Here is a 57,671-nt window from a genome sequence, read left to right on the forward strand (position 1 = left end):
AGCCGGATGGATATTACAAACTGTCGCTCCCAGGATATGCAGATAAAAATTCACTGGAATAAAAAGCGCATAGATAATGGGCAGTTTGTTCATCAATGTATCAATTTTTTTCATTTCACTATCTCCTGACCTTTCTCTAAGGTTACTGCAAGTCCATTATACTTGGGCTCCACATGATCAAACTGTGGCTCATATATCCATTTCAGGTCAGCATCCATAACTCCGTATTTTTCTCCTGCATCCTTAACTATGTAGTAAAGATCATGTTTATAGATAACTGCATATTCAACTTCTATATCATCATACTGATAGTCCAGCACAAGTTCACCTTTTGCATTTATCAGTCCGTATTTGCCATTGTCATCGCAGACAGCGTAAGCAACGTGAGTGTTTTCATCGTCTATTTTGATATTGTCCTTTGCACATTCAAAGGTTACCTTGCCATCATAGACGATCTTGTAGCCTCCACCTTGTTTCTCTGGCTTGGTGACCAATATGCATAATTTATCATCAATGTAGGTCACATCAACATTATCGGCCTGTTCTGCATATATCTTATTTCCATCAAGATCCAGCAGCGTGTAGGTTCTGATCCCGCTATAGTAGTCCTCCACAACAAAGACGCCTTTTGCTCCCACATAAATATCATTGCACTCCACATATAAAGGCTCGTGGTCTGATCTTAGCACTACACATTTCAGATGATCACAGTAAAAGAAAAGGACTTCATTATCATAGTCGTAGTGATAATAACTATCACCGTTAATAGCTGTTTCATCCTGAGGCTCTATAGTAAAGCCTTCTTTCACATTATAAATTCCAACTTTTCCATCTTCTGTTTTTACCAGAAAAGCTCTTTTGTCAGAAGGCACATCAACATTTCCCGCTGGCTCAATGTCCAGGATATCTGCGTATCCTATTTCCAGGACAGTGTTTCCTTTGGTATCGATAATGCCTTTCTTACCCTCTTTCTCAGCTATTAGAAGTCCGGCATCATCACAATCTATCCCATCAAGCGAATCATATTCGTGTGGTGTAAGCTGCTGACCTTTCTCATCGCAGATAAAGTATCTGCCTTCTTGATCACGTACTATCAAGCAGTCATTATACGCATTGACCGATCTATTTTCACCGCCAACAACATCATTTCCATTACGGTCAAGCAGTCTGACTTTTCCATCAGGATCTAATACCTGGTAGTATTCCGTATTTCCAACCTTTAGTACATTTACTTCTTCCCCAGTAACTTCAAATACTACATTTCCATCGATATCACACAGACCATAGTGTTCGCCGTCAGAAGTGAAATCCTTAAACACGATCAAAGATTCTTTCTGGTATATATGGAGCCTGTTGTAATATTTCTCTTTCTCCATGATCCAGTTACCATTTCTGTCAACAAAGGCACTGGGTCCACCTGAATAATGCAAATACAGCTGAAGATAGCCATACTCCTCATAGTAAGTTGATGAAATAGTTCCATATTCAGGCTCTACTATCCAATTTCCCCTGCCATCAGTAAGTCCGCATTTGTCTTCTTCGCCTTTGCGCAGGATGTAGCAGCCTTCATCTACTTTTTCGCACTCATAATCATATGCTCCGTTTTCCAGCTTATCATCACGTAAGTAGTGGATAGTTTCGGTAAAAGCTGTTTCTTTGGCTGATAAGAACCTGTAGAAATCTGCAGGGAGTTTAACATCTGCCTTTTTCAAAGACTCTACAACAACAGGATCATCCTTTTCACTCTTATCAGTGATCTTATATTCTATGTTTCCTTCAAGGTCAATCTTGTATGTGCCAGCCTCTGTTACGCCATCCGCGGCACTATTATCAGCTTTTTTCGTAATCTGATTTTGAATTATCATAAACGCTGCCATAAGTATTCCAGCGCACAGAAAAACTATAGCTATTATCCTATTTTTCTTGATTCGCTCTTCTTTCGTCTTCATGAGCAAGACTCCTTTAAATTAGTTCTGTCACTAAAGTACACACACGCGCAACCTGCATTGTTGCACAAAGTGAGCCCTAGGGACGGAGGTTGTGGCTCATTTGTTCACAAAAATGAGCCACTAACCCCGTCCCCAGGGCTCACACCTTTGGTTCGTTATTTATTCGTTTGCATTTCCTCTAAAGATGACAATGCCTTTTTTCTTGAAAGTCTTAGGTGCTGCTGGCTTAGCCTCTGATGCCAAACCCTTGCTTGTAGTAGGCTTTGACTCTGCAGGAGCAGCCGCCTTAGTTGCTGGCTTCTTGGCTGGAGCTGCTTTCTTGGTAACTCCTGCTGCCTTTGCCACCTGATCAACTACAGATGTCTTCTTTGGAGCCGCTTTCTTTTCTTCTTTTACCACCTTTGGAGCAGGTCTTTGTGCTGCTCTGGCTGCTGCTTCTGCTGCAACCTTGGCAGGATCACCAATCTTCATGGTAAGAGCAATTCTCTTTTTATCAAGTTCAACGTCAAGGACCTGAACATCTACGATATCCCCAACACTTACTGCCTCAAGAGGGTGCTTGATGAACTTGTCTGTGATGTGTGAAATGTGAACAAGTCCGTCCTGATGAACGCCTATATCTACGAAACAGCCAAAGTCGATTACGTTTCTGACTGTTCCCTTAAGTACCATACCAGGCTTAAGGTCCTTCATATCAAGGACATCACTTCTAAGGATTGGTGCAGGCATATTCTCACGAGGGTCTCTTGAAGGTTTCTCAAGCTCAGAGAGAATATCTGTAAGAGTGATCTCACCGATTCCAAGCTCCTCTGAAAGCTTCTTTTTGTCTGCTTCCGAAACCTTCTTAGAAAGTGTTCCAACTGATACTGTGCTTGTTGCTGCCTCACTTGAAGCCTTAGGAGCTTCTTTTTTGCCTGAACCGTTATCTACTACTGCAAGATCACTTCCCGCAAGAGCTGCTGCAAGGGCTGCTCCCATGGCTGTGCTTGTATTTTTGATGACTACCTGCTTTGGCTTCTTTGGTGGACGTGGCTTATCTTCTGATTTTGGAGCAGGCTTTTCAAGAACTGCCTTGGCTGCATTCTTCTGAGCTGCTCTTACGTCGTCAAAGGTGATTCCAAGCTTATCCATGAGCTTAAGTGTTGCATCATATGACTCAGGATGAACGCTTGTGGCATCGAGAGGATTCTCGCCATCAGAGATTCTAAGGAATCCTGCGCACTGCTCATATGCCTTGGGTCCAAGCTTAGGTACTTGAAGAAGCTCTTTTCTGCTCTTAAACTTACCGTTCTCTTCTCTATAATCTACGATATTCTTGGCAATTACCTTACTAATACCTGAAATATACTGAAGAAGTGGTGCAGAAGCAGTATTAAGATCTACACCTACTTTATTTACGCAGTCTTCTACGACACCTTCAAGTGTCTCGCCAAGCTTTTTCTGGTTCATATCATGCTGGTACTGACCAACACCGATTGACTTAGGATCGATCTTAACAAGCTCAGCAAGAGGATCCTGAAGTCTTCTGGCAATAGATGCCGCACTTCTCTGTCCTACATCAAACTGTGGGAACTCCTCTGTAGCAAGCTTACTTGCTGAATAAACAGAAGCACCTGCCTCGTTAACGATAACGTACTGAACTGGTCTATCAAGCTCTTTGATGAGCTCAACGATAACCTGCTCAGACTCTCTTGAAGCAGTACCATTTCCAACTGAAATAAGATCAACATTATATTTATCAATGAGCTTTTTGAGCTCTGCTTTTGCTTCTTCTACCTTGTTCTGTGGAGCTGTAGGATAGATAACCTTGGTATCAAGGACCTTTCCTGTTGCATCTACGACAGCAAGCTTACAACCTGTTCTGAAAGCAGGGTCCCAACCAAGTACTGTCTTGCCAGCAATAGGTGGTGCCATGAGGAGCTGTGTGAGGTTCTTGCCAAATACTGTGATAGCGCCGTCTTCAGCGGTCTCTGTGAGCTCATTTCTGATATCACGCTCGATAGCTGGAGCGATAAGTCTCTCATAAGCATCCTGTGTGATTTCTTCGATAACAGGAGTTGTAATAGGGTTGTCATTCTTTAAAAGCTTCTTGTTGAGGTACTGAAGGATCTGCTCCTCTGGAGCTTCGATCTTGACCACAAGGAACTTCTCAGCTTCTCCTCTGTTAAGAGCAAGAACTCTGTGGCCTAGAACTTTTTTAACAGGCTCTTCGTAGTTGTAGTACATCTCATATACGCTCTGAGCCTTCTCATCCTTGGCCTTACTGGTGAGAATACCCTGTTCCATTGTGACTTCTCTGATGTATGCACGATAGTCGGCGTTGTCAGATACATCCTCAGCGATGATATCCATAGCGCCCTGAAGAGCTTCTGCTGGATCATTAACACCTTTTTCTGGATCAACAAATGCTGCAGCTTCTTCCTGAAGAGGCTTGGTCGTTTCCTGAGCTAAAAGAATCTCTGAAAGACCTTCAAGTCCCTTCTCTCTGGCTACACTTGCTCTTGTCTTTCTCTTTGGTCTATATGGAAGGTAAAGGTCCTCGATAGCAACCATGGTCTCAGCTGCTACGATCTTGGCTCTGAGTTCATCAGTCATCTTGCCCTGTTCTTCGATAGAAGCAAGAACCTGCTCTCTTCGCTCTTCAAGACTTCTAAGGTACTTGAGTCTCTCATCAAGATTACGGAGCTGCTCATCGTTAAGAGATCCTGTAACTTCCTTTCTGTAACGTGAAATGAATGGGATGGTATTACCTTCGTCAATAAGCTTGACTGCAGCTTCTACCTGCCATTTTTCCACCTTAAGTTCTTCTTTGATCTTTAATACTATGTCCATACTTTCCTCACATTATGGGTTTAACTTGAAGTTAATTTTTCGTGAATTTTTTATAAATCCACACACTCCACTATTATAGCAGTGAATTCCCACTGTTTTCAAGCCTCTAGAAGTGCTGGAAACATTGTAAAAACAGCTATTTTATTGTATATTTATGATATAGGTGTCGTATTATGCGCACAATTAATTGAACTAAGAGGAGTACCATGAACGGAAGCGAAAACGGGGACGACAAGTACTACTACAACAATTACAACTACAACATGACTCACAACGAGCTTGATAGACATGTAAATCTGGCCACAGTTGCTATGGTGACAGGCCTTATTTCTGTTCCATTTTGTTTCTTTATGAACATTGGCATTATCCTAGGCGGTATCGCTGTTGTGCTGGCTCTTTTATCAAGAGGCTCACAGCCAAAGCTCCTGCCACAGGCCAAAAAAGGCATCATTTATGGAACGATCGGTATCGTTGTTGGTTACTTTGTTTTAATATCAAGTTTTTATCATGTTTTAACTGATCCTACCTACAGAGAGCAGTTAAATCAGATGTCAGAGCAGATGAATGGCGAGAGCTTTGACGACATGCTAAAGGAACTGGGAGTTACCACAGATCAATAACCTATCAGCATGGGAAAAGAGGTGCCTATGAGTATTATCGGTGCTGTTAATAGCGGATTTGGTGCATATTCAGCAGGGGCATACAGCCCAGCGGCTGCTACAGACAGTAAACCAATCCTCAATCCAAATGAATCAACCCAGAGAGCTCCAGGCAAGCTCTCATCTCCAGCAGAATGTGAAACCTGCAAGAACCGTAAGTACCAGGACGGTTCTGATGAGATGGTTTCTTTTAAGAGTGCCCAGCACATCAGCCCTCAGGCCGCAGCAGCAAGAGTCAGAGGTCATGAGGCTGAGCATGTTAGTAACGCCTACAAAGATGCCGCCCAGCATAACGGCAAGGTATTGCAGGCATCAGTATCTCTCAAGACCGCTGTATGTCCAGAATGCGGACGTACTTATGTGAGCGGAGGAGTAACCGCAACCAAGATAAAATATTCAAACGAAGAAAACCCTTACCAGCAAGCAAGAAAGTCCATGGACAAACAAGGACTTCTGGGAAACAATGTAGACCTGGCTGTGTGAGGATGTTGGGGAGTGTAACTTTTTAATGACTAATCTTAAATCAACATCAGAACTTAAGGCCTTCGTCAGGGAACAGGCCCTTGATAAGTATGGCACCCTGATAGGAGCAGATATTCTCTATGCCGTAATTGTCTTTTTTGTCAGTGCTATCGCTACCTTTACAGCAAACGACGTAGTCCAGCTCATCATCAATGAACTCATAGTTCTCATTATCTATATTCTCATAGGTATCCTTGTTTCCGGCAAGACATACCTCTATATGAATCTCGTTTATTCACAGACAGTTTCAATAAGCGATCTTTTCTTTGGTTTAAAAAAGAACCCTGAAAAAGCTGTTATCATTCAGGCATTTTTTGTGATCATTGATTTTGTTGTTGGTCTTCCAGCTTCATACCTGATATATCTCTTGAGGCAGACCAACAGGCCATCATCAGACCTCATCATGCTCAGCTTATTAGCTGTTTTGGTGGAGCTTGTGGTTAACATTTACATACGTATCACCTATTCCCAGGCTTTTTATCTTCTCCATGATTTCCCTGACAGATCAGCAAAAGAGCTCCTTGCAACCAGTCACAGAATCATGAACGGCTACAGATTAAGACTTCTGGTACTTAACCTTACATTTGTTCCTTTATATCTCTTAGGAATACTTACGCTTGGAATTCCACTTCTTTGGGTAAACGTTTATAGAAACGGCACTCTTGCCGCTTTTTATCAAGCTCTTATAATGCTAAAGGCCAAGAAATCAGAATAAAAAGGATGGTAAAATATGGACTTAATTGATGCAATCAAAGCAATCGATAAGCCGCACGAAGACGATGTCCTTAATCGCCTTTACACCCCTTGGGGCGAAAATATTGATCCGGATAACCTTTTAAAGGAGTATCCAAGACCTCAGTTTGTAAGAGACAGCTATATCAATCTCAACGGCTACTGGGATTATTCTTTTACCCCTGACTCAGTGGATGAAATTCCATCAGAGTTTGAGGGCATAATACTTGTGCCTTTTTCTCCTGAGGCAATGCTCTCAGGCGTAGAAAGACGTCTTGAGCCGGACCAGTTTCTCTGGTACAAAAGAGCTCTCCCAACAATAAAAAAGAAATCTCCAAGCTCAAGGATACTCCTGCACTTTGGTGCAGTGGATCAGTTTGCAGACATATATATAAACGAAGATCACGTAGGATACCACGGCGGAGGCTATCTTCCATTTACTCTGGATATCACTGATTATCTCAATCACACACCAGATAACATGACCTTTGAAAACAACACTCTTGTTGTAAAGGTCCGCGACACCAGTGATTCTTCCTACCACAGCAGAGGCAAGCAGACTCTGAGAAGAGGAGGAATGTACTACACCGCTCAAAGCGGCATTTGGCAGACAGTTTGGATGGAGGAAGTTCCTGCTACTTATATCAGGGAACTTAGGATCAGACCGGAAAAAGACCTAAAGACTGTATCTATCGAGGTTTCAACAAACCTTCCTAGTCAGGTAACTGTCAAGATTCCAGGTCATGAGCTTGTTAAGTCTCCTGCATCACATGATGCAATAGAAAATTTCTTTATTGGAGACTTCTCCTACTCATCAGATACATACCCAAGTGCAAGTGTAGATCACTCACAGGGGCCTGCATCTTACTACAACTTTAAGTTTGAGATTGATGATCCTCATCTGTGGAGCCCGGAAGATCCTTATCTTTATCCGATCCAGATTTCTACAGCAGATGATCATGTAAGCTCATATTTTGCAATGCGCTCTTTTACTGTAGAAGACGACGAAAAGGGCATCCGACGTTTTTGCTTAAATCACAAACCATACTTCCTCATGGGAGTTTTGGACCAGGGCTATTGGCCAGACGGTCTTTATACAGCACCTTCAGATGAAGCTCTTATTTTTGATATCAAGGAAATGAAGAGACTTCACTTTAATATGCTGCGCAAGCACATCAAGATTGAATCTGCTCGCTGGTACTACCACTGCGACAGACTTGGAATGATAGTATGGCAGGACATGGTAAGCGGAGGTTCATCCTACGCTAAACCAGTAGTTTCATACCTTCCAACTCTTTTCCCAAAGGTGTTTGGGCGTATGTCAGATGGTCCTGCTTATTACAAGGCATTTTCAAGGCATTCAGCAGATGGCCGCAGAGAATGGCTTCAGGAGATGCAGAACACCATCAGCTATCTCTACAATGTGCCTAGCATAGGTACCTGGGTTCTGTTCAACGAAGGCTGGGGACAGTTCAACGCAGCCGGTGCCACGATCATGGCAAAAGACCTTGATGACACCAGACCTATCGATCAGGCCAGCGGATGGTTTGATGAAGGAAGCGGCGACTTTAGAAGTGTACACAACTACTTCCGTCCACTTACCGTGGAAGATGATCCTAACCACAGAGCTTTCGTCATCTCTGAATTTGGTGGCCTGACCTGCCACATCCAGGGTCACTCCAGTGTAGACCGCGTTTTTGGATACAAAAAATACGACACTCTAGATGACCTAGGTGTCGCCTACTATAACATCATGAACTCAAGCGTCATGCCTCTTGTTTCAAAGGGCCTAGCCGGTGTAGTCTACACCCAGCTCAGCGACGTAGAAGAAGAAGTAAACGGTCTCATCACCTACGACCGCAAGATCACCAAGATCAACCCAGACCTTGATCCACATCTTCTAACAAGGTTCAAGAATCAATAGCAAAAAACCTCCAAGTGACCCCATGACTGGCATGGGCGAGAAACACTTGGAGGTTTTAAATTAATATACTTCTACCTGGCCTTGGAAGATTCGTCTAAGTCTGTTACGAACCATGATGAAGGCTGGTATCAGGAAGGCGTCTGCAAGGATCCAGGCTGCTGGACTTGCAAGACAGATTGCTATAAAGCCGAATTTTGGAACGAAGAGGAGGGCTACTGCGCCCCTTCCGATCATTTCCATTACTCCGGCAAGTACTGCAAACATTGAAAATCCCATTCCCTGGATAAGGAATCTAACAATGTTTACAAGAGCAAGTGGTACATAGAATAAGCTGTTATAAAAGAGGAACAGGTGGGCGTTGTCGAGGCATGCCACATCTCCTGCCTCCAGGAATATCATTGAGAACTGTCTTCCAAAAAGTGCAAGGACTACAAATGCTAAGATTGCATAGCCACATCCAATCTTGCAGGCTGCGATAAGACCGTCCTGGAGGTGCTCAAGCTTCTTGGCACCAACGTTCTGTCCGCCATAAGTTGCCATTGTTGATCCAAGGGCATCAAATGGAATACAGAAGAACATCGCAACCTTGCTGGCTGTGGTAACAGCAGCAATCGCATCTTCGCCAAGGGAGTTAATGGCGATCTGAAGGATTACACTTCCAATAGCTGTGATGGAATACTGAAGTCCCATTGGAACACCCATGTTGAGAAGGATCACGAAGTGATGTCTATCAAGCTCCCAGTCTTCCTTCTGTAAGTGAAGGATATCTATCTTTCGAATAATAAAGATAAGGCAAAGGGCTCCTGAAATACCCTGAGAAATAACTGTAGCAAAGGCCGCCCCAAAGATTCCCCAGTGGAATGGAACGATGAACACGATATCCAGAACGATATTAACAACTGATCCGATGATCAGGTACTGAACAGGGTGCTTGCTGTCTCCAAGAGCTCTGATGATTCCAGATAAAAGGTTATACATATATGTAACCGGAATTCCAAGAAATATTACTAATATATAAATGTATGCGTATTCAAAAACTGACTCAGGTGTCTTCATAGCAGTAAGGATCTGCCTACAGAAAACACTGACAAGAACTGTCATCACTAGAGCGAATATAGCACTGAGGATGATAGAGTGTGTTACAAACTTACGCATGCTCTTATAGTCTTTGGCTCCAAATCTCTGAGCTACAGGAATCGCAAATCCATTACATACTCCCATGCAAAATCCCATGATAAGGAAATTGATTGAGCCTGTTGAACCCATTCCTGAATAAGCCTCTTTGCCAAGGAACCAGGAAACAATAGCTGTATCTATAATGTTGTACAACTGCTGGAAGAGCATTCCCCACAAAAGAGAAAGCGCAAATCCAAAGATAAGAGACATTGGATTTCCTACAGTTAAGTCTTTTACATTACTACTTTTTTGCATGTTTTAAACCATTCTTTCAAAATATCGAACATGTTTTTTGGTACTGAGATAGTCTACTACATTTTGATAAAATATCAAGTATATTTTTAGGAGGAAACTTCCAAAAATAGTGCAATTATTGTACAATAGTCGTATCTTACTAGCACAGATATAGTGCGGGAACGAGGACAAAATGGATAATATCAAAGCAGTTGTTTCTCTAGGTCATGAAGCCCTTGGTGTCAACACCATGGAACAGAGAGCTGCCACACAGCTCACTGGTAAAGCTCTTGCAGATCTTGTAGAGGCCGGCTATCAGCTGGTCATCACTCACAGTAATGGTCCACAGGTCAGCATGATCCATAAGGCTATGACCGAACTTCACAGAATGTATATAGATTACACTTCAGCTCCTATGTGTGTCTGCAGTGCCATGAGCCAGGGTTACGTTGGCTATGATATTCAGAACTCACTCAAGACAGAGCTCACAAAACGCGGAATCTATAAACCAGTCAGCACAATCCTTACACAGGTTACAGTTGATCCTTATGACGAAGCTTTCTACGCTCCTACCAAGGAGATTGGTCGTAATATGTCCAAGGAAGACGCAGATAATGAGGTAAAAAAAGGTAACTTCGTAAAAGAGATTCCTGGAAACGGATACAAGAGGATCATTGCAGCTCCTAAGCCAATCGACATCGTTGAGATCGATGCTATCAGAACTCTTGTGGATGCCGGTCAGGAAGTTATCGCTTGCGGCGGTGGCGGAATCCCTGTTATTCAGCAGGGACATACCCTTAAAGGTGCATCTGCCGTAATTGAAAAGGATGCTATTGCAGGCAAGCTTGCAGCAGACCTCAAAGTAGACAGACTCATCATCTTAACTTCAGTTCCTTATGTGTACAAGAACTTCCAGAAGGAAGACCAGGAACCGATCATCAAGATGAACGTAGCAGACGCCAAGAAGTATATTGAGACTGGCGAGTTTGGAGAAGTCGACATGCTTCCTAAGATTGAAGCTGCTATCGAATTCCTCGAAGCCAATCACAACGGATCAGTTCTCATTACATCACTTGATTCTGTTGATGCTGCTCTTAAGGGCAAGGCTGGTACATTCATTACTTTTGAATAATTTCTTTTATTATATAAAGCCCCACGCAAATGCGTGAGGCTTTAATTTTGTCTTTAAACCTGTTTTGCTGCTTCAGTATTAAACTGAGGTATTCTAGGCTGGAAGCTCTCTCCTCTGATCTCGATCAAAGGACTTGCTTTCTTTTCAATATAGTCACGAGTAATAGTTACTCTTCCGATGTTCTCATCCTTAGGGATTTCATACATGATATCAAGCATGAAATCTTCTATAATGGCACGAAGAGCTCTGGCTCCTGTATCTTTTTCAAGAGCCTTCTCTGCTATAGCTTCAAGGGCTGAATCATCAAAGCGAAGATCAACCTCATCTAGTGCAAGAAGCTTCTGATACTGCTTAAGGATCGCATTCTTTGGCTCTTTTAATATCTGTATCAGCATCTCTTTATCAAGAGCCTGAAGTGTACATATGATAGGAAGTCTTCCGAGGAACTCAGGGATCATACCAAATTTCTTGAGATCTTCCACTGTGACATTTGAAAGAAGATTTGGATCATCTTCATACTTATCCTTAAGATCCGCATCAAATCCGATTGATGTCTTCTTATTAAGTCTCTGGGTAATGATCTCCTCAAGGTCAGGGAAAGCACCTCCGCAGATGAAAAGAATATTTCTGGTATTAACAGTTGTAAGAGGAACCATGGCGTTCTTGCTGCCTGCTCCTACAGGAACTTCGACATTTGATCCTTCGAGAAGCTTAAGCATTCCCTGCTGAACTGATTCACCGCTGACATCTCTTGCTGTAGTATTCTTTTTCTTGGCGATCTTGTCTATCTCATCAATAAAGATGATTCCGTGCTCTGTCTTCTCAACATCATTGCCAGCAGCTGCAAGGAGCTTACTAACTACGCTCTCTATATCATCACCGATATAACCAGCTTCTGTAAGTGATGTGGCATCTGCAATAGCAAGAGGCACATCAAGAAGCTTAGCAAGCGTCTTAACAAGATAAGTCTTACCACTACCTGTTGGTCCAAGAAGAAGGATATTAGACTTCTCGATCTCAATATCATCCATTGTATCTGTAGCCACTCTCTTGTAGTGATTATAAACTGCAACAGACATTACCTTCTTAGCCTGGTCCTGTCCGATGACATACTCATCAAGCTTAGCCTTGATCTTATGAGGAGCCGGGATATTCTTTATATCAAAAGCTGGCTTAACCTTGCTCTCACTCTTTTTCTTGATCTTCTGTGAATTAGGAATGCCACCAAACGGTTGATCACCCATACCAAAGAAACCAAATCCCGGGAACCCATTTGTATTCTTGTTGAGTTCATTCATAAGATTTGGGTTGTTCAGCATGTTCTGATAATCAAACTGGCTGACTGTGTCCATGGTCTTTTGCATGCAGTCATTACAGATGCAGATATTGTTTGGAAGATGGAACATCTTACCAGCCTTGCTCTCTGGACGTCTGCACACAAAACAAACATCTTCATATTCAGTTTTGTCGCCGTTTTCTTTGGTTGCATCAGAAGACTCAGATGTTGTATCAACAACATCTGAGCCATCATCACCCTCTTTTATCTCTCTGAAATCAAATTCGTCGTCTCTGTTTCCTGCCATATATACCTCATTAAAATATTAGTGACCGCTACCCTGACCGCTCTTAGCATTTGGATCGCCGGCTGGCTGCTGGTCTATACTGCCGCCATTATTGCCGTTTCCAGAACCATTGCCATTTCCAGAATTGCCGCTTCCATTTGTTGCATTAGAATCAGTCATAGCCTTGCCAAGTGTAAGGTCCATAGTGATCTCATTATATTCTGCGCCGTTAGCTCTTTTAACAGTAACCTTTACTGTTGTACCGGCTGAATAGTACGCAAGCTTGTTCTGAAGCTCATCCATTGATGTGATCTCGTCACCCTCAAAGCCAACGATGACATCGCCCTTCTGCATGCCAGCTGCCTGAGCTCCACCGCCATCAGCAACTTCTGCAACATAGATACCAAGTGGAAGTCCATACATCTGAGATACTGATGATGTAACTGTCACACCTGAAATTCCAAGATATCCTCTCTCTTCATCAGAAACCTTTACCTTGGTCTCTTCATTCATGAGCTTGTCGATGATAGGACGTGCAACTGAAATAGGAATTGCATAGCCCATACCTTCAATTGTCTCTCCGCCGATCTTGTTAGAATTGATACCGATTACTTCACCAGATATATTAAGAAGTGCACCACCTGAGTTACCTGGGTTTATTGCTGCATCTGTCTGGATAAATGTCTGATATGCGCCCTCAGAAATCTCAACTTCTCTGTTAACAGCTGAAATTACGCCTGTTGTAACTGACTGGCCATATCCAAGAGCGTTACCGATTGCAATGGCTGGCTCGCCAAGCTTGAGTGAATCGCTGTCTCCAAGAGTTGCTACCTTGATGGAATCAAGGGTATCTGATGAAATGTCATCAAGCATAACTGCTATAACTGCAAGATCCATATCCTGATCAGTTCCTTTGACAACCGCCTGAACTGAAGCATCATCTGTAAAGATAACTTCCAATGAATCTGCGCCTTCGATAACATGGTAGTTAGTTGCAATTAAAAGCTCAGTATCATTCTGACCTACGATGATACCACTACCTGAAGCCTGTGCTTCCTGTTCCTGAACATATCCAAAGTAGTTCTGAGAAGCTGTATAGTTGTTATGAATGATTACCATTGCTGGCATTACTTCTGAAACAACACCTGTAACATCAGTAACTACTGCCTTAATTTCTCCAGCTACTGTTGTAGTCTGAATCTTGCTCTCTTCCTCAGCTACATCTTCAGCAGCCTTGGTAGCCTCTTCTGCTGCAGCTTCCTCTTTTGCTGTCTCGTCCTGAGCTTCTTCCTGAGTTTCCTCGACCTGCTTGGAACCATCTTTGACACTAGCAAAGAGTTCTGGTCTATTTGTTACTGCGTAGTAGCCTGCTCCAATGCCACCAGTCAAAAGAGCTATTGCTACTATAATTGCTACTGCGATGCCTGCTGTATTTCTTTTCTTTGGCGCAGGCTTCTGATTTGTTGCCCCAGAATTCATGTTGCCATTGGAGCTATATTGATAAGTTCCATAGCTCTGTTGCCCGTTACCATAGCTGTAAGAATTCTGTGAGCTATTCCCCATATATCCATTTCCATAACTATAATTGTTGTAAGGGTTGCTGTTTGTACCTGGCTTGTTTTCTTCTTCAAACATAGGTCATACCTTCTTCCTTTCAAATTATGGCTTTAGTATAGTTTCATTCTGTGACGGAATTGTGTTGAATTTATAATAAAAAAATAATATTAGAATTAATAATCTTCTTCTAAAACCTGTATTTCCAGATAGTCGAAATCTATTTCCTCGATAAAAGAGTCCTGATAGAACCTGCATTTATTATGAAGCTGAAAATCTTTGACTATTGGGTCCAGCCAAATAGGCTTTGGAAGGTCAAATTCATAGCACGCCTTTTCAAGGGCGTTCATTATTTTGTGAGTTCTTTTGTCATAAGTCTCATCGCATATTACTGTATCCTTGATCAAGTGGTTATCATCAATAACTCTGCACCACATTCTAAACATAGATAAATACCGCCTTGTTAAAGTTCTTTTCATAATAAATGCTGGATCATGAGCTTATCTCATAATCCAGCATATAATCATTTTATAATATTATCTGTAAAAACTCCACTTGCTCTTAAGGCTTCAAGGAAACTCTCCCTTGTGCGGGTAATGATGAGTTCCTCTGGGAAGTGGATGTCTTCTAGCATTGCAAGAGCCTTAGATGCATTGCCAATCTCATAAGCCATATGAGCATCAGTATTGACTGCAATCTTAACTCCAAGCTCTGCGCATCTTACTGCAACCTGTCTACAAAGACTCTGATGATGGCCTTCGTATGAGAAGCTGGCCTCGTTGATCTCAAGGGCCTTGTTCATATCCTTGGCTGCCTTAAGCACCGGGTCCATCTCAAACTCAACACCAGATCTTCCAATGTGTCCTATGAAAAGAACCTTTGGATGGCTAAGAGCATTTATAAACATCTGAGTGTTCTCAGCTGCCGAATGACCTACTGTATGTCTCTTGGAATGAACACTTGCGATCACATAGTCCATTCTTCGGAATACCATATCACTAAGTGACATTGGGCTTTCCATCTCATCGCCAACAATAGACTTGGTGATGATGTTATCAAATCCAAACATGTGGCCTTCCATATCTACGATGTCAGCCTCACAGCCCCTTAAAAGAGTGACTCCGTGAAACTGCCTTGGCCACATATTAGTTCCAAAGAAAAACTGATAATTCTTGACGTTTTCGTAATCCGAAAAGAGCATAGAACTGAAATGATCAGTACTGCCGAGAAGCTTGATTCCCTTCTCGCTGGCAGCCCTAACATTCTCTTCTATGGTTGAATATGCATGTCGTGAATAAATTGTATGTGTATGGGTATCACATTCTATATGGTACATCTAAAAACCTCTATTTCTCTTACTTCCCCCATATCACAGCTTCATGATCAGTCTTCGTATCCGTTAGGATTCTGGCTCTGCCACTTCCATGAATCTGCGCACATTTCTTTGATACCATTCTCAGCCTTCCAGCCAAGTTCCTTCTCTGCCTTGTCAGCATTTGAGTAGCAAGTTGCGATATCGCCAGGACGTCTGTCTCTGATCACATATGGGATCTTAACTCCTGTAGCTTCTTCGAAGTTCTTGACGATGTCAAGTACGCTGTATCCTACGCCTGTACCAAGGTTGTAGATGTTAAGTCCGCTTCCAGGAGCAAGCTTCTTGAGAGCCTTAACATGTCCTACTGCAAGGTCAACTACGTGGATGTAATCACGTACGCCGGTTCCGTCTGGTGTATCGTAGTCGTTACCAAATACATTGAGTTCAGGAAGCTTACCTACTGCAACCTGTGTGATGTATGGCATAAGGTTGTTAGGAATTCCATTAGGATTCTCACCGATTGTTCCGCTCTTGTGTGCTCCGATTGGATTGAAGTATCTAAGAAGAACTACATTCCACTCTGGATCAGCCTTCTGAATATCTGTAAGAACCTGCTCAAGCATTGACTTTGTCCATCCATAAGGGTTTGTACATGTTCCCTTAGGGCATTCCTCTGTGATAGGAATAAATGCTGGGTTACCGTAAACTGTTGCTGAAGATGAGAAGATAATGTTCTTGCAGTTATGCTTTCTCATGACATCAACAAGTGTAAGTGTTCCTGTGATGTTGTTGTCATAATACTCCCAAGGCTTCTGAACTGACTCGCCTACTGCCTTGAGTCCAGCGAAGTGAATTACGCTGTCAATCTTCTCTGTTGAAAAGATCTTCTCGAGATCATCTCTGTTTCTAATATCTGCCTCATAAAATGGCACTTTTTTACCAGTAAGCGCCTCAACTCTGCCAATTACTTTCTTGCTTGCATTTGCCAGATTGTCCATAACTACCACGTCGTATCCAGCGTTCTGTAGCTCAACGACTGTGTGTGATCCGATATATCCTGCTCCACCTGTTACTAGAATTGCCATTTTGTTACCTCTCTTTTTGTTCTTTGCAAAATGTTGTCTGTTTTCACAAATTGCTATCTTGGCTTTTATTTTAGTAAGTGAATTACTATATTACAACGTTCTTTTGTTATGCGTACCTGTCATAATGTTAACTGATTGTAATCAAAGCTCAATTCCACACTTCTTGCAAAGTTCTCTTGCAGACTCTACTGAATCCACACCTTCCTTGTTCTTGATTGGTGCGAACTCATACTCTCTTACTACTTCATAAGGAAGGCAGCTATCAAGCATGTGGATCATATCAAGAACCAGCTGCTCGAACTTGCATCCGTTTGGTTTCTCAGGCTTAACAAGCTCAGCGTTCTCATCAATATATGGAATCTTCTTCTCAACAACGTGAAGAGGAAGAGTCTTTTTAGCGATCTCATTGAGAGCCTTCTCATTGAAGAGGTAGTTAAGGATTACACCATAGTTGTATGCTGGATCGCCGTTGGCATCCTTGGCATCCATCATCTCCTGTGAAAGCTCATAGTACTCAACAATAGATGGCTTGCCATCCTCAAGGCACATAACACCAACTTTCTCGTCTGGCGCGTTCTTGCGAACAACCTTGGCTCCGCAGTCAACGCCTGCATTAAGTGTTGCACCTACAAAGCAAGGATCTGCGATTCTCTGAAGAACGTTATCTACTGCAAAGATATCGATCCACTCGATGCCCTCTGCAAGGATAACATCGCGAAGGCCAGCCTTGAGCATTGATGAATACCAGCCTGCATTACCATTAGGTGATGTGGAAATTCTGCCCTTGCCTTCCATGTAAACCTTTCCTTCATAATCTGAAGCTGGCGCCATATCCTGCTTGAAGAATGTTACCTTATCCTCAGGATATCCAAAGTAGTTGTGCTCCTTAAGGAAGTTTACAGTAGCATCATTATTCTTTTCACTTGTCATGATAAAGAGGTGGATATATGCGCCATCAGCTGCCTTAACTGTATCCTGTAGGTTCTCGATGATCCTCTGGAAAATGTATACGTGCTTGGTAAGACCGATGTCATACATTCCCTTAGGGTTATCTGATCCAAGTCTTGTACCCATTCCACCTGCCAAAAGAACTGCTGCCACCTTGCCAGCCTTAATAGCCTCTACACCTATCTTAGTGAATTCATCTTTTCTCTTCTCAATCTCAGAAACCTGCATTGCTGCAAGTGGAGCAAACTTTCCCCTTCCTTCGCTCTTTCCAAGGTTCTTGCAGTTTGCAAGTACAGCAAAATCTGTATCCTCAATCTGCTGAAGAAGATCAGCCTTCTCGCCATCTGAAAGCTCATCATAATATTTGAGAACATGGCTCTGGCCATACTCCTCAAGTTTCTTTTTTGCTTCTTCTAAGTTCATAACGTTTCCTTTCCGTCGTCCTCTAATAAACACTTTTTCCATTTTACCACATGTCAAAGTTTTCGTAAAAAGTGAGTTTTGAGGACGGAGGAAGTGAGCCATAGGGACGGAGGTTGGGGCTCATTTTTTACAAAAATGAGCCCCAACCTCCGTCCCTATGGCTCACTTCCTCTGTCCCTATGCTCACTTTCCACAAAAAAGAGAAGTCACCACACAAATGGCAACTTCTCTCGATCAAATTTCTTTTATCAGCCTGCTGGTGCTGCTTCTGGAGCAGGTGCAGGGGCTGGAGTTCCTGGTGTCCAGCCTGCTGGATCAACAAGGATTCCGTTCTTGTCAAATGTGCAATTTACGTTATCAAGAAGTGCTGTAACTTTTACAAGCATTCTTCCGTTGTTAACATCGAAGTATCTCCAACCTTCTGGAGTCTGTACCCAGCCAACAACCTGATGTCCGTCAGTTGGATCAAGATAGTAAACACCATCCTTGAGAGATGCAAGACCAACAACCATCTTACCATCTGCACCAAAGTAGAAGTTCTTGCCATCGATTGCGTTCCAGCCTGTAACCATCTTGCCGTCTGGTCCAAAATAGAATCTGCTAGCAACATCTCCTGACCAGCCTGTCTGCATAACGCCTTCTGCGTCAAAGATATAATTAGCTTTATCAAGAGTTACAAGACCAGTAACAGCTGTATGTGTATCTGGCGCAAAGTAGAATCTCTGTCCCTGTTCATTGGAGAACCATCCGCTAATAGCGATACCATCTGCACCAAACATATACTTACCAGTTTCAAGTGCGATCATACCTGTCTGCATTGCACCACTTGGACCAAAGAAGTAAAGCTTGTCGCCAATCTGTGTAAGACCTGCGTGCATTGCATAATTTTCATCAAAGTAGTGGATGCCATCCTCAAGCTGAACAAAACCCTTCTGGCAAACACCATCTGCATTGGCATAATATACACCAGCTTCTCCAAGATTGAGAAGGCCTGTGCATCTATTACCATTAGCATCAAAGTAGAATCTTGAACCGTCGATATCATTAAATCCAACTGCTGCAAGTCCGCCTTCTGCTGGCTTGAGATAATAGATACCTGTCTCATCCTGGAACCAACCAGTCTGAACAAATCCATTAGCATCTGTATGATATCTTCCGTTTGCAAGGTTGAGCCAACCATACTGCTTACGGTAATTGCTGTAGTAGAATACGTGTCCGCCCCAGCTATTAAATCCCTCCGGAATAATACGAGAGAAATAATCTGCGTAGAGGTGATTAACATCTACTCTTGAAGGAACACCTGCATATGAGCCATGGCTTGTTGACTGCCACATAGCATATTCACCAGGATAATCACAGGATGAATTGTACTGAGCAACCCACTTTGCAGAAGCTACACTAGGCATTCTCTGAAGGAACCAGTTACGGCTAGCGTATACCATTGTCTCATATCCATTTGCATTGAGGATTCCACAGAAAGTATCTGCGATAGCCTGAAGCTGTGCAGCATTGAGTCCTCTCTGACACTGATCTTCAATATCAATTGCAACTGGGAAAGTTACTGTATATGGAGCTATCCATGCGAGAACCTGATTAGCCTCTGCAGCAGCTGCCTCTGGAGTAGTAGCGTATGAATAGATATAGATACCTGTTCTAACGCCAGCAGCATTGGCTCCGTTGATGTTATTTACAAATTGTTCGTCTAGACCCTTCTTGGTAGTACCAACACGGATCATAGCAAATCTGATGCCTGAAGCTTTGACCTGTTGCCAGTTGATTGCTCCCTGATACTTGGAAACATCGATACCTACTGCAACTTCTGGTCCTGCTCCTGCAGCCTCAGCTGTGATACAGCCTACAGGCGAAAAAGATAGGAGCGCAACCATAGAGATGAGCATTCCTACTGAAAGAATGAGTTTTCCCACTTTTTTCATTTACACTGACTCCCCTCGGATTTTTACATTTTTCTTAACATAAACAATTATATAAGAAATGCCACTTTGGAGCAACCTCCAAAGTGGCACTTTATTATTAAACTAAAACCCCATAGCCCCTAATTTGACGATATATCGTCAAATACTTTATCAATCCTTAAGTGCTTTACGCGAATGGATTCTCTGTTGGATATGGAAGTGAAGCTGGCTGATTGTAGCCGATAACCTCTGCTCCAACATACTTAAATACTTCGTAAAGAGCCTTTCCGAAGTGTCCGAATGCAACTGCTCCGTGGTGAGGGAAGTTGTGCTGGATAAGGATATGTCTATAGAATCTTCCCATCTCAGGAATAGCGAATACACCGATTCCACCGAATGACTGAGTAGCAACAGGAAGAACTTCACCCTGTGCAACATATGCCTTAAGGTGATTATCTGATGTGCTCTGAAGTCTATAGAATGTGATATCACCAGGAATGATGTCACCTTCAAGTGTTCCCTGTGTAACCTCCTCAGGAAGGTTTCTAGCCATGATTCTCTGGAACTTCATCTCGCAGCTTGAAAGCTTGCTTGTGCATGTATTTCCGCAGTGGAAGCCCATGAATGTATCTGTGTGCTTGTAGTCGAACTTGCCCTTGATTGACTGCTCGTACATATCAGCAGGTACAGAGTTGTTGATATCAAGAAGTGTAACAGCATCATCAGAAATGCATGTTCCGATGAACTCTGAAATTGCACCATAGATATCTACTTCGCAAGATACAGGGATTCCTCTGCCTGTAAGTCTTGAGTTAACGTAGCAAGGAACGAATCCGAACTGTGTCTGGAATGCAGGCCAGCACTTACCAGCGATACATACATATTTCTTGCCGCCTCTGTGCTCTTCGATCCAGTCAAGAAGTGTAAGCTCATACTGAGCAAGCTTCTCAAGGATTTCAGGCTTCTTGTTACCAGCGCCAAGATCCTTTTCCATATCTGCCTTAACTTCTGCGATTCTAGGATCACCAGCGTGCTTGTTGAATGACTCAAAGAGGTCAAGCTCTGAATTCTCTTCAATTTCAGCACCCATGTTGTAGATCTGCTGGATAGGAGCGTTACAAGCAAGGAAGTTCATAGGACGTGGTCCGAATGAAATAACCTTGAGGTTTGCAAGTCCATCAAGTGCTCTAGCGATTGGAACGAACTCGTTGATCATCTTAGCACACTCATCAGCTGTTCCTACTGGATACTCTGGGATGTATGCCTTAACGTTACGAAGGTGAAGGTTATAGCTTGCGTTGAGCATACCGCAGTAAGCATCTCCTCTACCATCGATAAGGTCGCCCTGTGACTCTTCTGCTGCCGCACAGAACATTACAGGTCCGTCAAACTTCTCTGCAAGAAGTGTCTCAGAAATTTCTGGTCCGAAGTTTCCAAGATATACGCAAAGAGCGTTACATCCAGCCTTCTTAACATCTTCAAGAGCCTCAAGTGTCTGAGTCTCACTCTCGATGATGCATACAGGACACTCATAAACGTCCTTGTCGTTGTAGTTCTTTTTGTAGGCCTCTACTAAAGCCTTTCTTCTGTTTACAGCAAGTGAAGCTGGGAAACAGTCACGGCTTACTGCAACAAGACCGATTTTTACCTCTGGAATATTGATCATAATAAATCCCCTTTCTTTTTTATACCAAGAGCAATATGCTCTACTCTACCTGTAGTCTAACCGACGTATATCATTATCAGCTAAAAAGCACTAAAAAACAACGTGCCAAATTATAGAAAATACCCCGATAAAATTATTCAAAATACCTATATCTTGTAATCTTTTACCCTTCTAAAAAAGACAAGCTATCAAAGAGTAACCCCAATCTCTACACACTCGTGTCCAGTAAGCTCTTTTGATCTAGTATCTGGCTGCTGGCATCCAGCATAAAGCTTGAAGTTCTTGGCAAATATCTTTCTCTCGCCTTCTTCATTTACAGATGTAAATGCCTTCTTATCAAGCTTAACAGTAACCTCTACCTCTGAGCCTGCAGGAACGTGCACTCTCTTGAAGCCGCAAAGGCTTGGATGTGTTGTAGCAAATTTAGAATCAAGATCTTTGATATAAACCTGAACGACCTCGTCCGTGTCTACCTTGCCGTCATTTGCCACCTTAACTGTAAGCTCAGCATCAACAAGGCCATCCTTGGAGCCATTATCCATATGCAGATGAGGATCAGGCTTAACATAGCAATCGCCATATGTAAGTCCGTATCCAAAAGGATAAAGAGGTGTTCCCTCAAAGTATCTGTAAGTTCTATTCTTCATAGAATAGTCCTTAAAATCTGGAATATCATCAGCTGAAGCATAGAACGTTACAGGAAGCTTACCTGAAGGTGAAACATCACCAAAGAGGATATCTGCAACATCCTTACCGCCTCTAGCACCTGGGTACCAAGCCTGAAGTACTGCATTAGCCTCTTCCTGAGCCTTACTAAGATCAATAGCACTACCAGCCATATCAATTACGATGGTAGGCTTGCCACACTCAAGCACTGAGTAAAGAAGCTGTCTCTGGCAAAGAGGCAGATTAAGATTGATCTTGTCTCCTGACGCGAACTGGTTTCCTGCGTCACCCTCTTCACCCTCAAGATTCTCATCAAGACCAACTACAACAACCACTACATCTGAGTGGTCTGCAACTGCCTGCGCCTCTGAAAGTCTGTCTGGAAGATTAGGATCTGCCAGGTTACTGATATTATTCTTGAAGATGTCTGAACCTTCAGAATAAAGAACTCTGACATCATCTCCAACCTTGTCCTGGATACCTTCTAGAACAGTGATGTATCTTGAAGCTGTTCCATGGTAATTACCAATAAGTGAAAGTCTTGAGTTAGCATTTGGTCCAACTACACCAATAGTCCTTATCTTGGACTTATCAAGTGGAAGAAGTCCATCATTTTTAAGAAGTACTACTGACTCCCTTGCAGCTCTGCTAGCTACAGCAAGATGCTCTTTGCACTCAACCTTCTCAAAAGGAATCTCATCATACTCTGTCTTATCAAACATTCCAAGAAGGAATCTTGTAGTAAAGAGTCTCTCACAGGATGTTGTAATGAGCTCTTCATCAAGAATACCTGCTCTATAAGCATTCATGATAGTCTGATAAGTACATCCGCAGTTAAGGTCACATCCCATTTCAAGAGCAAGCTTAGCTGACTCTTCTGGGCTACTTGTTACCTTGTGATTTTCATGGAAATCCTTGATCGCCCAGCAGTCTGATACGAAGTGGCCTTCGAATCCCCACTTATCCCTAAGAGTATCAACCATGAGAGGCTTGTTTGCGCAGCATGGTTCACCATTTGTTCTGTTATAAGCGCCCATTACTGCCTCAACACCAGCCTCCTTTACGCATGCCTCGAAAGCAGGAAGGTACGTCTCTTCCAGATCCTTCTTGGATGCCTTGGCGTCAAAGAAATGTCTCTCTCCTTCAGGTCCTGAATGTACTGCAAAATGCTTGGCACATGCAGCAACCTTCATATATTCTCCATCACCCTGCATTCCCTTAACAAATGGAACTGCAAGCCTGCTGGTAAGATAAGGATCTTCTCCATAGGTCTCATGACCTCTTCCCCAACGTGGGTCTCTGAATATATTAACGTTAGGAGCCCAGAAAGTGAGTCCCTTGTAAATATCTCTGTCCTCTCTCTTAGACTGCTCGTTGTACTTGGCACGAGCCTCAACAGCAATTATCTCACCGATGGCGCCCATAAGCTCCTCATCAAATGCAGCTGCAAGTCCGATAGCCTGTGGGAACATTGTAGCTGTGCCCGCTCTTGCAACGCCGTGAAGAGCTTCATTCCACCAGTTGTATGCTGGAATTCCCAGTCTGTCGATAGCTGGAGCATCATAACGAAGCTGTGATGCTTTTTCATCAACAGTCATCTTAGCAACAAGTTCTTTTGCTCGCTTTCTAGCTTCCTCTCTATTCATAAAACAATCCCCTTAATCTATATTTCTTTTATGGTTCATTATCAATTTTAAAGAATAGAAATTGTTTTTTCTTACCATTTTTTGCCTTAATCAGCTTAATATTTGCGGATAAAAAAGAGACGTAACCACAAGGGTTACGCCTCTAAAATCATAATGTATTATGACGCTTATATCATGGTAGCATATCTGCGTCGCCGAAGTACTCAGCCCACTTCTCTGCACGCTCATCCATGATAGCCTGTCCACCAGCTGAGAGGTAATCTGACATGTAGCTATCCCATGTTGAATCGAAATCTGCTTCTGCAGCAACTACAGCGTTGTCATAGATCTGATCTCTCTTTGATGAAAGAGTATCGCCAACACCAGCTTCAGCTGTGATCTCTCCAACGTTTACATTAACTGGCTCAAGACCATCTGTGCGAGAGATAACATCTGCCTGGCTTACAAGCTCAGGATCTGCCTCTGCATAACCATATGCAAGTGAAAGAGCTGCAAGCTTCTCGTCACCAAAGTTTGTTCCGTTACATGTGATTGTGTAGTCAATGTTCTTACCAGAGTTCTGGATTGCATCGCCTGTTGCAGCAATGATCTGGATAGCGCCAGAATCAAGAACTTCGTGTGTTACGCCTTCATCACCAGCCTGAAGATACTTGATTGTCTCAGGTTTTGAAATGAAGTCAACATAAAGAAGTGATGCAAGAGGTTCTGTGTTAGTTGTTGGGAAGAAGATCTTTCTGTCACCAGCTGAGCTGTAAAGCCACTTAGCATACTTTCCTTCTGAGTTCTGGAAGCAATCTACAGGAACGAACTTAGCATCTTCACCAACATTTCTCTTAAGGTTTGCATTGATGCTGTCTTCACCGTTTCTGAATACATAATCCCAGTTGTGCTGGAATGCACCAACATAACCAGCTTTGATCATGTCATCCTCAGTTGTGTCTCCGCTTCCATAAAGAGCGAAATCTTTCCAAATAAGGTCTTCGTTGTACCACTTGTTAAGAAGCTTAACTGCTTCCTTTGTAGAAGCCTGTGTTACCATTCTGTCATCGAATCCGTTGATGTAGTATTCCTTATCTGTGATCTTAGGATCCATGAAAGATGTGATGATGTTAGCTGTTCTCCAACCTACATCATAGCTTGTTGAGAAAGGAACCATCTTGGAAGCATCTTTTCCAAGAAGAGTATCAGCGTTATCTCTGAATGCAATAAGCATATCTTCGAATTCCTGAGTTGTCTTTGGAGCCTCAAGTCCAAGCTTATCAAGCCAGTCCTGACGAACGAATGTTACGATTCTCTGCTGCTCAGCACGTCTACCTTCAATTGCCCAGATAGAACCAGTCTTAGGATCCTTATCCCAGTAAATGTTCTGCTCGCCAAGCCAGTTCCAAAGGTTTGGAAGATCAGCCTTGTATGCATCTACATAGTCAGCAAGGTCGATAACACCGCCCATCTGAGCGTATGTAAGAACTGTAGGATAGCTGTAAGTTACGCAGATGTCTGGAGCTTCGCCAGATGCAAGAAGGTTGTTGATATCATCAACCTCTGTCCATCTTGGAACCTTCTTGAAAGTAACTTCTACATTGTGCTCTTCAAGCATTCCCTTTTTGATGTACTCTGTGTACATGTTGTTTTCTGGATCTGATCCGCCATCGTTTCCTCTGTCGTAGATCTCTACTGTGATCTTTCTTGTCTCAGCAAACTTGCCGTCAACAAGTTCAGATGCAGTCTCTGGCTCAGCTGTTGTCTCCGACTCAGTAGCAGTTTCCTGCTTGGCTGTGTCTGTACCAGTCTGGGTCTCAGAGCCCCCGTTTGATGATCCGCAAGCTACGATTGAAAGTGCCATAACGGATGCAAGAAACATAGATAATACCTTTTTCTTCATAACTATACCTCCATTTTTATATGATAAATATCATTTACTACCAATTTAATACCTCGCCAAGTGATCATTCTTTTACAGCACCCAAAGTTACTCCGTGAATGAAGTACTTCTGAAGGAATGGATAAATACACAGGATAGGCACTGTTGAGAACATTACTACCGCAGCCTTAAGTGATTCTGAAAGGCCAGGTGCCGAGAAGCCTTCCTGTGTCGCAACCTCAACCTGGTTGATGTTGTTGATGATGTTATACAAAAGAAGCTGCAATGTGTAATACTTAGCATCTCTCATATACATGAGGGCATCTGAATAACCGTTCCATCTTCCTACCGCATAGAAAAGAGCTAGTGTTGCCATAACAGGCTTGGAAAGAGGAAGATAAATACTGATCAATATCCTAAAGAATGATGCTCCATCAATTTCAGCTGATTCTCTCAAACTATCAGGTATTCCATAAAAGAAGCTTCGCATGATGATCATGTTATAAACGCTCATTACACCTGGAATAATGAGAACCAATGGGTTACTCAAAAGGTTTAACTTCTGCATCAGCAGGTAATTAGGAATTGTTCCTGCGTTGAAGAACATTGTGATAGTAATGAATACGTTTATTGCTTTTCTTCCCTTAAGTCCTTCAAAGATAAGAGGATAAGCGCAAAGTGTTGTCATTGTAAGTGAAGCAACTGTACAAATGATAGTAAGGAAGACTGTCCAGAAGAAAGCTCTTACGTACTTTGCATCCTTAAGTACTGTTGCATATGCCTTGAAGTTCAGTCCCTTTGGAATAAGATATACTTCACTTCTTACGATATAATCCACACCGCTAAGTGACTTAGCAAGGAGGTTTAACATTGGGATAATGCAGATCGCACTTACAAGTAAGCAAAAGATCACAAATACAATATCCCAGATTTTATCTGCTCTTGATTTAACTTTCATGTCTATGCTCCTCCCTTACCATATTCCTCTCTCACCAAGTTTGCGTGAGATGAAGTTAGCCATTAACAGGAAGAACACACCAACAACTGACTGGAAAAGACCTACAGCTGTTGTAAGTGAGAACTGAAGTCCCTTAATACCTACTCTATAAACGAATGTTGGAATAACGTCAGCAACTCTCATTACGAGGTTATTCTGGAATGCGAATGGTCTGTCGAAACCACCACCAAGAATATTACCAAGGCTCATGATGAGAAGAACTACGATGGTTGGCTTGATTCCTGGAAGAGTGATATGCCACATCTTGCGGAATCTTCCTGCTCCATCAACAGCTGCTGCCTCATATAGTTCTGGATTGATACCTGCGATAGATGCCAGATAAACAATGGATCCCCAACCAAAGTTCTGCCAAATACCAAAGCCGATATAACTTCCAATCCAGTGACCTTCTTCATTAAGGAACGGAATAGCTTTTCCGCCAAGGTCATGAATTACCATGTTTACAAGACCATCATTTGGTGCAAGGAGCTGAAGTGCCAAGCTGTAGATGATGACCCAAGAAAGGAAGTGAGGCATATAAGCAATTGTCTGAACCACCTTCTTGTATCTTGCAAAACAAAGCTCATTTAATATCAGCGCAAAAATAATAGGTGCTGGAAAACCCAAGAACAGATCCAGCAAATTAAGTGTAAGTGTATTTCTAAGGGCATATTTAAAATCATTAGTCTTAAATGCCTTAATAAAATACTCAAATCCGTGATTGGCTGCTACTGGCAATTTCCAGATACTCTCAACCAAACTGTACTTCTTAAATGCAATCTGAACATAGACCATTGGTGCATATTTGAACACTAATAAATATGTCAGTGGTAACAGAAGCATGACGTATAACTGCCAATACCTCTTCATATAGACGCCAAACTTGAAATTAGACGTCTTCCCCTTCTCTTTCATACTTTTCCTCCTTATGCTTCTCTATTTATGTCTTATCCCCACAAGATCAATCGCCCAAGTAGCTTTCTTTGGGGCCCAAGTATGAACTCGGAATCGTTACCCCATCTCTTACAAAAAGAACTCTTTCCAGCACTATGCCTGGACTCATACCGTAAAACTGCAGTGTATTCTTGCCAGCTTTTAAGTGAACCTTCTCGCTGACCTTCTTAACATTGTCCTTGGCTTCCTGTGCCCACTGCGGACTTAGGAAATATGGTATGTCAGTTCTATGTACCGAATTAACTATGCATATCTCTTCTTCATTTACTGAGTAGCCAAGATACTGCTCAGTCTTGAAGGTTGTTGGTGTAGTTGGTGCAAGGTCGAAGGTGAGCTCGTAGTCTCCTTCATCCTCTACCCAGAACTTGTACTCAACGCTTGGTCTTTTCTTTTCTGTCAAAAAATCTGCTGTAGAAGGGAAGACTTTTATAGCGCTTCCGCTTCTTCCGTATGGAGATAGGATTTCAAAAGAACCTTTTGATGTATCTTTTTTGGAACTAAAATGCTCAGCTTCGATACAAACAAATCCGTCGCTCTCCATATAATGACCAGGAACAACCTGTGGTGGCATAACCTCTACTGTAGTATGGGCTGTGCCAAATCCTACGCACTCAATATCAAAATGTCCTGTCACTTTTTCTTTTAATAAAGACTTATCTACTGAAAGAGTTATTCTCTCTCTTGCCTTTACCTCGCCTTCAACCTTGGAAAATTTCATCCAATCATTGTCAGCGGTAATCTTAAATCTATATGGATGCTCGCTTCCATTTATAAGATCAAACTCGATACTATCAACGTCTGCTCTTAGCATGTCTTTCCAGGTCTGTGGCCTGTCGCACCACTCTGTACCTGTCATGTAGTGCTCGTCATCCTTGCGGGAAACCATCATTCTTGGAGAATTAGCTCCATATATAAGGTATCTCATTGGGAATCTGTCATCTTCTTCATTCCAGTTGATAAAGCCGATGTGCTCTGATCTTCCAAAGCCCTTGTAGTAGCCATCATCTACTGTTTCATATTCAGTAATGAGAGCGTCGTCTTCTTTGACACAAGCATCTACCAATACTGCGATCTGATTAGCTTCGATCCTGTTCTGCCTAGCAAAAAGCTCATTTCTTCCAGCAAGTATCCACATCTTCATGAGGTTTGCTGTTCCACAAGCTGGATAATACAAAAGTGAAATGAAGGCTGACATATCTTCATCGCTTATCCTTTTCTTGATGGCTGCTGCCTCTTTAAGGATTCCCTCTGATATATCAAGTATATCCTGAGCCTCACCATAGTGAAGTGGATGATATACGTTGCCATGCATTATCTCGTGGCGTCTTTTTTCCAAAAGACCTGTGTAATCCCATATGATCTTCTGAGCCTTGTTACGCAGAGACTGTGGCATCATAGCGCCAAATGAACGCTCAACCCACTCAGAAACGTATTTCTGAGTTATAGAAGCATCTTTTCCGCCCCATTTTTCTATGTCGTATGCAAGATCAAGGAAGTAGGAAAGTCCAAATTCCTGAGTTCCTATATCACCTACATTTACAACCCATATCTCTTTTACCCCGAAATCGTAGGCCTGAGTCATCTGCTCCCATACTCTTGGGAGATATGTTGCTCCGATCCACTTATAGGAGAATGGTCCGCCATGCATATCCATGTGATAATACATACCGAAGCCGCCTTTGTGGTTTCTCATCTCCTTGGAAGGAAGTGTTCTGGTATAACCCACGTTGTTGTCGCTGAGCATCAGGGTTACACCTTCAAGCTCTGGATCTCCCAGAAGGCCTTTGGTCTTGTCATCTCCGTAAAAGAACTCTTCAACCTCCGAAAAAAGTACGAACTGTCTTGGTACTTTCTGAACATCTTCATCTATTATTTCTTTTATGAGCTGGTTCTGAGTTTTTAGAACATCTCGTAAAAGATCTATATTATCGGCAAGGGTTGCATCCTGCCCAAGGATCTTGGAATCTCTTTCGCCTCTCATTCCAAGAGTGATCACATTTTCAAAATCTCTGTTTCTTACAAGACCGTCTCTCCAGAATCTTGTAATACCTTCTCTATTTGAAATAAAGCTCCAATCGTCTCCGTATATTGAATCCTTACCTCTAAGAAGCGAGTACTCTTCGCCAGTTCTCATGCAAGGTTCATGGTGAGATGTACTCATTACTACACCAAGCTCATTGGCAAGTCTTGCGCTTTCAAGTCCCGGGCCATCCATACTGAAGTTGGATCTCCACATTGCTGGCCACAGGTAATTTCCTTTTAATCTAAGGAGAAGTTCGAATATTCTTTCATAACACTTGGCATTAACGTCGCCGAAGTGCTCTGTTGCCCAGTTGCCAAATGCCGGCCACTCATCATTTATAAAAAATCCTCTATATTTTACTGAGGGCTCTTTGGTCACTACATTGACTTCATCTGTCAGGAATACATTCTTTCTCTTGCGAGGATATGCATGATTCCAGTTGACGAATGGCGAAACCCCAAGAAGTTCAGATAAATGGAAGAGTCCGTAAATAGTACCTCTTTTGTCGCTCCCTGCAATGATAAGAGCATGTTCTACGCCATCCATAGGATGATCAACTACTTGAAAGCTGTATACTTCCCACTTTCCTCTTACCTCTTTGAGATCTACAACGCCTCTTTTTTCAAGCTCTTCAAGATAATCGCTTTTGTCAACTGTTCCGTAGATCACAAGATTCTTGCACTTTTCGCCTCTTATATACTCTTTGGCTGTGAATCCTGTTACAAGATTTACGTCTTTTCTGACTAACGCAGCAATTTGGTTAACGCCAGAATATGACTTAGCTTCATATGTAAACATTATCCTGTTGTCAAACCCTATCTTTGCCACATCGTCCCCCAACACAATTTCTAATTATAAAAAATGTCAGCACTTTTTTTATAATATAATTGTATTGTCTAGGATTTATATATAAATACACAAAAAGATAGAATTTTTTTGCATTTTCCGATATAATGTTGCACAAGGGTTTCGAGTTATTCCATTAAGTCATTGTGAGTTTTGTCTAGAAGAAAGAAAATGGGGTATTAGAATGAGAAAATGTTTGGATTGTCCGTATAGCATAATTGATCAGGAGATCATCTGTGAGCACAAAACAGCCAGAGTTATGCCTTCTGACGTAAAGACTGTTCACACACATGATGGTTACGAGATCGTCTTCTTTTTGAGAGGAAACGTTAACATCATGATCGAGCCAGATCTGATACAGATGAAACGCGGCGATATGTTCTTTATCAGCCCTTTAGTTTTCCACGGCCTTGACCTGGAAGATGTTAATATCAGCGGTTACGAGCGAATCGTTATCAACATCCAATATGAATTTCTTAAAAATCTTGGTGATGCTGAAACAGACTTCTCGTCCCTTTTTAGAAGCGAAGCCTCACCAAACATGAATGTCCTTCACATTCCTGAAGAGGCACTTCCTCGTTTTATTGAATTAGCAGAAAGACTTGAGGCTAGTTTAGTAAGCCAGGAATTTGGGCACTCCATTTTGTCCAAATCTCTTTTGGCAGAATTCCTACTCCTAACCTGCCAGTATTCATCCAAGGCTGCGACACAGGCTCAGAGTAGCATTACGCCACAGGTTGTAACAAGGATCTTTGATTATATTGACTCCCACATTGAAGAAGACATCACCATCAACAAGATGTCTGCTGACCTTCACTACAGTAGTGACCATCTAAGCCGCGTATTTAGTGAAGCCATGGGAGATTCTTTAAAGCACTACATAAATGCCAAAAAAATAGTTCTGGCACAAAAATTACTGCTCCAGAACTATTCTCCATATGATGTTTGTTTTATGGTTGGTTACAACAACTACTCAAGCTTTTCAAGACGCTTCTCCAAGCAGATAGGTGTTGCACCCAAGCAGTTTCAGCTATCTCACAGAGATGAAAATTAAGCGAAGCGCTTAGTAAATCTCTCTGTGAAGTTCGTCTTCTATTCCGCTCTTTCTATAGAAATAAGAGTTCACCTGATCGCACCACTCTCTTGCATTTGCAAGCTGCATCTCAAATCTGTGGTGTACATTGTTGTACATCTCTGAAGGAATCTTGCCTTCAAGCTTCTCCCAGTTTGCCGCGATCTCTTTTGCCTCAGCATATCCCTCAAAATGTGTATCATAAATGTGCTGGATCACAGTCTTTCCTGACTGAAGCTTCCATGTATATGGAAGATGATGGAAGAACAATACAAGATTGTCAGGGCACTTCTTTGGATCATTGTAAACCTCTGCATTTTCCTTGTAATACTGCTGAGCGTAGCCTGTTCCCTTATCAGTTCTGTCTACACCGATTCCAAGGTGATCTGCCCTGTGATAAGTTCCCCATCTAGAATACTCATATCCATCAACACTTGGTCCATAGTGGCCGTTAGGAGTTACCATCCATCCGATACCAAGTGGACTTGTGTATTTCTCATATATCTCTCTTGATCTAAGGAGCATGTCAGTTAACATGTCTTCATCCACAATTTCAAGAGAAAATGTCATCTTTATCCACTCTCTTGCAATCTCTTCTGAGGATAACTCTGTGTTATAGCTAAGTCTACCAAAACCGTAGAGATTAGCTGCTGCCAGATAATTACCTGTCCAGTTAAAGTCATTACCTGTGTTGATAACTGCTGCCATGCCGGCGAGGCTGTTACCAAAAGCTCTTCCACTTACAACATCTGCGATAGTATCATTGTCCTTCTGGCAATATGTCTTGAAATCAAGCACCTCTTTGAACATAGGAATGAGGTAGCACAGATCAATCTGGTGACCAGTGTATTCCTGAGCGATCTGAACCTCCAGCATCTGGTTAGTCCTGGTAAGTCCTCCAAGCAGTGGAGAAATAGGCTCTCTGATCTGGAAATCCATAGGTCCGTTTTTGATCTGAAGGATTACGTTGTCGTGGTACTGACCATCAAGATTCTTGAAGTAGTCATATCCAGCCCTTGCTCTGTCAGTCTTGTAATCTCTCCAGTCCTGAGTGCAGTTATATACAAAGCATCTCCAAATGATGATACCACCGTATGGCTTTATGACATCTCCCAGCATATTTGCGCCGTCAGCCTGAGTCCTGCCGTAGGTAAATGGTCCTGGTCTTCCCTCAGAATCTGCCTTTACAAGGAATCCTCCAAGTAAAGGAATCTTGTCATATACTTCTTTTACCTTATCTTTCCACCAATTTATTACTGACTCATCAAGAGGATCGCAAAGTTCAAGTCCTCCCAGCTCTATAGGTGACGCAAAGTTAAGGGACAGATATAACCTGATGCCATAATCTGCAAATACCTCTGAAAGCTCTTTTACCTTGGCAAAATATCTGTCGGTAATAAGATAGCTTGCAGCGTCCTTAACGTTTACGTTGTTGATGACGATCCCATTGATACCGATGCTGGCCATGAATCTGGCGTAGTCTACTGTTCTCTCATCAACTACGATCTCATTATCTACAAAGAAAAAAGAATTGCCTGAATAACCTCTCTCTATGCTGCCATCCATGTTGTCCCAGTGATTCATCATTCTAAGAGGATTGGATGGTGTCGCCTTTTCTGAGATTTCTTCCTTGGCTATGCCGCAGGAAAGCTTGCGGATAGCTGCAAATATTCCATAGAGAGCGCCGTTTTCATCGCTAGCTGTGATCCTGATCTCAGAAGCTGATGAAACTAACTCATAGCCTTCTTTGGCTACAGCACTGTCTTTTACGATCTTAACAGCAAAAGGATCAGCGGCCCCATTTCCTTCTGATACTTCTGCTCCAAATATTCTGCCAAGTGCAAGCTTAAGTTCTTTTACCCCGCTATCTATAACCCTGTGAGCTCTGTCAAAACCAAGAACTTCAATAGCAATTTTCTCTACTGAATCCTTGCATTTTTTGTAGTCCAGCCAGAGCTGACTCCACTTTGCTGATTCCATTTTTAATACCTCTCTTTAGTAAATTTATGATAAAATAATGCACATATTAAACGCAGTATCCTATTAGGAGTGTGATCTGTATGATACATAACATTAACGAACAGGCCCGCGAAGACATTTTCTATGATACGTTAAAGGGAGTTCTGCTATATCACAACACCCTTTCAGAATATCCACTGCACTGGCACAATGAGGTAGAGCTCATTCTCTGCGTGTCAGGTTCTCTTAAAGTGAAATTCCACAACGATACCAAGTCTATGATAAACGTTGCTCCTGGAGATATCGTACTGATCGCTCCTGGAACTCTTCACGAGTATCTTTCTGATGCACCTGGCGGTGAGAAGCTCATCCTCTTATTTGATATTGGTGGCTACTCTCAGGTTTCATCACTTGTTCCGCTCCTCAAGACTCTTCCTTCTTATACCCATATCAAACAGAAGGATTATCCTCTTGAATCAGCAAGATTACACAACTATTTCTGGGAAATCGACAGACTCTACGGCGCAAGCGACGAGTTTCTGCAGATTTCTGTTTATTCGCTTGTAACACTTATTCTGGCTCAGATCGGTAGCATGCACCTTAGCGATGCCCCTGTTCCTATCGAAGCACAGGATTACCAGCACAAGAACATCGACAAGCTGGTACTTGTTACTAACTATATTGATTCACATCGCTCAGATGACCTTACTGTTGAAAAGCTTGCTGACCTTGCAGGTTTTTCAAAGTTCCACTTTGAGCGTCTTTTCAAATCCTACATGGGAATATCATGCTATCAGTATATCACTAAACGTAGGATTCTTATGGCAAAAGAACTCCTTGGCGACACAGATCTTTCTGTCATGGATATTGCTCTTAGATCTGGTTTCTTTAGCCTGTCTACCTTCAACAGAGTATTCAAGGATGTAAACGGTTGCTCTCCAACAGAATTCAGAAAGCTGTATCGCACTGGCGCTGATAACAAATAAGCTTCTTGATCATTCGATGGCAAGGTCAAAAGGAGACATTGGTATTCCTGTGCTATTGGTAATAAGTCCGCCATGATAGGTGTTCTCTGAAAGCCAGCATAGTCTCTTTGCCTTATCTTCAGAAAATGGGCTCTCTACAACTACAGAACTATCCTGAAGTCTTGCCTTAGCCTTTTTTCTTTTTCCATTAATATCGACCACATAAAAATCCTGTAACTCAAGTCCCTTGCCTGCATCCTGCACCGTAAGACCATTTGCATGGGTCAAGTTAACTGTGATCTCACCATTATCCATGAGAGCACTTGTGGCCACAGGGCCAGTATACTCCCCATTAAAGCCATATTTTAGATGCGCTGCGCAAAGAGCTAATCTCTCACCTACCGGCTCTTTGACAACAGGATGAAGATCGTTGTCTTCACCAAGTCCCATCGTAACTACAAGACCAGTCATTGGCATATCAAGGATCTTGTTCTGAGTAAGTCTAAATTGTCCCCAGTCATCAGTCCTTGGAAGCTGATCTATTACAAAGTTTGGAAGCTGAACTGCAATGAATGGAAGATTTTCTTCCTTCCATGCCTTCCTATAGCCCCCTACCATGCGCTCTGTAAAGTCTGCATAGTCATAGCCATCCTCAACATTGCTCTCGCCCTGATACCAGATAACTCCGTCAATCGGGAAATTGTGGCAAGGTGCTGTCATAGCGTTGTAGAGGCCTGTCGGCTTCCAGTTGATAAAGTCTGTTGCAGGAATCTCCTCAGCGGTAGCACCAATCTTGCACTTCCAGATTCCATCAAGATATACTGCAGCATCTTTATTAAATATCTTAAGTTCCTTATTCTCTGTAAATCTTCCCATGCCAGTCTCAACTGTAAGTCTGATGGCAATGGTATTTTTCTTTTCTCTGGTAAGTCCCTTTGGAATGTCATATTTACGTGGTGGATACTGATAGCCAGTCTCCCCGACCTTCTGTCCGTTCACATAGATGATATCGCTATCAACCATGGTTCCCATGAAAAGACGTGCCTGCTTACCTGCAAGCTCCTTGGGAAGATCAAATTCTCTTCTAAACCAGACCGCACCGATAAATCCGTCAAGTTCAGTTCCCTTGAAGAATCCTGGAACCTTGTGGTCTGTCCAGCCAGAAATATCAAGCTTATCCTCATGCCACTTTTCTGAGATCCCTTTATCTGCCTTGTAGAGATCACCTCTCCACTTATCACCGTTTTCTATATTCTTTTTGATCTGTCCTTCAACAAAAGAGCTGTCGGCATAGTGACCAGCTATCTCAAGGAGATCATCATAGCCCTCAAGCATCTCTTTGCTCATCCAAGAGTAGATTCTTGATCCGCCAAGGCTTGCATTGATGAGGCCTATTGGCTGACCTGTAAGCTCCTGAAGGTGCTTACCAAAAAAGTAACCTGTAGCTGAAAGGTTCATGATAGTATCTCTGCCTACTGAAACCCAGCTACCGGTATTGAGCTCTTCATAAGGGCCTGTATAGCAGGTCTCTTCTACGATCTTAAATGTTCTGATCCTGTCGTTTTCATCACTTGCCACAACCTCAGGATACTGATCCTTTGTCCTGGCAAGAGGAAGTTCCATGTTGGACTGACCTGTGCAGAGCCACACAAGACCCACCAGGATATTCTCAACAATGACCTTTTCGCCCTTGTCATCTACTACTACCAGCTTGTATGGTCCGCCACTTTCCCTTGCCGGAAGGTAAGCGTCAAATCTTCCACTTGCATCACACATTGCTGTAGTAATATCGTTTTCAAGCTTGATGGTGACCTGCATTCCTGCTTCGTCCCATCCCCATATATGTATACTTTTCCTGCGCTGAAGAACTGCGCCATCAGAAATCAATCGACATAATTTAAGCGATGACATAATCCTACCATTCCTTTCTATAGGTAAGATTATAACCATCGCTTAATCTCTTTTCACGCATGTAATTGCTAAGAACTAATCATTTTTTGCTAGCAGTTCTAGAAGTGCTGACATCGCTGTATCCCTTTGGAACCTTTATAGCCACATCTACTTTTTTACCGCTGACAACGTTAACCTTTTCAAATCCGATAAGCTCTCTTACGCCTGTTCTATCATTGGTACCATATACCATGACAACTTCAAGGCCACTTCTCTTACCTTCGTTCTTAACTGTAAGTCTAAGTTCTCTTTCACCCTTCATGTACTTTTCTTTGGTAAAAGAGAATTTGCTGTAAGATAATCCATAACCAAATGGGAACTGAACCGGAATACCTGCATGATCTGTATGCTTGTAACCAATTCTATATCCCTCTTTGTAATGAACCATATCAGTGTTTCCAAAATCTCCAACGGAAATAGCTGATGAATCCTCAGGCTTCAGATAGAAAGTCTCAGGAAGCCTTCCTGAAGGATTGATCTTGCCAAAGATAACATCGGCAATAGCTCTTCCACCTTCGCAGCCATTGTAATAGCTCCAGATAACTGAAGAAGCTTTGTCGATCCACTTGCTCATCTGTACTGAGCTTCCGCCAATAAGGACTATAACTGCATCACTTCTAACTTCCAGAATCTTCTCAATGAGTTCATCCTGTCCATAAGGAAGCTCCATATCTATTCTGTCTTTGCCTTCTGAGTCATAGTTATGGTTGAGACCGCCCACAAAGATAACGCTGTCATACTTGTTATTCTTAAGAGCATCCATAACTTCTTTGCTCATCGCTTTGTTTAGCTTATTCTTGACCTTAGCCTCTTTTTTCCTCTCCTCAAGGCTTGCCTGCTGCCAGTTGATCTCCTGACTCTCCGGTGCGATCTCTGCGTCGTATCCCATGAGGAAGTCAACCTTGGTATTGCCGCCAAGTCTCTCCTTGAGTCCAAGAAGTGGAGCCACCTCGTAAAATGCCTTGATCTCTGCGCTTCCGCCGCCAAGTGAATGCTGTCTTACGGCGTTATCACCAACAACTAACACTCTCTTTAGCTTAGCAGGATCAAGAGGAAGTACTTCTTTTTCATTTTTCAAAAGAACTATTGACTCCGCAGCTACTCTGTAAGCAGTTCTCTGGTGAGCAACAGTGTTGTAAGCTCCCTGCTTTCTCTTTCCATCAAGCATATGAAGTTTGTTCATGACTTTGAGGATTCTAAGTACCTTCTCATCAATTACTTTCTCATCTACTTCTCCGGCTTTGATAAGTTTTTTCAAAGGATTTGCAAAACAGTACTCGTCAAAGTCATCAGTCACGGACATTTCGATATCACAGCCGCCAAGCGCTGCTTCTATGGAATTATGAACTCCACCCCAATCGGATATTACCAAACCGTCATACTTCCATTCATCTCTTAATACCTTCTTTAAGAGGAACTCACTCTCACAGCAGAAATCACCATAAAGCTTGTTGTAAGCTCCCATTACTGAATGTGCGCCTGACTCTAATAAAACTCTCTCAAACACCTTGAGATAATTCTCTCTAAGTACATCTTCATCAATATCAGCATCAACTGAAAGTCTTGATGTTTCCTGATGGTTGATGGCAAAATGCTTGACGCAGGCTGCAACGTCATGTCTCTGAACGCCCTTTACAAAGGGAATTGCAAGCTCTGCTGTAAGGAATCCATCCTCACTGAAATACTCAAAGTTTCTTCCGCAGAGAGGACTTCTCTTTAAGTTGATACCTGGTGCAAGGATCACATCTTTGCCTCTGCCTCTTGCCTCTTCACCAAGAGCACTACCTTCATCAGTTGCAAGGGCTCTGTTAAATGTGCTGGCTAGAGCGCTGTTACATGGAAAATAAGTAACATTATCTTCGCCGTGTCCTACAGATATCCACTTGTCATTGGCAAATTCTCCTCTGACTCCCATAGGTCCATCAGAAGAAATGAGCTCAGGAATACCAAGCCTCTCAACTCCAGCAGTGCGGAAGAATCCTGCTCCGTGGATCATAGAAAGCTTCTCATCAAGAGTAAGCTTTTTAAGTATTTCTTTTAATTTTGATTCTCTCATAAATAACTCCTACTAAACATTACCCCACGACTCCAAAGCCAAGGATCGTAAACTTCTTGGACGCATCCTGCATCTTAACTTCTACCTTGTGCTTCCTGGTGCGCTTATCATTGAACAGTATCACCGGATTACAGTGTGTCCATCCTACCACAAGTGGATCAAGTGTCTTGACCAGATTTCCGTCCACATAAACGTCAGCCTTGCCATAGGATGAATTACCCGAATCCTTAAATATTATTACTAGTTTGCTACAAGTCAGAGCAATTGTAAATGCCTTTTCTGTGCCATCTTTACCAGAATGATGCCAGTTATACTTAAACTCCGGAGTCTGTTCTATCTCACTGTCCATCTCCACAAACTGAAGGTCTTTGTCTGTCTCGTTAAAAGAGCCGCAGCCAAAGCTAGTTATCTTATATTTTTCCTTTAGCTTGTCAAATTCCGCTTTATCCAAAAGCTCAACCTTTTCAAAATCAGCTCCAATGGCTGGTTCAGGAAAGCTCTCTGGTTCCGGATCATTTTCCTGATGTGTCTCATTTACCTTATCAATGAGTTCTATGAGACAATCTGCCATGATCTGATGTCCCAGATTACTTGGATGGTACACATCGTAAAAGAACTGATTCTTGGAGATAACTCTTCCGTCATCAGGAAGAAGTGGAAACTGCGGCGTTACTGCATCCATGATACTCACCATAGGTACAGAATATCTGTAGCCTACAGGTGATAATCTATCCTGAAGATTCCAGTCAAAGGAGAACACTGCAAAAAGGAGTACTACTGCAGGTTTCCACGGAAGAGCAAGAGCTTTCCTTACAAGACTCTCATAACATACACCCTGTGTCTCATCATCTCCGTCATTAACTGCAAACTCTATTACTATAAGATCCGGCTTTTGCGAGCCATTTCTCAGGATATCTCTTTCAAATCTCACCATGCCAAGTTCAGACGGTGTACCGCCAACGCCTGCTTTTATAAGTTTTACATTTCCGCCCTTAGCATATTTTTCCTGAAAGCTATCAGCAAACACTCTTGCATAGCACTTTTCATTGATAGGTATTGCACCTGCCCCCTGGGTTATGGATCCGCCAATAAAAGCAATAGTTACATCTTCGCCGCTTCCCGCTTTGCCAAGCACTTTTTCAAGACGGCTGGTATTCCCCATATCAAAAAGGCTTTTTTGTATCATCTGACGATAGGCCGTCGAATGAAAATCTACAGTTCTTTCTATTGGCTGAACAGGTGCTATAAAGCCTTTATTTAAATATAATCTGATATCAGTAGTTGCCTGAACTCCAGGCTGTGCAAATTCAAATCTGATCTGCCCTACTTCCTTATCTGTTGTTTCCCAATTTATATCATCAAGTCTGATGACTTCTTCCATTCCATTCATCAGAACATCTTTTTCAATCTTAGTTGCCTTCTGACCTGCCTTAACTGGATACATCTCCATTACGAACTTGACTGTCTCTGAAGTATTTCTTCCTGATACACTTACCCCGATTGAATGTACCATTGTCTTAAAGCCCTCTGCAGATCTTAAGAGCTCAAGCATATAATCATCGCCGATATTCCCAGATAGTTTAGCAGCATCCACAAGTCTTCCCATGTCCATAAAAAGGAACTGGATTCCCTTGCCGTCAGGTTGTGGTGCAGCAAATATTTCTTTTTCCTGCATGATAAAGAAAAATGGTCTTTTCTTTACAGGATCCTTTGGTGCTTTTGGCCCCTCACGTAATATAGTATTCATACTCACCCCTATAAAATAAGGGCGGCTGTGATAGCCGCCCTTTTTGTAAACCTTTAAAGCCCTAATTACTGAGCGTTTGCTTCATCTACGTAAGCTTTCCATGTGTCACGGATTGCTTCAACCTGCTCTGATACTACGCAGTCAGCTGTGATGTTCCATACGAAGTCTGAGCCAAGGCTTAAGTTAGGGATCATGCCGTGGTAAGCAATTGTTCCCTTTTCTGTCATCATTGTGATTGTCTCGTCTACAGCTCTCTCATCGAACTTACCATTTCTAGCTGTTGAAAGGTATCCGTTGTAATCATAGTACTCTGCTGCTGGTGGATTTGTGTAAAGGTTCCAAGCAAATGCAAGCTTCCAAGCTCTGTCAGCATCATAGCAGCCAGGGATTGCAACTGGGTTGTTTGTCCAAACGTTGATGTAGTCGTTCATCTTAGGTCCCTTAGGGAACATAACGAATCCAACTTCATCCTGCATATCCTCAAGGAAGTTACCAGGTGCGCCAGCATACTCATCTTCTACCATGAATGCTGCCATACCGTTGATGAATGCTTCCTTGTAGTAATCCCACTCAGCGCCCTCTGGATCTGGCATGTCATACTTCTTGTACATATCTACTGTCCACTCAAGAGCTTCAAGTGTCTCAGGAGACTCAAGGTTGTATACATACTTTCCGCTTGCATCCTTATCGATGAAAGATCCGCCGTTTGAGAATACAGCTTCTGTTGTCATAACACCTTCGTTAAGTGTAAGACCCCAAACATCTACAGTACCGTCGTTATCCTTATCCTGCTGAACCTTTGACATAAGCTCATCAAACTTATCCCATGTCCAAGAGCCATCAGCCTGCATATCATAAATTGATTCAGGATCGATTCCAGCTTCTGTAAGAAGTCTCTTGTTGAAGTAAACTCCTGTACGAGCCTCTGAATATCCAGCGAACATAGCATAGATGCTATCTCCCTTTGAATACTGCTCGTGAAGAAGGTTTCTCTGGAACTTGATGTCATTGAAGTCAAGGCAATCAAGTGTTGAAAGATCATAGAGAAGACCATTTGCCATAGCTGATGTGATAGCTGGGTCATCACGAAGAACAAAGAGGTAGTTTACATCGTCGCCACCTGTTGTAACGTAGTCAACGAAATCCTGTGGTGTTGAACCCCAGTCAGAAATAGCCTGTGACTTGATTGTGAAGTTGTAAGTTTCCTGGATCCAATCTCTGTAATCCTTGAGAGCTTCCTCATAATCGTTCTGTGGCTCAGCTTCATCACCTGACCACCAGTCACGGATAATGATATCCATACCACCAAGGTCAATTGGGTTACCAGCGTCATCTGTGATAACCTGATATGGATCGTACTCGTCAGATGGAGCTGCTTCCTCAGAAGCTTCTGCTGCAGCTGTTTCTGCTGATGCATCAGCAGAGCTCTCTGGCTGAGTGTTGTCTGCTGGTGCAGACTCGTTTGCGCCGCAGGCTGCCATACTTGTAAGCATAGCTGCCATTGTGATAACGGCTGTTGCTTTGGTTGTTAGAGACTTTCTCATACTCTAAATCCTCCTTACCCCATTGGGAAAATATTAGTCCAGATATTTTAAATATCCGGTAGCTACCATTACATTTTGATACCTGTACTACTGATACTCTCAACAAATGATCTCTGTGCAAAGAGATAGAGAATAATAAGTGGTACGATGATCATAAGTGTTCCTGTTGCAAGAATACAGTTTGAGTAAGCAACAGAAATTGTTGTCTTAACGCCGTTTATTCTCTGGATATAAGCACCAAGGCTATCTACGATTCTTGCAAGACCAGTACTTACAAGCTTGGTATTTCCAAGGAACATTTTTGAATAAAATCCGTCTGTCCACTGCCATACAAAAGCAAAAAGGAAACATGAAGTGATGATTGGCTTTGCCTGTGGAAGCATGATTCTTACAAAGGTCTTAAGCATTCCGCAGCCATCAACATACGCTGCTTCTTCAAGATCGCCAGGAATATTTCTGAAATACTGACGGATCATGTATATGTACAGACCGTTCTTAAGTCCCATACATCCTGCACTCATGAGATAATAAGGTAACTTTGACCCTCTGAGATTAATTGTATTGCCGGTAATTAATTGACATAATCCCAATATATCAAAAAATCTAAAGTGCAAATGAAGTGAACTTGCAATAGTCTGTGGCGGAATCAAGATTACAAGTATTACCATGGCGAACCAGAATTTCTTGAATGGAAATTCAAATCTGGCAAATCCATATCCAACCAGTGTGCAGACTGCAATCTGAAGAGCTGCGATCGTAAGAGAGATCAGTAGTGAATTAACTACTGCCTGTCTATAGTTCATAAGCTCTGCTGCAAGTCTGTAGTTTCCTGTGGTAAAATGCTCAGGAATAGAAATAACTATCGGATTATACAGATCTTTTTCTGTCATGAAGCTTACAGAAATCTTGTTAAGGATTGGCTGAAGGATCATGAAGCACATACCAAACAAAAGGATGAATCTGATAATGCTTATGACTCTCTCAGATATCTTTTTCTGTAAAAGATATCCACCTGAAAGCTTATTTCTTTCCCAAAATCCTAATTTGTCATATCTTGAATTATTCTCTGTATTAGTCATAGTAATAAACCCTCTTTGAGATAAAGAATGATGTTATTCCAACGAATGCAAGTACAAGTAAGAAGTATACCCATGACATTGCTGATGCATTGCCGTACTGCTGCTGGTCAATCATTACCTTCTGTATTTTTTCAATAACCCCGTTATCCGATCTCATACAGAAATCAACTACTGTGTAGATCCAGTTAACAAGGAACAGAGAACTGATCATTGGGAAGGTGATCTTCCAAAGGCTCTCCCACTTGGTACATCCCTCGATATCAGCTGCTTCATACATGCTTGAAGATATTGTCTGAAGTCCTGAGAGGAAGATGATAATCTGGATTCCTGATGAAAGAGCTACGTCGTAGATATTGTTGATAACTTCAAATACCTTTTCATAAGCTCTTACTCCTACGCCTGCAGTTCTAAGGATAGTCTCCAAAGCTGCTGTAATGCTGATTCCAGATGTGGACTGCTCAATTGTCTGTGCCAGTGATGACATAAGTTCGTTGTTGGACTCAAGTCCTACGATAACACCTGATGAAAGGATTACCGGAAGGAAGAATATCGCTCTTACCAATGCTCTTCCATGGAACTTTTGATTGAGGATCAAAGCCACGAAAAAACTAAATACAATGATAGCCAGTGAATAAACCATCATACGTGAGAGTTCTTCCCACAAGAGTCTGTTAAATTCAGGATCAACCCTGAAGGCGAATACATAATTCGTTAAACCGCTAAAGGTCTTGGTAACAGTTCCTGCCGCCAGATTCACGTTGCAAAAGCTCATGTAACAGGATTCAAAAAGTGGTTTGACCATGAAGGCCAAGAAGCCAACTATGAAAGGTGATATGAAAAGATATCCTGATATGGCTTTGCGTTTTTGAAGCCCAGCCAATTTGTTTTTTTGCTTACTCATAACAAACTCCCCTCTCACCTTGTAACTACATAATCTCTTGCTGGTACTTTAACTGCGCCTTCTGTGTAATCACTGTAGCCGTAGTTAACGTAAACCTTAGTACCATCTGCATATTCTGTGCAGGAAACATCAGCAGTTAAATTCTCATGACCTGTCATTTCCTGATTGAATGTATGTCCAAGTTCATTGTTGTATCTTGTGTAGATCTCTAGCATGCGATCTTTCCAAGCATCGTAGGATGATCCGTAATACTCTGTGTATAAAGTCTTCTGTGTTGCGAAGGAATCTTCTTCCATGAATGTGAACTGAAGTCCAGCGCCATATTCAGCAGAATATAAAACTTCATCTTCTGCATTTCCACAGATGTTTATAGGCTCACCTGTGTAATCTACTCTTCCGTGAACAGCAAGCTGGAAGAAAGGAACACACTCATCAAGGATCGTATATTCGCTTCCTCTAAGATCCATGTTTGTAACCATTGATGCGAATGGAATCGCATAATCATTACCCATGTTGATCATTACTGGTGTGCCTGCTTCGTTGTAGCTCTTAAGCTGTTCTACCTGGAGCCCCAGTACTTGTTCTCTGCTGTAAGTCTTCTTTCTATAGAAGTCTGATGAAAGATCCATTCCAAGATCCTGGAAGGATGCTCCAGCGTTGTACTTCTTAGAAGTATTTACAAGCTTGTCTGCGTACTTGTTTGCAAGTTCTGTATGAAGGAGATAGTGAAGGTCCTCTGAATCTCTTTCTGCGTAAGTTACATGGCTGTATGCGTGAAGCTCAGCTCTTTCCTTACTGATGAACTTGGCAGCATCTCTATAGGAGAAGAATCCATTAAAGAGGTTACTGTCGTATGCGTACTGGGTAATACCATTTAAGTAAACTGTATTTCCATTTGCTTCTGCATTATTTACAAAGTTCTTAAGGTCTTTTTTGCTTCCAAGGGCACCAACTGTCTTGGTCCTTGCAAGTACCTTCTGCTTGACACCGCCGTTACACCATCCGGAAAGCTTAACCTGCATATTTGATACGCCGTTATTTCCAAGATCAGTGATGATGGCATCTGCATCTTTGTAGCTTGTGAGCTTAAGTGGTCTTGAAACCGGAACTCCAAGAACCTGTTTAACCTTATCAATAGCACCTACGATCTCAATGGCTACTGGAGCTGATGTGTCATCTACAAGATCAAGATAGCCTGCGTATTCATTCTGAAGATATGTGCTATAGACCTTTGCCATATCTACGTAGCTTCCTGAGTTTACAAAGGTGTATCTCTGTCTCAAGGTCTCATCTGGAAGCTTAGTTGCGTATTCGTAAATATCTGAGTTAGCGATATCACCTACATCGAATTTTTCTCTCTGGCAGATGCTGTACTTGGCATTAACAAAGTTGTAACTGTGGTTCTTGCCTGCAACATCAGCCTGGATTGATGCGTAGCTTCTGCCGTCTTCAAGGATACAGATAAAGGAATCATTTCCTTCAGAAACGCCATACACTCCATAGTAAGCTCTTGTGTTGTGTACTACTGCATCTCTGCTAAGGCACATATCCCAACCATATACGTTGGTGTAGTAACTACTCTGTGATGTCTTGCCGTTGTTGAAATTGATAAGTGCTCCGCCACCTTCAGGTACCAGCATGAAGCCGTTATCATTTGGTCCGCCTGCTCCAAAATATGGAAGAGGAGTGATTGTATAGATTGGTGTCTCAGGATCAAAATCAAGATCGCTGAATGGAACTTCTACCACCAGGTCTTTTCCCTCGAGCTTGTAGACAACGCTTACATTGAAAATTGCATTATCTGATGTGTTTGATGACTGATCCAGCTCTTTATCTGCAAGGTAATTATCATATGTATATCCAACTGCCTCGAACTTATCCTGGAGAGTCTTTCTTACATTCTCTTTGGTAGCAGTTCTGAGTACGTAGATAACTTCTGTCTCGATGATAGGATAGTTTGCAAGGAGCTCTTCCTTGTTATCCTTTGGTGTGAGCTTATTGATGTCGTACTTTTTGTAGTACTGTTTAATAAGATCAGCATCTTTTTTATCCATCTGTGAGAGGTAACCCTCAAACTCTTCTGCAGTACTTACTGGAGGAATGATGAATTCTTTTTGTACACTTCCAAGTGAATAATTAACTCTGATCTCATTGTCTCCTGGAACGATCTCGTAGATACCATTCTGAGCACTGAAGGCATATGAGTTGTAAGTTGTCTCAAGTCCCTGTGTGATCGAGTAAGACATGATAAGTGGTGACTGAAGATATGCTTTCTGATCATCAAGTGCCTTCTCATCTTCTGCCGCATCAAGTGGATTTGAGTACCACACCTTGCCGCTGTCCTTTACCTCAATACTAAATTCAGTTGTCTTTGGATCCATGGATAACTTAAGCTGTCCGTTATCGATGGTAATCGTGTCTTCGCCACCACCATAAGCGTATGGAGGAATAGCTTCTTTTGACTCTTCAGGAGCCTTGGTATTAACTACGTAAAAGATGGCTCCAACGATTATCAGAAATATGATCAATGAAGGGATGAGTTTTATTAACCCTTTTATTAGTTTTTGCTTTAACTCTTTTTTCAAGTTCGTCACCTCTTGCCATTCCTACATTCGGAACATCAATTCTTTTGCCAGTGAAATGAAGTACGCTACACCCTGTGAGATCATACTAAAGAAGATCATAAGGATGAAGATCATTACCAGCATTGCAAACAGTGTTGCAACAGTAAAAAGAATGTTCTTTCCAGCGGAGTATTCGTGAATCTGCCCCATGGCAGCTATTACAAGTAGGGCTGCGTAAACCAAGGAAAGTGCACTGACTACTGAGTAGAACTGACCTTCCTGAACAGTTACGAAATTACTGAATATCATCAGCGGGAACTGAATGAGTACATATGGCGTAAATGCATAGCAGGTTGCCATATATACCTGTCCCAGTTTTCCTTTTCCGTCAAAGAGTGTCGTCAGAGCCCAATTGCCAACTACCCAAAGGGAAAGCGGGAAAATGACGCTGGCAAGATACAGGAAGATGTTAAGGTCTTCCCAATAAACTTGCATAAACAAAAAGCTTGTGTATTTGAGCTTCATGATTCTAAGAACAAGCGCTGCAGCAAGTATAGTATTTGCCGCTGCATAAGTTCCTCTTTTTTCATGAGTCAGATCCCAGAAACCATCGAGGGGATGAGTCATGCAGTAAAGAGCAAACTTCAGCGAATCAATATATTTTTCTTTTGGAGTCATATTCTCTTTTGGTTTTGCTATCATACCCTCACCTGTCTTTACCTGTTATAAAAATGTCTGCTGTATCTATCTCATGTTTGATACTCTTGATTCTGCCTCTTCCAAGAGGAATGAGGAATAACAAGACTACCACAAGTACTATCCAGCCGATGTGTTCTTCAACCCACTGCTTACGATACTGCTTGTAAGCTTTTGAGTAGTTCTCGGCGTCATACTTAAGTTCAAAGTAGTTCATGGCTTCTTTGTATCTTTCCTGTCTTAGAAGTGCTCTTCCAAGACCGATGTAAGCAAGATCGTAGTTGCCATTCTGATCCATAACCTTCTGCCACTCTTCTCCAGATTTCTCGTAATTACCTTTGTCGAAATCTTCGATAGCGTTGTAGACTGTGTTACCAAACTCTGTTGGTACAAAAGCTGTTATGGAGCAATCAAGGCTATCAAGTACATAGAGCTCATGTCCGTAGTGCTCGATGGCTGATGGTCTTCTGAAGTATCCGTCCATGTTTCCGTTTCCACCAAAGGCGAATACCATTCTGCCCTGATCATCATATCCAAAAAGTCTTCCTCTGTTTCTGTCGAGGCAGACATAAATGTCGTTGTCCATACAGGTTACATCTGTAAAGATTGATGGGCCTTCATAACCACCTCCTGATCCAAAGTAAAGATCACCGATGATCTTCCAGTCACCATTTCTTACGAGAATGTCTGAACCAAGGAGATTTAACTTTCTAACTGCATCGCCGTCAACCTTGTTATCTTCGTTTGTTCTGATGGCTGCTGTTGCATATATGAAACCTTCATAGTCCATGTAGATGTTCTCGTACTCTGTTGGAACGAAGGATTCCATCTTGGCTCTCTGTTCCTGAGAAGCAAGCTTCTTCCAAATGTAATCAGCAAACTTGAAGGTTACCTTTGTAGCACCTACGAATCCTGAAAAGGTTCCATCGTTTTCATACTTCACGAGACCTTTGTTAATTCCAATTGCTATGCAGTAAACACGTTCTGCTGTATCGATTGCAAGCTTGTTTGGCTGGAATACAAGTGCTGGATCAAGGGTGCTATCATCAGGCTTTGTAAATTCCATGATGTAATTTAAGTCTTTATCAAGCTTTAATACTCTTGCATTTCCCTGATCTGCGATGAAGATGTTTCCTTTTTCTGAAACAGCTACATCAGTAGGGTTATTTAATGTGTTTGTTCCTGTTCCTCCAGAAAAAGAATCAATGATCCTTTTTACTTCCAGTTTTTCAGGAGATTTTCTATCAAGCTCTATGATCCTGTTGTTACCGCTGTCGCACACGTAAATGCTTGTGCCATATACGAAAAGTCCCTGAGGATTTTTAAGCTTTAGATCAAGTCCAAGTTCTGAAGATGTAAATACCTTACAAACTGTATAAAGGTCCGGACTTTCCTGAACATCGCCCCACCAGTCGTAATTGTAAGTATATCCATACTCTCCATCACTTTTGGCCTGTGCTGTGACCGGCTGAAGAAGCACTGTCGCAGCTACAATTAACGCTATTCCAGTTTTTATAATGAAATTTTTCTTATGCATAACTGCTTCAACCTTTCACATTAGTCTTTAAGTCCTGAGCTAGCCATTGTCTCTAAGATCTGGCTTTCTGAGAATACGAAGATAAGAATTGGAACGATCATTACTACTACAAGTACTGCAGCTCCCTGTCCTGTTCTTGCAATTCCACCAGCCTGGATCTGCTGAAGGGCATATACAAGAGTCTTACGTTCTTCTGAATAAATAAATGTTGACGCTCTGTTATTCCAAAGTCCCTGTACTGAGAAGATGATAAGTGTCATCCATGCAGGTTTTACGTTTGGCATAACGATCCTTGAAAATACCGTCCACTCATTGGCTCCGTCGATCTTGGCTGCTTCAATAAGTGATGTTGGAAGTCCTTCCATGAACTGCTTCATAAGGAAGAATCCCATTGGTGCTGCAAAAGCAGGAACGATTATTGCCCAGTATGTGTCGATCCATCCAAGCTTATTGATGATAAGGTAGTTAGGAATCTGTGTTACCATACCTGTGAACATCATGGATACTGTGACAATCTTGAAGAATGTCTTTCCACCTGGGAATTCATACTTGGCAAGTACGAAGGCACCCATTGATGCGATGATAAGATGTCCTGCTGTACCAACGAATGTGATAAATACAGTGTTGAAAAGATATCTTGAGAATGTTACTACCCCGCTCTTTCCCATTGTTACAAACAAATCTGAGAAGTTATCAAATGTTGGATGCTGTGGGAAGATCCTTGGTGGGAATTTAAACAACTCATCAAGTGGCTTCATAGCACTGCTGACTGCATATACGATTGGGAATACCATGACCATCGCAACCAGTATAAGGAAGATGTAAAGTGCTATATCTCCTCCGATGGATCTATTAGGTTTTCTTTTCTTAATTAGCTTACTCATATCAAGTTCCAACTCTCCTTAACAAGCTCTGAATTGCTTTATTACAAAGAATCATCATCAAGAACAATACTGTTGCTATAGCGCAGGCATAACCCATCTCAAATCTGTCAAAACCGTAGTCATAAAGGTGTGTTACGATTGTTCGTGCTGCATAGTTTGTACTAGGATATCCACAAAGTGCCATTGTTACTTCACATACACCAAATGATGATGTGATGGCCATGATCGCTCCGAACATAAGCATTGGCTTCATGTTTGGAAGTGTGATATACCAAAGCTCCTGCCATCTGTTCTTGACACCATCCATGTATCCCGCTTCGTACTGAGCCCTATCTATACCCTGAAGACCAGCTACGAATGAAAGGAATCCTGTTCCCAAGCTCATCCAGAGGATAACCAGCATACAGATTGGAAGCATGTACTTTGGATCAATGAGCCAAAGCTTGGCTGTATCAATGAGTCCGTGACTTAACAGGAACGCATTTACATAACCGTAAACATCTCCTCTGAAGAATACTGAGAAGATAACATAACAGTTACCAGCGATTGATGGTGCGTAGAAAACAACTACCGCAATACTTCTGATCCATCTAGGAAGTTCACTGATGAGCCATGCAAAAACGAATGACAATATGTATCCTAGTGGTCCTGTTATGAGAGCTATCATAAGTGTATTCTTGACACCTATCAGGAAGATATCATCCTGAAGGATCAAACTTGTGTAATTCTGAAGTCCGATGAACCTTGGTGGTTCAAGGATGTTGTAATAAGTGAAACTGTAATATATTGAAGCCACTACAGGAAATACATAAAACATAGTGAAAAGTATTGCGTATGGTGCAAGGAACAAATAGCACATCTTCCTGTTTTTGGCTTTCTTAACTGCTACTTGAAAATTATGTTTTCGCAGTGTCAGATACTTCTGCAGATATTCCTTCATTTCTAGTTTCTCCTAATCAATCTACTGACATACCGAACTCAAGTCGTTTCTTCTTGATCTCTTCATCTATAAAGATTGAATAATCAATAATGGTCTCTCTGGAATCAGTCTTATCTGTAAGAACTTTTCTGATTGCATTTGAGATGTGTCTTCCTGTGAAATATCCACCAGGAACTTCTCTAATACCAACTGTCTGATCCCACTGTTCATCAAGAACTTCGATATCATCTGCACTCCATGAGAGATTCTTGAATGCATCTCTGTTTGCTGTTGCATATCTAGCAGATGAACCAAGGAGTGCTTCGATCTCACGACCAAATCTAACCTGAGTTTTTTCATTTGCCCACCACTTCATGAATTCCCATGAAGCTTGCTTTAACTCTTCATCCTCAGTTGTGATCATCATAGTTGCACTTCCTGTTATGAAGTCTGAGCGATCAAGATATGTTTTTCCGTTCTCATCTGTTCTGTATGTTCCAGGAATGAGAGTGAAGTCCCAAAGACCTCTGATCTCAGGTGCTGAAACCATGAGTGTGTTGTATGTTGAATAAGCTGCTATACCTATTGGCATCTCTCCTGAACGGAATCTGCTGACGAAGTCATAGATTGTAGGAATGCCATAATCATTAAAGTATCTTACGTAATCATCGAAGGCTTTGACGCCTGCTTCTGTGTTGACTGTAGTCTTGGTTCCTGCCTCGTTGTACATGTCACCGCCGTACTGATAAAGAAGTGAGAAGTACATTGAAAGGTCAGGTACATTTGACATAACCTGTGTAGAAGCCGATGATGCACCGCTACTACCAGCCGCTGTAGGAATACCTATTGAAAGGCTGTTACCCTGAATTGTAGGAAGCATTTCGATGAGTTCCTGCCAGGTCTGTGGAACCTCAAGTCCAAGTTCTTCAAGTACGTCTTTTCTGTAGAACATTACGTTGAAGGTCTGTGTCTCTGGTATTCCGTAGATATGACCATCAAGGCTGTACTGCTCATAAGAGCTTGGTGAGTAGTGACTCATTACTTCTTCCCAGCCTTCAAACTGAGTGATATCCTCTGCTGCTCCTCTAAGTGCGTAGTTAACAGGTTTTTCTGCTGAAACTGAAAGAACTACGTTTGGTCCTCTGCCTGCAAGTACTGCATTAAGAAGTGCTGCCTGATCAACTATCTCTACGTTGACCTTTATTCCTGTTGATGTTGTAAACTCATCATCGATCATGGACTTAAGGATTGTTCCCTGGTCTCTACCGGTTAATACCCAAACCTTGATTACCTTCTCTTCTGAGCCATCGTAAACATCACCAACTGAGTTATAGTCTACAAAGAATGATGCTACAAAGGATTTTACTTCGTGACCGATCTTGCTAAATACAGTTGCTTTATCTTTCTTTGGATGAGCATCTGTTCCTGAAACTACTATGTAATCTACATCAAGTTTTGTTTCACTCATCTTGAGCTGTGCAGTACCAAGTGATGTGATGTTGTCCTTGAATGCAACGAACTCTGTTGTGATCTTCTGTGGCTTTTCGATAAATCTTTCAAGCTGCTGAGCGATTGTCTGAGCTGTAGCAATGTTATCAGCCATCTGTCCTGAGTAAGCAACCATGTCATCAACGGTCTTGTATAATCTCTTTGACTCAAGGTCCATTGCTTTCATGATCTCAGGATATGTTGTATCGATGTGATAATCTCTGTAAACATCTGGGCTTGCGCCAGTGTAAACAAGAATCTTTCTATATATCTGATTGAGTCTGTAAGTTGAATCCTGAATCTGTTCAAGGATTGGTCCAACACCTCCAAGAGTTGCCTCAAGTCTTACAGTATGAACACCCCTTGTAAGGTAGATATCATATGGAAGTTCAAGACTCTCCCAATCGTTTGAATATTCAAAAGAGATCTCTTCGAGCTCCTTGAATGGAATCTCGCCATCAATGTAAACGCTTCTATTTGAAACAGATCCTCTTGCGTAGTTCTGTCTGGCTTTTACCATGATGTTGTAATATCCATCCTCTGGAACTTCGATATCCCACTGGATCCACTGACCTGTTGATCTCCAGCTTTCTCCACCTACATAGTTGAGAACTGTGTGTGTAACACTATTTGGTGAAGTGGTAGGTGAGGATCTATCATACTTGGCATATAGGGAGGATTCAGATCTTAAGGTAGAATCCTCACCCTGAACCACTTGCATGTAATTTCTGGCCTGCTCTGATGCAGGATCATGTTTATTAGCTGCAAGATACTCTTCATAAGTAGGTCTTTCTGTAACTCCTCTAAGCTCTACCTTTGAGAGGATCATAGGTTCATTGTCTGCTTCGAATGTAAGTGTGTTTTCACCTTTTTCAAAATAGAAAACGTATGGCTCTGGGACAAATCCCATGTCGTCTCTAAAATATGCTGACTGGAAGTCGAAGTATTCAACCTGAACTGGTCGGATCTCGTTATCTCTGTTATCAGTTCTAACTTCTCCGCCATCCATCCACATTCTGGTGAATGAAATGTTTCTGGCATCTTCAAATGGAAGTTCTCCGTTAATGTATACGGTACGTTCTGCAGGAACTCCTCTTGATTCTGGAATGAAATACTCGATGTAGATCTGGTACATACCAGCCTTTGGCACGTCTACTGTCCATGTGATCTCAGAACCGGTCTCAGTAAAAATACCGTTATTTTCTTTACGAACAGTACCTTTTGATTCATATTCATCAATGTTTACTGCAATGTCACCTGAAGGTCTGTCTGCATCTGCATGTTCATTAAGATATCCTGTATAAGCACCTACTCTTTCCATTCCTTCAACTTCAACAGTGAGATCTGTGCCTTCGTATTTCTCGTGGAAATCAGTTCTTTCTCTATGTGAAAGAAGTACGCATATACCGGCGAAAACTACTAATACCCCAATAACTATTAAAACTTTTCGCAATGTCTTGTTCATGTTATATAGTCCTTTGTTTATTCTTGTGCGAACACCCAAAATGCTGGCTTTGGTTCATACTTGCCATCAAATAATAGTGGGCACTGCTTTTGTTCTTTTTGACTTCCACCACCTACATTGGATCTGAACTGTAGCCATGAAAGTGTATCTATTGTTCCCCAGAAAGTAATTCCCGTAATGTTTACTCCTGAGTTCTGAGCTGACTGAAGTCCGTAGTACATGAGGTTGTAAACCTTACGCTGCTCCTCATATTCTTTTTCCATAGCTTCTGGACTTCCGTCGTAGCCATCTGTTGCTCTAAGATCCCATTCGGTAATCTGTACATTTCCAACAACCTTGCCATAGGCCTTGGCTGATGCCTCAACCTCTGTATAGGAAGGGCCCTCCATACTGTAATGTCCCTGCATTCCCATTGCTGTGATCCTGGTACCTTCGCCTTTTGGACCTTCAGCTGCTTTTACTTCTTCAAGGAGAGTGATGATTCCTGCTCTCTTTTTGGCATCGCATTCGTTGTAGTCGTTGTAGTAAAGCTCAAGATCATCTGGAGCATATTTGTTAGCGTACTTAAATGCGTTGATGATGAACTCTTCACTCTGATATACATGCCACCAGCTGGAGTTGCCGCCGTGTCTGTCTTCTAGAAGATCTTCATCAGGTCTTTCAGTATCTGTTCTATAGGTTCCTGTTGAATCAGATATTGCTTCGTTTACTACGTCCCATCCATAGAAAAGATCTTTATATGGACTATTCTCTCCAGTAAAGTGAGTCAAGACTTCTCTTATGTACCACTCAAGTCTCTTGTCCATCTCTTCCTTGCTGACATATGGCTTGGTCTTGTCATAATCTTCATGGAAGAACCACTCTGGAGTCTGTGAGTGCCAGAGGAGAACGTGTCCTCTTACTTCTATCTTTCTGTCTGGATTTGCTTCGTTCCATTTGAGTATCTTATTAAGTATCTTTTCCGGATTACTATAATTAAGAACCGGAACCGTTATGGTCTCACCGTTAAGCTCTGCCTCTTTTGTACCAGGACAGGTACTTACGCTATAACCAAAGAGTGAATCAGGCTTTAATTCATTGCCAAGTGTCACTGCATTGAAATGTGTTGTAACAAGGTCCCACAGCTTGGGATCCCAAGGTTCTTTACCTGTAATAGCACATCCAATCCTGCATCCCATTTTCTTGGGAACCACATCTCTAAGGGCTGGAATCTGCTCCTTACTTTCTTCTGTATTCAATTCTTGCTTCTCCTGATTTTCTGGTTCTGAGCTAGAAACTGATGATGCGTCATCTGCGTTTGTCGCTGTCTCCGACGATGCATTTACTGCCTCTGATCCAGCTGTTTCGCCGCATGCAGTAATAGAAATCGCCATGATCACCGCGCAGACATTCGCCAAAGATCTTCCCCATTTTTTCATCAACTTAGCCTCCCCAATTAGTAATCAATTTTTGCTAATCATAATTCTAGTTGACAAGATATAGCATATAAGCTAGCAGAAAGATTTGCTTGTCATTTTTTGCAAAATGGCGTTCAGATATTGCTTTTTGACCGCAAAAAATGGTAGTGTTTTTTTGTGCATATTTAACAATAGACATGATGCTAATTGATTTTCTATTATCTATATTGAGCACTTTTTGATGATTGATAGCAATTTTTGAGAAGTTTTATTTACCAGATAATGATATGATTTGAGGGTAAATTCAATAAGACACTGATATTAGAAAGGTGTAACAACAATGGTCAAAAAAGAAGACAATGTTAAGTTAGACTATTATCAGCAAAACACCGATTACAAAGCACGTGTAATGGTGAACAATAACGAGAAATCTATTTTTCCAAAGGACTCATCTCTACGAATCTGGTACAATGAGCTGCCCTGTGACTATTCATCACACTGGCACAACGCTCTTGAGATTATCGCTCCTATTGAAAATTACTATGATGTAGAAATTGATGGTGACTACTATCACGTTGTTCCTGGCGAGATCATCATTATCCCGCCTCGCAGATCTCACAGCCTTCATGCGCCAAAAACAGGCTGCAGATATGTATGCCTTTTTGATATTGACTTTTTCTCATCACTTAGAGGATACTCCAGTCTTATCACCATGCTTCAGGACTGCATTCATATCACTCCCGAGAGCCACGCACCGATCTTTTCCGAGATCAGCGATCTCTTTTCACAGATATGGAATGAATACTTCCAGAAGACTGAGTTCTATGAGTTTTCTATCTATTCCCATCTGTTCCAGATCATGACTATTCTCTCAAGGCATCGCCTCAGCAAGATCAACATCTTTACTGATAGCACGCCAGTTAAGAGACATGAGTATTTTGAAAAGCTTAACAACGCTATTGATTACATCGATCAGAATTACACCTACGATATAACTCTTGAGGATGTGGCTGCTTACAGCGGTTTCTCCAAGTTCCATTTCTCAAGGCTTTTCAAAGAATATATGAACTGTACTTTCTACGACTACCTTATCGGTCAGCGTATCAAGGCTACGGAGGTTCTCCTTACTAGAGATGATCTTTCTATTACTGATATCGCCCTCCAGTCCGGTTTTTCAAGTATCTCTACTTTTAACCGGACCTTCAAGCAAAAGAAAGGGTGTACCCCTGGTGAGTACCGTTCTTTATTTTCTCAAGGACTGCACAAACAGCAACAAGGATAATGTAAAAGAACTGCTTATTTATTAAACTTCCATGAATGCACACTGTAGTTACTTCCTTCAAAGACGAAGTATACAGTGTGTTTTTCTGTTACAGGATTTTCAAACTCTGCTGTGACAGTTGTAAGTTCTTTGCCTGCGGCTGATACAGGAATTCTGCACACCGGCTCTGCTGATGGAAGATCAAGGCAGATGTTAATTGTGCCTTCTCCTGTGCCAAGGTACTCTACTTCGATGCTCTTTGCTCCCTCAGAGCCAAAGTTCACACCTTCAATGCTGGTCCATGAACCATCCTTGATGCCAGTCAGGATCATATCTCCTGAGCCGAATTTCTCGGCTTCTTCACCAAACTGGGTTGTATCTATCTCTGCTTCGTTAGCCATGGTTACTGCTGGAATTGTCTGGTATGGATCAAAGTCTTTTACCTGAGGAACGCCGTTTCTGGTGCCAACGCTGGCAGCTGGCTCGCCTTCTTCATTGAATCTTATCTTATCAACATTAGTACTTCTGTATCCGTGAAGTATTCCCATCTTCTCTTCAAGGATTCTGGAGTGGTATGCGATGTACCACTGACCTTCAAATTCAAACATGCAGTGATGGTTGTTACCGCCAAGGCCAAAGAATACTTCAGGGTTCTTGAGGACTCCGTTTGCTGGCTCGAAAGGTCCCATAGGAGAATCTGATTTCATGGTCATGATCTCGCCATTAGAGAAGCCGAGCTCTTTTTCTGCTTCTGGAGTAACATCGAAGTTTGTACAATATGAATAGTAATAGGTTCCGTTTATCTTGTTGATACCTGAATCTTCAAAGAGATACTGAACGTTCTCGATGGCGATTGGATCTCCGTCGAGGCTGATCATATCATCAGAGAGCTTTGCAACTCTTGCTGTTCCTGGATTTGAAGCCTTATCAGGTGAAGGAACTCCGCCTCCGAAATAAATGTAGGCTGATCCGTCATCGTCCATGAGAACTGCAGGATCAAAGAGCCATGTTACTTCTGCGCAGGTTGGAGTATCTCTTGAGATGAGTGGTCCATTTATAGGATCTGTGAATGGTCCAGTTGGGCTATCTGCTGTGAGAACAGCGATGCCATTTCCGTTATTTGCAAAATATAAGAAGAACTTGTCTTTGCCATCAATGTTCTTGTAAGCTGCAGCTGGTGCCCATGAGTTTGCTCCCCAGCTTGCTGCGCCGTTCTTGCCTGCTGCGTATACTGTTCCATGATCTGTCCAGTTAACAAGATCATCAGATGACACAACGTTTATGGTGTTGATATTTGAATAGGTGTTTTCTTTGGCTGTGCCATCTGCCTCGTATGATGGCTTATCACCTGTCATGTAGAGGTAGACTCTTCCGTTATAAACAAGAGCATATGGATCTGCGCCAAATCTCTGGAGCATTACCGGATTGTGCTCTGTTATCTGCTTGTAGCTTTTTTGAATCTCAACTGAATGTGTTGCTGACATATCTGTATCCCCCTCGGTTTGATCTGTTTCTGTCGCCGTTTCGGTTTGTGGAGCCTGCTGGTATTGAGTCTTATCTTGCTCTGA

At 42.1% G+C, this 57,671-nt stretch carries 40 protein-coding genes (1 of these 40 only partly in view); 8 read left to right on the forward strand and 32 right to left on the reverse strand.

Annotation, left to right across the window (positions count from 1 at the left end):
- From BUA02_RS08650 to BUA02_RS08660, 3 genes are all read right to left on the reverse strand, one after another.
- Nucleotides 1–114: the beginning of a hypothetical protein gene (locus BUA02_RS08650; protein WP_072702902.1), read on the reverse strand. The gene continues 465 nt to the left of window position 1, outside the view; 114 of the gene's 579 nt are visible here — the first part of the coding sequence; the start codon lies at nt 112–114; its stop codon lies beyond the left edge, outside the window.
- Complete coding sequence (locus tag BUA02_RS08655; protein WP_072702906.1) at nt 111–1,949, reverse strand: WG repeat-containing protein; 1,839 nt, start codon at nt 1,947–1,949, stop codon at nt 111–113. The genes BUA02_RS08650 and BUA02_RS08655 overlap by 4 nt, the downstream gene beginning before the upstream one ends.
- A gap of 159 nt (nt 1,950–2,108) precedes the next feature.
- Nucleotides 2,109–4,781, reverse strand: coding sequence for a Tex family protein (locus tag BUA02_RS08660; protein ID WP_072702910.1), 2,673 nt, complete (start codon nt 4,779–4,781; stop codon nt 2,109–2,111).
- A gap of 206 nt (nt 4,782–4,987) precedes the next feature.
- On the opposite strand from BUA02_RS08660, the gene BUA02_RS08665 reads away from it, so the two are divergent.
- The 4 genes from BUA02_RS08665 to BUA02_RS08680 are packed head-to-tail and all read left to right on the forward strand — an operon-like array spanning nt 4,988 to nt 8,618.
- Nucleotides 4,988–5,401, forward strand: a complete 414-nt coding sequence (locus BUA02_RS08665) for a DUF4190 domain-containing protein (RefSeq protein ID WP_071175048.1) — start codon at nt 4,988–4,990, stop codon at nt 5,399–5,401.
- Nucleotides 5,402–5,428: 27 nt separating this feature from the next.
- The gene (locus tag BUA02_RS08670) at nt 5,429–5,923 is read left to right on the forward strand and encodes a hypothetical protein (RefSeq protein WP_072702912.1); all 495 of its coding nucleotides are present in this window, start codon (nt 5,429–5,431) and stop codon (nt 5,921–5,923) included.
- Between the two features lie 25 nt (nt 5,924–5,948).
- Nucleotides 5,949–6,677: a DUF975 family protein gene (locus BUA02_RS08675; protein ID WP_072702915.1), complete on the forward strand. Its 729-nt coding sequence runs from the start codon at nt 5,949–5,951 to the stop codon at nt 6,675–6,677.
- 15 nt (nt 6,678–6,692) lie between these two features.
- Entirely contained in the window at nt 6,693–8,618 is a 1,926-nt protein-coding gene (locus BUA02_RS08680) for a glycoside hydrolase family 2 protein (protein ID WP_072702918.1), read from the forward strand.
- Between the two features lie 60 nt (nt 8,619–8,678).
- Here BUA02_RS08680 and BUA02_RS08685 read toward each other — a convergent pair whose 3' ends face one another.
- Nucleotides 8,679–10,049 carry an MATE family efflux transporter gene (locus tag BUA02_RS08685; protein WP_072702921.1) on the reverse strand — a complete coding sequence of 457 codons (1,371 nt, stop codon included), beginning with the start codon at nt 10,047–10,049 and terminating at the stop codon, nt 8,679–8,681.
- A gap of 172 nt (nt 10,050–10,221) precedes the next feature.
- On the opposite strand from BUA02_RS08685, the gene arcC reads away from it, so the two are divergent.
- Nucleotides 10,222–11,160, forward strand: coding sequence for a carbamate kinase (gene arcC, locus BUA02_RS08690; RefSeq protein WP_072702924.1), 939 nt, complete (start codon nt 10,222–10,224; stop codon nt 11,158–11,160).
- A 53-nt stretch (nt 11,161–11,213) separates the two neighbouring features.
- On the opposite strand, the gene clpX is transcribed toward arcC, so the two are convergent.
- The 13 genes from clpX to BUA02_RS08755 form a co-directional block, all read right to left on the reverse strand.
- Nucleotides 11,214–12,743, reverse strand: coding sequence for an ATP-dependent Clp protease ATP-binding subunit ClpX (gene clpX, locus BUA02_RS08695; protein WP_072702927.1), 1,530 nt, complete (start codon nt 12,741–12,743; stop codon nt 11,214–11,216).
- Nucleotides 12,744–12,761: 18 nt separating this feature from the next.
- A complete protein-coding gene (locus tag BUA02_RS08700; RefSeq protein WP_072702930.1) occupies nt 12,762–14,357 on the reverse strand; it encodes a S1C family serine protease in 1,596 nt (531 codons plus the stop codon).
- A gap of 95 nt (nt 14,358–14,452) precedes the next feature.
- Nucleotides 14,453–14,722: a hypothetical protein gene (locus BUA02_RS08705; RefSeq protein ID WP_071175040.1), complete on the reverse strand. Its 270-nt coding sequence runs from the start codon at nt 14,720–14,722 to the stop codon at nt 14,453–14,455.
- Between the two features lie 77 nt (nt 14,723–14,799).
- The gene (locus BUA02_RS08710; RefSeq protein WP_072702933.1) at nt 14,800–15,612 is read right to left on the reverse strand and encodes a phosphatase; all 813 of its coding nucleotides are present in this window, start codon (nt 15,610–15,612) and stop codon (nt 14,800–14,802) included.
- 47 nt (nt 15,613–15,659) lie between these two features.
- On the reverse strand, nt 15,660–16,676 hold the full coding sequence (galE, locus tag BUA02_RS08715) for a UDP-glucose 4-epimerase GalE (RefSeq protein WP_072702936.1): 1,017 nt from the start codon (nt 16,674–16,676) through the stop codon (nt 15,660–15,662).
- Between the two features lie 141 nt (nt 16,677–16,817).
- Complete coding sequence (locus tag BUA02_RS08720; RefSeq protein ID WP_072702939.1) at nt 16,818–18,047, reverse strand: UTP--glucose-1-phosphate uridylyltransferase; 1,230 nt, start codon at nt 18,045–18,047, stop codon at nt 16,818–16,820.
- Nucleotides 18,048–18,295: 248 nt separating this feature from the next.
- Nucleotides 18,296–19,981, reverse strand: coding sequence for a GH25 family lysozyme (locus BUA02_RS08725; protein WP_072702942.1), 1,686 nt, complete (start codon nt 19,979–19,981; stop codon nt 18,296–18,298).
- Between the two features lie 166 nt (nt 19,982–20,147).
- Nucleotides 20,148–21,626, reverse strand: coding sequence for an L-fucose/L-arabinose isomerase family protein (locus BUA02_RS08730; protein WP_071175035.1), 1,479 nt, complete (start codon nt 21,624–21,626; stop codon nt 20,148–20,150).
- 188 nt (nt 21,627–21,814) lie between these two features.
- Complete coding sequence (locus BUA02_RS08735; RefSeq protein ID WP_072702945.1) at nt 21,815–23,938, reverse strand: glycoside hydrolase family 3 C-terminal domain-containing protein; 2,124 nt, start codon at nt 23,936–23,938, stop codon at nt 21,815–21,817.
- Nucleotides 23,939–24,110: 172 nt separating this feature from the next.
- Nucleotides 24,111–25,820 carry a type 2 periplasmic-binding domain-containing protein gene (locus BUA02_RS08740; RefSeq protein ID WP_072702948.1) on the reverse strand — a complete coding sequence of 570 codons (1,710 nt, stop codon included), beginning with the start codon at nt 25,818–25,820 and terminating at the stop codon, nt 24,111–24,113.
- A 64-nt stretch (nt 25,821–25,884) separates the two neighbouring features.
- Entirely contained in the window at nt 25,885–26,757 is an 873-nt protein-coding gene (locus tag BUA02_RS08745) for a carbohydrate ABC transporter permease (RefSeq protein ID WP_072702951.1), read from the reverse strand.
- A 15-nt stretch (nt 26,758–26,772) separates the two neighbouring features.
- The gene (locus BUA02_RS08750; protein ID WP_072702954.1) at nt 26,773–27,711 is read right to left on the reverse strand and encodes an ABC transporter permease; all 939 of its coding nucleotides are present in this window, start codon (nt 27,709–27,711) and stop codon (nt 26,773–26,775) included.
- A gap of 46 nt (nt 27,712–27,757) precedes the next feature.
- Nucleotides 27,758–30,601: a glycosyl hydrolase 115 family protein gene (locus BUA02_RS08755; RefSeq protein ID WP_083572707.1), complete on the reverse strand. Its 2,844-nt coding sequence runs from the start codon at nt 30,599–30,601 to the stop codon at nt 27,758–27,760.
- 202 nt (nt 30,602–30,803) lie between these two features.
- On the opposite strand from BUA02_RS08755, the gene BUA02_RS08760 reads away from it, so the two are divergent.
- Nucleotides 30,804–31,673, forward strand: a complete 870-nt coding sequence (locus BUA02_RS08760; protein ID WP_072702957.1) for an AraC family transcriptional regulator — start codon at nt 30,804–30,806, stop codon at nt 31,671–31,673.
- 9 nt (nt 31,674–31,682) lie between these two features.
- Here the strand turns inward: BUA02_RS08760 and BUA02_RS08765 are convergent, their stop codons facing one another.
- Nucleotides 31,683–33,671 carry an alpha-glucuronidase gene (locus BUA02_RS08765; protein ID WP_072702959.1) on the reverse strand — a complete coding sequence of 663 codons (1,989 nt, stop codon included), beginning with the start codon at nt 33,669–33,671 and terminating at the stop codon, nt 31,683–31,685.
- A gap of 80 nt (nt 33,672–33,751) precedes the next feature.
- On the opposite strand from BUA02_RS08765, the gene BUA02_RS08770 reads away from it, so the two are divergent.
- Entirely contained in the window at nt 33,752–34,636 is an 885-nt protein-coding gene (locus tag BUA02_RS08770) for an AraC family transcriptional regulator (RefSeq protein WP_072702962.1), read from the forward strand.
- A 9-nt stretch (nt 34,637–34,645) separates the two neighbouring features.
- Here BUA02_RS08770 and BUA02_RS08775 read toward each other — a convergent pair whose 3' ends face one another.
- From BUA02_RS08775 to BUA02_RS08835, 13 genes are all read right to left on the reverse strand, one after another.
- Nucleotides 34,646–36,565 (reverse strand): sialate O-acetylesterase, encoded by a 1,920-nt coding sequence (locus tag BUA02_RS08775; protein ID WP_083572708.1) that lies wholly within the window; start codon nt 36,563–36,565, stop codon nt 34,646–34,648.
- Between the two features lie 40 nt (nt 36,566–36,605).
- Complete coding sequence (locus BUA02_RS08780; protein ID WP_072702965.1) at nt 36,606–38,621, reverse strand: glycoside hydrolase family 3 protein; 2,016 nt, start codon at nt 38,619–38,621, stop codon at nt 36,606–36,608.
- A gap of 19 nt (nt 38,622–38,640) precedes the next feature.
- Complete coding sequence (locus BUA02_RS08785) at nt 38,641–40,368, reverse strand: SGNH/GDSL hydrolase family protein (RefSeq protein WP_072702968.1); 1,728 nt, start codon at nt 40,366–40,368, stop codon at nt 38,641–38,643.
- A gap of 65 nt (nt 40,369–40,433) precedes the next feature.
- A complete protein-coding gene (locus BUA02_RS08790) occupies nt 40,434–41,912 on the reverse strand; it encodes an ABC transporter substrate-binding protein (RefSeq protein ID WP_072702970.1) in 1,479 nt (492 codons plus the stop codon).
- Between the two features lie 68 nt (nt 41,913–41,980).
- Nucleotides 41,981–42,991: a carbohydrate ABC transporter permease gene (locus BUA02_RS08795; protein ID WP_072702973.1), complete on the reverse strand. Its 1,011-nt coding sequence runs from the start codon at nt 42,989–42,991 to the stop codon at nt 41,981–41,983.
- A complete protein-coding gene (locus BUA02_RS08800) occupies nt 42,984–43,892 on the reverse strand; it encodes a carbohydrate ABC transporter permease (RefSeq protein WP_072702976.1) in 909 nt (302 codons plus the stop codon). Before BUA02_RS08800 ends, BUA02_RS08795 begins: the two co-directional genes overlap by 8 nt.
- A gap of 14 nt (nt 43,893–43,906) precedes the next feature.
- Nucleotides 43,907–46,477 (reverse strand): DUF5696 domain-containing protein, encoded by a 2,571-nt coding sequence (locus tag BUA02_RS08805; RefSeq protein WP_072702980.1) that lies wholly within the window; start codon nt 46,475–46,477, stop codon nt 43,907–43,909.
- Between the two features lie 21 nt (nt 46,478–46,498).
- Nucleotides 46,499–47,158, reverse strand: coding sequence for a Yip1 family protein (locus BUA02_RS08810; RefSeq protein ID WP_071175021.1), 660 nt, complete (start codon nt 47,156–47,158; stop codon nt 46,499–46,501).
- A gap of 4 nt (nt 47,159–47,162) precedes the next feature.
- Nucleotides 47,163–48,689 carry a hypothetical protein gene (locus BUA02_RS08815; RefSeq protein WP_072702983.1) on the reverse strand — a complete coding sequence of 509 codons (1,527 nt, stop codon included), beginning with the start codon at nt 48,687–48,689 and terminating at the stop codon, nt 47,163–47,165.
- A gap of 20 nt (nt 48,690–48,709) precedes the next feature.
- Nucleotides 48,710–49,573 (reverse strand): carbohydrate ABC transporter permease, encoded by an 864-nt coding sequence (locus BUA02_RS08820; RefSeq protein WP_071175019.1) that lies wholly within the window; start codon nt 49,571–49,573, stop codon nt 48,710–48,712.
- A 1-nt stretch (nt 49,574) separates the two neighbouring features.
- Complete coding sequence (locus BUA02_RS08825) at nt 49,575–50,513, reverse strand: carbohydrate ABC transporter permease (protein WP_071175018.1); 939 nt, start codon at nt 50,511–50,513, stop codon at nt 49,575–49,577.
- Between the two features lie 16 nt (nt 50,514–50,529).
- Nucleotides 50,530–53,445 carry an extracellular solute-binding protein gene (locus BUA02_RS08830; protein ID WP_072702986.1) on the reverse strand — a complete coding sequence of 972 codons (2,916 nt, stop codon included), beginning with the start codon at nt 53,443–53,445 and terminating at the stop codon, nt 50,530–50,532.
- Between the two features lie 17 nt (nt 53,446–53,462).
- Nucleotides 53,463–54,863: an endo-1,4-beta-xylanase gene (locus tag BUA02_RS08835; RefSeq protein ID WP_072702989.1), complete on the reverse strand. Its 1,401-nt coding sequence runs from the start codon at nt 54,861–54,863 to the stop codon at nt 53,463–53,465.
- A 319-nt stretch (nt 54,864–55,182) separates the two neighbouring features.
- On the opposite strand from BUA02_RS08835, the gene BUA02_RS08840 reads away from it, so the two are divergent.
- Nucleotides 55,183–56,124 carry a helix-turn-helix transcriptional regulator gene (locus tag BUA02_RS08840; RefSeq protein WP_071175015.1) on the forward strand — a complete coding sequence of 314 codons (942 nt, stop codon included), beginning with the start codon at nt 55,183–55,185 and terminating at the stop codon, nt 56,122–56,124.
- A 14-nt stretch (nt 56,125–56,138) separates the two neighbouring features.
- On the opposite strand, the gene BUA02_RS08845 is transcribed toward BUA02_RS08840, so the two are convergent.
- On the reverse strand, nt 56,139–57,587 hold the full coding sequence (locus tag BUA02_RS08845) for a glycoside hydrolase family 43 protein (protein ID WP_143147398.1): 1,449 nt from the start codon (nt 57,585–57,587) through the stop codon (nt 56,139–56,141).
- Nucleotides 57,588–57,671: the final 84 nt, after the last annotated feature.

This window comes from Butyrivibrio hungatei DSM 14810, assembly GCF_900143205.1.
GTDB lineage: Bacteria > Bacillota > Clostridia > Lachnospirales > Lachnospiraceae > Butyrivibrio > Butyrivibrio hungatei.

Coding starts and splice junctions, on each gene's coding strand:
- BUA02_RS08655 (WP_072702906.1), bottom strand. CDS start 1,949: ATGAAGACGAAAGAAGAGCGAATCAAGAAAAATAGGATAATAGCTATA.
- BUA02_RS08660 (WP_072702910.1), bottom strand. CDS start 4,781: ATGGACATAGTATTAAAGATCAAAGAAGAACTTAAGGTGGAAAAATGG.
- BUA02_RS08665 (WP_071175048.1), top strand. CDS start 4,988: ATGAACGGAAGCGAAAACGGGGACGACAAGTACTACTACAACAATTAC.
- BUA02_RS08670 (WP_072702912.1), top strand. CDS start 5,429: ATGAGTATTATCGGTGCTGTTAATAGCGGATTTGGTGCATATTCAGCA.
- BUA02_RS08675 (WP_072702915.1), top strand. CDS start 5,949: ATGACTAATCTTAAATCAACATCAGAACTTAAGGCCTTCGTCAGGGAA.
- BUA02_RS08680 (WP_072702918.1), top strand. CDS start 6,693: ATGGACTTAATTGATGCAATCAAAGCAATCGATAAGCCGCACGAAGAC.
- BUA02_RS08685 (WP_072702921.1), bottom strand. CDS start 10,049: ATGCAAAAAAGTAGTAATGTAAAAGACTTAACTGTAGGAAATCCAATG.
- arcC (WP_072702924.1), top strand. CDS start 10,222: ATGGATAATATCAAAGCAGTTGTTTCTCTAGGTCATGAAGCCCTTGGT.
- clpX (WP_072702927.1), bottom strand. CDS start 12,743: ATGGCAGGAAACAGAGACGACGAATTTGATTTCAGAGAGATAAAAGAG.
- BUA02_RS08700 (WP_072702930.1), bottom strand. CDS start 14,357: ATGTTTGAAGAAGAAAACAAGCCAGGTACAAACAGCAACCCTTACAAC.
- BUA02_RS08705 (WP_071175040.1), bottom strand. CDS start 14,722: ATGTTTAGAATGTGGTGCAGAGTTATTGATGATAACCACTTGATCAAG.
- BUA02_RS08710 (WP_072702933.1), bottom strand. CDS start 15,612: ATGTACCATATAGAATGTGATACCCATACACATACAATTTATTCACGA.
- galE (WP_072702936.1), bottom strand. CDS start 16,676: ATGGCAATTCTAGTAACAGGTGGAGCAGGATATATCGGATCACACACA.
- BUA02_RS08720 (WP_072702939.1), bottom strand. CDS start 18,047: ATGAACTTAGAAGAAGCAAAAAAGAAACTTGAGGAGTATGGCCAGAGC.
- BUA02_RS08725 (WP_072702942.1), bottom strand. CDS start 19,981: ATGAAAAAAGTGGGAAAACTCATTCTTTCAGTAGGAATGCTCATCTCT.
- BUA02_RS08730 (WP_071175035.1), bottom strand. CDS start 21,626: ATGATCAATATTCCAGAGGTAAAAATCGGTCTTGTTGCAGTAAGCCGT.
- BUA02_RS08735 (WP_072702945.1), bottom strand. CDS start 23,938: ATGAATAGAGAGGAAGCTAGAAAGCGAGCAAAAGAACTTGTTGCTAAG.
- BUA02_RS08740 (WP_072702948.1), bottom strand. CDS start 25,820: ATGAAGAAAAAGGTATTATCTATGTTTCTTGCATCCGTTATGGCACTT.
- BUA02_RS08745 (WP_072702951.1), bottom strand. CDS start 26,757: ATGAAAGTTAAATCAAGAGCAGATAAAATCTGGGATATTGTATTTGTG.
- BUA02_RS08750 (WP_072702954.1), bottom strand. CDS start 27,711: ATGAAAGAGAAGGGGAAGACGTCTAATTTCAAGTTTGGCGTCTATATG.
- BUA02_RS08760 (WP_072702957.1), top strand. CDS start 30,804: ATGAGAAAATGTTTGGATTGTCCGTATAGCATAATTGATCAGGAGATC.
- BUA02_RS08765 (WP_072702959.1), bottom strand. CDS start 33,671: ATGGAATCAGCAAAGTGGAGTCAGCTCTGGCTGGACTACAAAAAATGC.
- BUA02_RS08770 (WP_072702962.1), top strand. CDS start 33,752: ATGATACATAACATTAACGAACAGGCCCGCGAAGACATTTTCTATGAT.
- BUA02_RS08775 (WP_083572708.1), bottom strand. CDS start 36,565: ATGGTTATAATCTTACCTATAGAAAGGAATGGTAGGATTATGTCATCG.
- BUA02_RS08780 (WP_072702965.1), bottom strand. CDS start 38,621: ATGAGAGAATCAAAATTAAAAGAAATACTTAAAAAGCTTACTCTTGAT.
- BUA02_RS08785 (WP_072702968.1), bottom strand. CDS start 40,368: ATGAATACTATATTACGTGAGGGGCCAAAAGCACCAAAGGATCCTGTA.
- BUA02_RS08790 (WP_072702970.1), bottom strand. CDS start 41,912: ATGAGAAAGTCTCTAACAACCAAAGCAACAGCCGTTATCACAATGGCA.
- BUA02_RS08795 (WP_072702973.1), bottom strand. CDS start 42,991: ATGACTAATACAGAGAATAATTCAAGATATGACAAATTAGGATTTTGG.
- BUA02_RS08800 (WP_072702976.1), bottom strand. CDS start 43,892: ATGAGTAAGCAAAAAAACAAATTGGCTGGGCTTCAAAAACGCAAAGCC.
- BUA02_RS08810 (WP_071175021.1), bottom strand. CDS start 47,158: ATGATAGCAAAACCAAAAGAGAATATGACTCCAAAAGAAAAATATATT.
- BUA02_RS08815 (WP_072702983.1), bottom strand. CDS start 48,689: ATGCATAAGAAAAATTTCATTATAAAAACTGGAATAGCGTTAATTGTA.
- BUA02_RS08820 (WP_071175019.1), bottom strand. CDS start 49,573: ATGAGTAAGCTAATTAAGAAAAGAAAACCTAATAGATCCATCGGAGGA.
- BUA02_RS08825 (WP_071175018.1), bottom strand. CDS start 50,513: ATGAAGGAATATCTGCAGAAGTATCTGACACTGCGAAAACATAATTTT.
- BUA02_RS08830 (WP_072702986.1), bottom strand. CDS start 53,445: ATGAACAAGACATTGCGAAAAGTTTTAATAGTTATTGGGGTATTAGTA.
- BUA02_RS08835 (WP_072702989.1), bottom strand. CDS start 54,863: ATGAAAAAATGGGGAAGATCTTTGGCGAATGTCTGCGCGGTGATCATG.
- BUA02_RS08840 (WP_071175015.1), top strand. CDS start 55,183: ATGGTCAAAAAAGAAGACAATGTTAAGTTAGACTATTATCAGCAAAAC.
- BUA02_RS08845 (WP_143147398.1), bottom strand. CDS start 57,587: ATGTCAGCAACACATTCAGTTGAGATTCAAAAAAGCTACAAGCAGATA.